We start from the raw sequence: 56,984 nt of genomic DNA, 5'->3' as shown, positions 1-56,984 counted from the left end.
TCTCGCCGCATCTGCGGCCGCATGATACGGGCGAACAGGATGTGTCGGACCTGCCGCTGATCGAGTTGCGCGCCGCACATCCGACCGACATGCTCGCGATCGTCATTTCCGGCGACGGCGGCTGGCGCGATCTCGACAAGACGATTGCCGAAGCGCTGCAGAAGAAAGACGTATCGGTGGTCGGCATCGACGCATTGCGCTACTTCTGGAGCACGAAGTCGCCGGAACAGACGGGCTACGATCTCGCACGCGTGATGCAGGCGTACGGCGCGCGCTGGCATACACAGCACGTTGCACTGATCGGCTATTCGTTCGGCGCGGACGTGATGCCGTTCGCGTACAACCGCCTGCCGGAAGCACTGCGCGCGAAGGTTTCGCAGATGGCGCTGCTCGGCTTCGCCCATGACGCGGACTTCCAGATCCGCGTGAGCGGCTGGCTCGGCATGCCCGCCAGCAGCGAAGCGCTGCCCGCGATGCCGGAAGTGGCAAAAGTGCCGCCGGCCATCGTGCAGTGCATCTACGGAGAAGACGAAAAGGACACGCTGTGTCCGGCGCTCGCGAAAACGGGCGCCAGTGTCATGCGCACGCCGGGTGGACATCACTTCGGCCACGACTACAACAGCCTCGCGGATACGATTCTGGAAGGCTGGCGCAAGCAGATTGCAGCGCGTGAATGCGCGGCGGGGAAGGCCTCGGCGAATGGCGTGCCGAATCCGGCGTGCGCTGCTACAAAACAAGGCTCGCTTTAACGACGCATTCGCGCGGCACGCTACAAAGACATCGGGGCCACATTCATCAAGAATGCGGCCCCGGTGCTTATCTGGCTGCTTATCTGGTTGATCATCGGCCGCTAACCCACGCGGCCGGACGAACTCATCCCGCTCACCCGATTTTTGCCACGCTCTGCTCCTCCGGCGCGGCCACTTCGCTGCGCTCGCGCGCGAGCACGGGCGCCAACGCGCGCCCCGTATGGCTCGCGGCGACCTGTACCAGCCCTTCCGGATGTGTCGCCGCGACGATCGCGCCACCGCCGACGCCGCCTTCCGGTCCGAGGTCGATGATCCAGTCCGCTTCGGCGACGACGTCGAGGTCATGCTCGATCACCACCACGCTATGCCCCGCATCGACCAGCCGGTGCAGCACGCGGATCAGCTTCGCGACGTCGGCCATATGCAGACCGACCGTCGGTTCATCGAGCACGTACAGCGTGTGCGGCGCCTTCTGTCCGCGACGCGTGATGTCGTCGCGCACCTTGCTGAGTTCGGTGACGAGCTTGATGCGTTGCGCCTCGCCGCCTGACAGCGTCGGCGAGGGTTGACCCAGCGTCAGATAACCGAGCCCCACGTCCTTCATCAACTGCAGCGGATGCGCGATGTTCGACAGCGGCGCGAAGAACTCGACGGCTTCGTCGATTTCCATCGTGAGCACGTCGCCGATGTTCTTGCCGCGCCATGTGACGGCGAGCGTCTCGGGATTGAAGCGCTGACCGTGACAGACATCACAGGGCACCTTCACGTCCGGCAAAAAGCTCATGCCGATCGTGCGCACGCCCTGGCCTTCGCAGGCAGGGCAACGACCGTCGCCCGTGTTGAACGAGAAACGCGAAGCCGTGTAGCCGCGTGCCCGTGCTTCAAGCGTATCGGCAAACAGACGACGGATCGTATCCCACACGCCAATGTACGTCGCCGGACACGAACGCGGCGTTTTGCCGATCGGTGTCTGATCGACTTCGAGCACACGGTCGATGGTTTCCCAGCCGGTCATCGAATCGCAACCTTGCCACGCGTGCGTCACGTTCAGCGACGGCCGCGGCGCGCTGCGTGCAAGCACGCTCGAACGCCGGTTCGTTGCGGGTTCATCGGTTTGCGCTGCCTTGCGCGCACGCTTCGTCGCCGGTGACGACAGCACCGAGCGACCCACGGCATCCAGCATGTTCGCCATCAGCACGTCACGTGCGAGCGTCGATTTACCGGAGCCGCTGACGCCCGTCACAGCAACGAGCCGCGCGAGCGGGATGCCCACCGTCACGTTACGCAGGTTATGCAGCTTGCCGCCGTGCACGGTCAGCCAGTTCTCAGGCACCGCCGCCGTGTTCCGGCGCGCCGGCACAACCGGACGACGCGGCTGCAACGGATGCGTAATCGGGTGCGCGAGGAACTGCCCGGTCAACGACTCAGACTGCGCCGCCAGGTCCTTCACGCCGCCCTGCGCAACGAGACTACCGCCACGCTTGCCCGCACCGGGACCGATATCGATGATGTGATCGGCACGCCGGATCGTATCTTCGTCATGCTCCACGACGACCAGCGTGTTGCCCTTCTCCCCCAGCTTGCGCAATGCGTTCAGCAGGATCTGGTTGTCACGCGGATGCAGCCCGATCGTCGGTTCATCGAGCACGTAACACACGCCCTGCAGGTTGCTGCCGAGTTGCGCCGCGAGCCGGATACGCTGCGCCTCACCGCCTGACAGGCTCGGCGCCGCGCGATCGAGACTCAGATAGCCGAGCCCAACCTCTTCGAGGAACTGCAGCCGGCTGCCGATTTCGCTGACAACATCACGCGCGATGCCCGCATCGCGTCCTGTGAGTGCAAGCGAATCGATCCATTGACGCGTATCCGACACCGTCCATTGCGCGACATCGACAATCGCCTGGCCATCGAACGTCACCGCGCGCGCGACCGGATTCAGCCGCGTGCCGCTGCAATCCGGACACGGCTCGTCACCCACGCCTTCCGGTTCCTGCTCTTCCGACGGCAAGCTCTGCTCGCGGCCGCGATTGTCATCGACGATCACGGTGTCGTCGTACGCTGCACGCTGTTCGCGCGTCAAGGCGAGACCCGTGCCGACGCAGGTCGTGCACCAGCCGTGCTTGCTGTTGTACGAGAACATCCGCGGGTCAAGTTCCGGATAGCTCGTGCCGCACACCGGGCACGCGCGCTTCACCGACAACACCTTCACTTCGCCGACGTGCCCGTTGGCGCCACGGCCGTTCATCGCGTCATGCAGACCGTCGAGCGGCGCGAGCAGGTGGATCACGCCCTTGCCGACTTCGAGCGTCTCGTCGAGCGCGCGACGCAGCTGCGCCTCGTGATCCGCCGAGACCACGATGTCCGCGACCGGCAGTTCGATTGTGTGTTCACGGAAGCGGTCAAGCTTCGGCCACGGGTCCACCGGCACGAACTCGCCATCGACACGCAGATGCGTATTGCCACGCGCCTTCGCCCATTTCGCGAGATCGGTATAGACGCCCTTCCGGTTCACTACCAGCGGCGCAAGCAGCCCGACGTGCTGGCCCTTGTGATCGCGCAGCAGTTGCGCGGCGATTGATTCGACGCTTTGCGCGGTAACCGGGGTGCCGTCGTGAATGCAATGCTGCAAGCCGAGCTTCACATAGAGCAACCGCAGGAAATGCCACACCTCGGACGTAGTCGCCACCGTACTCTTGCGCCCACCACGCGACAGCCGCTGTTCGATCGCAACGGTCGGCGGAATGCCGTACACGGCGTCGACTTCAGGACGCCCCGCCGGCTGCACGATCGAACGTGCATACGCGTTCAGCGATTCCAGATAACGGCGCTGGCCTTCGTGGAAAAGAATATCGAACGCGAGCGTCGACTTGCCCGAACCGGACACGCCCGTAATCACGTTGAACTTGCCGTGCGGAATATCGACGTCGAGCGACTTCAGGTTGTGCTCGCGCGCATTCACGATCCGCACGACGTCCTCGCCTTCAACCGCGCGACGCGCACGCGCCGCCGTCAACGCCGTTTGCAGCGGCACGCCTTGCGAAGCCGGCGTGACTTCCACGCCCATCGATTCGTCGTATTGCAGCAGTGCCTGGCCAGTGTGCGATTCCTCGCACTGTTTGACTTCGTCGGGCGTACCGGCGCACAGCACACGGCCGCCGCCGTCGCCACCTTCGGGTCCGAGATCGATCAGCCAGTCGGCCGCGCGGATCACGTCGAGGTTGTGCTCGATCACGATCAGCGAATGGCCGCCTGCGAGCAGCTTGCCGAACGCCTGCATCAGCTTCGCGATATCGTCGAAATGGAGGCCCGTGGTCGGCTCATCGAACATAAAGAGCTTGCCCGCCGTAGCGGACGCCTGCTTCGCGCCGCGCGGCGTGCGCGCCTGCGCCGTCTCCGCGAGAAAGCCTGCGAGCTTGAGACGCTGTGCCTCGCCGCCAGACAGTGTCGGCACCGGCTGCCCGAGCTTCACGTATTCAAGACCCACGTCGACGATCGGCTGCAACACGCGCAGCACTTCGGCATCGGTGGCGAAATACGCGGTCGCCTCGTGCACCGTCAGTTCCAGCACATCCGCGATGCTCAACGCGCGCGCCGGATTGCCGCGCTCGATCTTCACTTCGAGAATCTCGGCGCGATAACGGCGCCCGTCGCAATCCGGGCAACGCAGGTAGACGTCGCTCAGGAACTGCATTTCGATGTGCTCGAAGCCGGAGCCGCCGCAGGTCGGGCAACGGCCGTCACCCGAGTTGAAGCTGAACATGCCCGCCGTATAGCCGCGTTGCGACGCGAGCGTCGCCTTCGCGAACAGCTTGCGGATTTCGTCGAATGCGCCGACGTAGCTCGCCGGGTTCGAACGCGCCGTCTTGCCGATCGGCGACTGGTCGACGAACACGACATCGCTGACCTGGTCAGCGCCCTCGAGCCGCCGGAACGCGCCCGGCGTTTCTGTCGCACGACCGAGATGCCGCGCCATCGCCGGATACAGCACGTCCTGCAGCAGCGTCGACTTGCCCGAACCGGACACGCCCGTCACGCAGACAAGACGTTGCAGTGGAATCTCCACCGTCACGTCGCGCAGGTTATGTTCGCGCGCGCCTTCGAGCACGATGCGCGGCGCGTTCGCCTCGACCGGACGGCGCGACCAGCGCGACGCGTCAGCCACATGCCGGCGACCACCAAGGTATTCGCCGGTGAGCGTGCCCGCCGAACGGATATCGTCGGGCGAGCCGTCGTAAATGATCGTGCCGCCGCGCTCGCCAGGGCCTGGGCCCATGTCGATCAGACGATCCGCCGCCAGCATCACCGACGGATCGTGCTCCACCACCACGAGCGTATTGCCCGCATCGCGCAGACGATGCATCGCTTCGACAATGCGGTTCAGGTCGCGCGGATGCAGCCCGATGCTCGGCTCGTCGAGCACGAAGAGCGTCTTGGTGAGCGAGGTGCCGAGCGCGGTCGTCAGGTTGATCCGCTGCACTTCGCCGCCGGACAATGTGCGGCTCTGGCGATCCAGCGTCAGATAACCGAGGCCGACATCGCACAGGTATTTGAGGCGCGTGCGCACTTCGGCAAGCAGCAGCTTCAATGCATCGTCGAGCAGCACGCTCGGCAGCGTGATTTCGTCGAAGAAGCGCCGGATGCGCTCGATCGGCAGCAGCATCAGGTCGTGCACTGTGAGACCCGGCAGCGCTTCAAGCTGCGCGCGCGACCAGTCCACACCACGCGGCAGGAAACGGCGGCCTGCTTCGAGCACGGCGTCGGCGTTCGGCTTCGTGCCGAGCCGCCATAACAGCGATTCCGTCTTCAGCCGCGCGCCGCCGCATGTTTCGCACGGCGTGTAGCTGCGGTACTTCGACAGCAGCACGCGGATGTGCATCTTGTACGCTTTCGATTCGAGGTACGCGAAGAAGCGCTTCACGCCGTACCACTGCTTCTGCCATTTGCCGTCCCAGTCGGGCGAGCCGTTGATGACCCAGTCGCGCTGCGCCTCCGACAGTTCCGACCACGCTGTATCGCGCGGAATGCCGGCCGTTGCCGCATAGCGCATCAGATCGTCCTGACACTCCTTCCACGCCGGCGTCTGCATTGTCTTGATTGCGCCGCCGCGCAGCGTTTTGCGCTCATCGGGAATGACGAGGCCCAGGTCGACTCCGATCACGCGCCCGAAGCCGCGGCACGTTTCGCACGCGCCATACGCCGAGTTGAACGAGAACAGCGCCGGCTGCGGATCGGCGTAACGCAGATCGCTATCCGGGTTGTGAAGCCCCGTCGAAAAGCGCCAGATCTGCGGCTCGGCGCTCTCTTCCGGTACCTGCGGCAGCACGTACACATTCACGCGCCCGGCACCGCGCTTGAGCGACGCCTCGATTGCTTCGAGTGCGCGCACCTTCTCGGTCTGCTGCAGACGGAAGCGGTCGGCGACCACATCCAGCACCTTGCGCGGACCGGTGGGCGACACCACTTCGCGTTGCGCCTGCACGCGCGTGTAGCCGCTCGCCGACAGCCACTGCTCGACTTCGGCTTCCGTTGCCGTTTCGGGCAGTTCTACGGGAAACGTGACAGCCAGCCGCGGATCCGTGCCCGCCGTGCGCGCCATCAGATCGGCGTAGACCGTCTCCGGCGTGTCGTGCCGCACCGGCTGCGCGGTCTTGCGGTCGTACAGTCCGGCCGCGCGCGCATAGAGCAGCTTCAGATGGTCGTTGAGTTCGGTCATCGTGCCGACCGTCGAGCGCGAACTGCGGACCGGATTGGTCTGGTCGATGGCAATCGCCGGCGGCACGCCGTCGACGCGGTCCACCTGCGGCCGGTCCATGCGGTCGAGAAACTGCCGCGCGTACGCGCTGAAGGTTTCGACGTAGCGCCGCTGCCCTTCGGCATACAACGTATCGAACACGAGGCTCGACTTGCCTGAACCGGACGGCCCGGTCACGACGGTCATTTCGCCGGTATGCAGGTCGAGGTCGAGGTTCTTGAGATTGTGCTGACGGGCGCCGCGGATGCGGATCGTTCCGCGGTTCGTACCATTAGATGACAATTTATCTGTCCGTCTGAATGAGTTTAGCCAGTGTCGCGGCCAGCGTGCGCCGCCGCGCGAATGGAAGTGCGTGCCGCCTCGGCGGAGGTCCGGCAAGGCGGGCTTCGATCGCACACTATACTGTATATTTATACAGTTTTCCAACCTGCTGACGGTGGCAGCGTGCTCGCCTTAGGGGCCGCTCATGGGCCGCTCATGGGCCGCTCATGGGCCGCTTATGGGCCGGGAATCGCCAGCCGCAGCAGCCTGGGAACCCCTTCAGAAAGAACCGGCCACACGTCGACTTCGCAGGATAGCGCGTGACGGTGGCCTTCGCTGGAAGCGCGTTGACGCGTCCAGTTCAGACTTCCTTCGTGTCGATCACCAGCAGTTCCGCACCGGCCTGCGCGAAGTTGGCGAGATCGCCCGCGGCGGCCTTGCCTTCGGGCGAGCCGAGCCCCTGCATCAGGGCATCGGTCGAAGCGAACTCCAGCAGGGCAACGAGGTGGTACGGCGACTCTCCCCCGAGTAATTTGACCGGCCCCGTGCTGACTTCGTATTTCTTCAGCCCAGGCACTTTCTTCGCGATCGGCACGTGGGTGGATTCGTAATACGCGTCGAACGCCGCTTTGTCGGTCGGGTTTTTGTACAGCACGACGAGTTTTGCCATGATCCTGTCTCCGTGGTTAGTCAGTTAAAACCGCTTGCCGCAGCCGCGACGTTACGCCTTTTCTGTGTCGACGTTTCGCCACGTCACGGCTTTTCAAGTTGAAGATACAGCCGCTGGACGTTCGCCGGCTGCGCAATCGCGTAGAGCCGGTATCGCGTGAACGACGGTGCCTGGACGGTCCGCATCGCCTCCGTCAGCCCGACGCCCGACGCATAGGCACGGCGCACGCCCGCATCCAGCTCGCGCAGATAGGCGCCCGTCTGCATGATGTCCTGTCGCTGCACGGGCGGCCCAAAACCCGGTACGACAAGACGCGTATCGAGCACCGCGAGTTGATCGAGCGCAGCGAGCCAGCCGGGAATGCTTTCGTTGCGCAATTCGGGAATTCGCCCGATGCTGACGAGCCCGCCCGCGAATAGCACGCCCGTCGACGTATCGAGCACCGCGAGATCGCCTGGCGTGCTGGCCGGGCCGAAATGCAGCAACTGGAGTGCACGACCGCCGGAATCAATCGTCGTCGTGCCATCGACCCTGCGATCCGGCACTGTCACACGCGAGCCTGCCATCTCTTCCTCGCCGAGCGTGTGACGCAGGTTCTTCAGACAGATCGCACATCGATCGCGGATCAGTTCGGCCGCGCGCTGATGCGCGAGGATCGGGATATCGCGGTCACGAAACGCCGCTGCGCCGAACACGAATTCCGGCGCCTGATGCGTGATGATCACGAGCTGGATCGGCAACGGTGTGATCGTGTGGATCGCCTCGATCATCGCGCGGCCGTAGCGATACGACGAACCCGTGTCGATCACCGTCACGCCGCCCGATCCCACGATAAAACCATTATTCGCGACGACGCCGCGATTCGCGGGCGCAACCGCGTCGCCGTTGCCTTGCATGACGTAGACGCCCTGGGCGACCTGTACCGGCGCTGGAACCACCAGCGGGAGCGCCGGTTGCGCGGGCAACGCGTCAGCCGCCGCGGCGTGCGCAATGCGCGCGGCCACGAGCACGGCGCAACCCAGCACCCAGGCGCGACCCCGAAACGACCCTTTAACCATCAGGGCGTCGTCGCAGACGTCTGCTGCACGGCCGGATGCGGGCCGATCGCGACCTGGCTGTCGAACTGTTTATTCTTCGTGTCCTCGATGTGCGCCTTCAACAGGCCGCCATCGCGCGGCACGAAGTAAAAGCGGAAGTTCGGATTCTCGCTGATCGAAAAATTCACGTTCGCGGTCATCACGGGTTTGTCCACGTACGTCACCGCCACCTTGCGCACGAAGTACGCGGAGGAATACAGCCGCGTTACCTGATTCATCGCCATGCCGGTGCGATTCGGGTGCCGGACCATCAGCTGCACGAGTTGCGGCTTACCGGGCGTCGACTGCCCTTCCGGTTGCAGCCGGACGGCACCGGCGCTCGCTTCGGCGACAGCGTCGTCCTTGCCAGCCGGTGCCGAGCAGCCACCCGATGCCTTGATAAACCGCACCGCGCTATAGAGATGTCCATCGTTCGTTTCGGCGATCACACGCATATACGTGTAATCCTCGACGCGCACACGCGTTTCCAGGCTCGCGAGCCCGGACTCCGGCGTGAACTCGAACCACCCCAGATACGGCTCCGGGTTTTCGTCGATGAACATGTAGATCTTCTTGATGTAGTGCGTCGGCGTCTGTGGAAACTGCGCGGTGATCGCGATCGGCACGACGGCTGCATCGGCAGCGCGGGCGGGTGCATCAAACTTGATCACGGGGTCGCCATGCGTATCGATCGGGCGATCCTTGAACGTGCCTTCCTTGAAATCGAGCCAGCGGGCCACCTTGTTGGGATCGTCGCCCGGTTGCACAGCGTAGACCGCATGCATGGCAAGCGCCGCCAGCACCGCTAGCAAACCGTTCATCGCGGTTCGCGTTGTCGTTTTCATGATGTCCCTCCGTGCTTCCTTGCCCTACTGTTCCCACTCCAGTTCGACGTACGCGGCGCTCACGTTGCGCTGGTGGTAGATATCGAACAACCGCCATTTGTTTCGCTGATCGAGCCCTATCGTCTCGATCGCCTGCTGCATCGTCGTGCCCTGCCTGATCGCTGCACGCACATCGCGGACCAGACCGGCGAGATACGCTTCTTCGGCGTCGAGCGCGGGGCGCCACGGCGTATCGATCGGCCCGTGCCCCGGCACCACGCGACGCGGATTCATCTGACGGATCGTCGCGATATCGGCGAGCCAGCCCACCACGCTGCCATCGATCACCGGAATGCACTGCACAAACAGCAGATCGGCGAGCCAAAGCGTGCCACTACTCTCATCGTAGACCGTCAGGTCGTTGTTCGTATGGGCTGTTTTCCACGTCTGTAACTTCAGCACACGATTTCCGATATCGAGCGTCATGCTGCCGCTAAACGGCAGCGTGGGCGGCACGATGGTGCTGCCGTCAGCGAGTGCGCCGAGTTCGCGATGCAGCACGCGCAGATAACTCTCCGCATGAGACATTTCCGCTTCACCGAGCGTCGCGCTGCCGACGAACTGCGGATGATCGCGCTCGAACGCAACGTTGCCGAAAATGTGATCCGGATGCATATGCGTGTTGATCACGTAGCAGATGGGCAACGGAGTCACCGCGCGGATCGCGGCGCGCAGCGCGCGGCCTTCCTGCGCGGTTCCGCCGGTATCGATCACCGCCACGCAGCGTGTGCCGACGACAAAGCCAATATTCGCGATGTCGCCCTTGTTCGCACGTGTAGCGACGTCATCGTGGCCCCGATGTACATAGAGGCCCGGCGCGATTTCCCGCACTTTCAGCGCGCTCACCGCCTGAGCCGCCTGAGCCGCCTCGGCCTCGTGCGCCGCTGTCGTCAGCAGCGCGAAAGCGAAGCCCAGCCAGGCGGCGGCCGCGATCACACGCCGGAGCGCGCCGTTCATTTTGTACGGCCTGGATCGACCGGCACCGTTCCTTCGAGTATCCGCTCAGCGGCGCGCTTCGGCGGCCTGAACGCAAACTGCGCGTATTCCTTCTCGAGAAACGGCTCCGCGTGCTCGAGCAAAAACCGTCGAAACGCGAGACAGGTCGGCGATAACTGCTTCGAGCGCGAATGCACGAGTTGCCACGTCCTTTCGATCGGCGTGCCATTCACATCCAGCAAGGCGATTTCGCCGGTGCGCAGTTCGAGCGCAAGCGTGTGCAGCGAAATAAGGCTCACGCCCATACCGGCCATCACCGCCTGCTTGATCGTTTCATTGCTGCCGAGTGTGACCGTGCGCGCCGGCACGAAGAGATGCTGGCGAAACGTGTGCTCGACGACGGCACGCGTGCCGGAGCCCGGCTCGCGCAGCAGAAACGTATCGCCCGCCAGCTCCTGCAGATCGAAGCGACGCGCATCGCGCAACGGATGCGACAGCGGCGCGATGATCACGTGCGGGTGATACGCCATCGGCTCGGCGGTCGTGCCGAGTTCAGGCGGCGGCCGGCCCATGATCGCGAGATCGGTTGCGTTGTCCTGCAACAGGCGCAGCAGCGTTTCGCGATTGCCCACTGAGAAGTGCACGTCCACTTTCGGATACTGCTGCGAATAGAGCGCCAGCAGCTTCGGCGCGAAATAGGTCGCCGAACTCACGATGCTCACCGCAATCGAGCCGCTATCGGCCTGCGTCAGCGACGTCATCGCATCTTCGGCATCCTTGATCTCGCCGATGATGCGGCTCGCGTGATGCGAGAAACGCTCACCGGCCTCGGTCAGCGCAAGCTTGCGTGCGACGCGCTCGAACAGCGGCAGGCCGACCACATCCTCGAGCTGCCGGATCTGCATCGATACGGCGGGTTGCGTCAGATGCAGTTCCTCGGCCGCGCGTGCAAAACTCGGATAGCGGCTAGCGACCACGAAAATCTGCAACTGGCGCAATGTCAGTGAGCGGATGAAGTTCATGTCTAGCGACTCGCACGCGGCGCCTGTGGCGATTTAACCGGCGCGGGTTGACCGGGCTTCGACGGCGCGGCGAGGCTGTGCAGCGCGCCGGTGAAACTCAGGGTCTCTGTCTGCAACGGATGCGCAAAATCGTTGTTTGCGCCCGGCACCTCGGTGCGAATCGACATGACGCGACCCAGCACCGTTTCGTCGGCGATGATGAACGTGTAGCGCTTGCCCGTGTATTGCGCAAAACGCGCTGCGTTAGGGTCGTCGAGGTAGGGCTGGATCACGATCTTCTGCGCCTTGACCGGTTTTCCGCCAACCTCGGTCACAACCGGCGTGATCGGCGGACCGGCTGCGAGCGCGAGACGCACGCGGCGCTGGAAATAACGGCGCTGGCCGCCGGTGAGCTGCTCCATCTCGGCGATATCACGCTCGAGAAAATAGAGGATCACGGGATTGCACGGCAGGCCTTCACCGGAGACGTTCACGTTACCGCTGCGATCGGTGATATGCGCGTCGCTCTTCGCGTTGCCTGGACTGACAACGAGCACGCGAACCGTATCGTTGATCTTCGCTGGCGGGCCGGACAGACTGAACGCGTAATCGAGTTCCGTCTGCGCCTCGATGCCGGTCATATGCGTCGTCATGAAAATGAGCTTCTCCGCCGGCGCGATGTCGTCTGGGGTGGTGGCGTTCGCGGCGGTGCTCGCCGCGAACGCCGCGCCGCCCAGGCACACATATGCGACAAGGAAGCCGCACGCGACGCGCATCGCGTGCCGCATGCGGCGGCTCATTGGGCAGCAGCGGTCGGCGCGCTCGCGACCGGCAAGAGCGGCACCTCGTAACTCGTGAGGATTTTGTCGATCTTTGCCTGATTGTGACCAATCCACTGATCGACCTTCGTCGTCCACGTTTTCTCGCCGTAACGGGTGCCCATCGAGATTTCGAAATCGAAGCGGATGCCGGGCGTCGGCGGGAATGGCACGAGCTTGACCTTGTCGCCGGCGCGTTTTGCGAAATACCCCGCAATCGGTCCCCACAGAAAGACGACATCGACAGTCCCCGACGCCAGGTCGTGTTCGATCATTTCGCCGGGAAACGCAGCCGGGTCGCCGCTCTGCGCCTGATACGACACCGCCTGCTCAATCAGGTTATTGCTGAGCAGCCAGTCGACGGCCGGCGTCTGCGAGAAGATGCCGAGGCGCAGCTTGTGGAGTGTTTCGGGCGGCAGCTTTAACAGGTCAGTGGGCGTGTTGATACTCGCCAGATCGGGGCGCTTCGTAAACACCATCGCGTACGTGGAGTGCAGATACGGACGCGTCGTCGCCGTCAGGTCATAACCCTTCGGTACGCCGATGATCAGATCGCACTTGAAGTTCTCCGTGTCGGGCACCTTGTCGCGCAGCGTGCGCCGCACGAAGCCCATGCGCTGCGGAAAATACGTGTATTCGAGCTTGTAGCCGAAATCGCTCGCCATCTGGCTGGCGATCTGGTTTTCGTAGCCCTCGCCCTTGTTGTTCGACAGCGGCATGTTGTTAGGATCCGCGCAGACGCGCAGTACACCGTCGTTGCCGTCGTTATTCGGCAGCGGAGGATCGGCGTACGCGGCGTGCATCCCCGAACCGGCACAGCACAACACGGCGACGCGGACGAGCGTCGCGAGAGTCAGCTTGCGATCAGACATCGATACCTCCGGAAGAACGGGACGCGCGGCACACGATGCAGGACACGAAACAGCACACACTACACGCGCGCGTTGCGTCGCGTGTCGCCTCATTTTGCATCAAGGGCCTGCAGATCGCCGGGATTGATCTTGCCGTCGGAGCGCCCTTTCAGATACGCATACAGGTTTTCCCAGTTCTTCTGCATCATCGTGCTGGAGCTGAAATCGGGCATGCCCTTATCCACGCGTCCGCCGAATACCGTGCGGTGAAATTCGTTCTTGTCGAGCGTCTTGAACGCATCGACGAGTGAGGGACCGACCAGCCCCTCCTGCTTCGCGCCATGACAGCGCTCGCACGCAAGCGCGCGCCACGTCTTCCATCCCTGCAGGGTCTCGGTATCGACCTTGTTGCCATCGACGACCTTGTAGGTCACCGGCTTCATCTGTCCACCGCTGGTCTGGGCAAATGATGAGGGCAGCACAACGAGTGCTATCGCGAGCGGCAAGAGTGATCGGCCTTTCATGCGTTCGTCTCCATCAGTTTATGGGTTCCGCTCACATGACGCTTTGCGCCACGCATCGCGAAACGAAAATACCTTTCCAGCAGCAACAGTCATGCCGCCGACGGGGACGCCGCCGCGCGATCCATGCGCGACGTGCGTCTCCTTGACTTCATACGGCCGGAAAATCAGCCTTTGCCGCCGGGAATGGCGAACACGAAGAGTGTTCCGCCCAGCGCCGTGTACTTCGCCAGTTCGCGATAGCCACCGACTGCGCCCAGGCCTTCCGTCGGCTTCTCGAGACCCGCTGCCATGCCGATGCCCGCCCAGCCGCCGATGCCCGAATAGACGCCGATGAACTGCTTGCCCTGATACTCATACGTGAAGACGTTGCCGATGATTCCGGATGGCGTCTTGAACCTCCACAGTTCCTTGCCGTCCTTGATCCGCACGGCCTTGATATAGCCTTCGAGCGTGCCGTAGAACGCGATGCCGCCTGCGGTCGCGAGCGCGCCAGACCATACCGAGAATTTCTCCTTCTTCGACCATGCGATCTTGCCCTTCGCCGCATCCCACGCGATGAAGTTGCCCATCGCGCCGTTTTCGTTCGGGCCTGGATACATCGACAGCGTGGCGCCTACGAACGGTTGACCGGATACGTATTCCACCTGGAACGGCTCATAGTCCATGCAGACGTGATTCGTCGGTACGAGGAAGAGTTTCGAGGCGGGATCGAAGGCCGCCGGCTGCTGGTCTTTCGAACCGAGCGCTGCCGGGCAGATGCCCTTGACATTGTGATCCGGACCGGCTTTCTGCGTCGAGTAGGTGGCATTGCGCACCGGCAGACCCGACTTCACATCGACGCTATCGGCCCAGTTCACCGCCGGGTCGTATTTGTCGGCGACAAGCAGTTGTCCGGTTACACGATTCAATGTGTACCCGAAGCCGTTACGGTCAAAGTGAACAATCGCCGGTGTCGTCTTGCCGCCGATCGGCAGGTCGACAAGAATCATTTCGTTGACGCCGTCATAGTCCCATTCGTCGTGCGGGGTCATCTGGTACACCCACTTCGCCTTACCGGTGTTCAGATCGCGCGCGAAAATCGACATCGACCATTTGTTGTCACCGGGACGTTGCGTCGGGTTCCATGTACCCGGATTACCGGTGCCATAGTAGACAAGGTTGAGCTTGGGATCCCACGCGTACCAGCCCCACGTCGTACCACCGCCGGATTTCCACTGGTCGCCACTCCAGCTTTTCAGCGACGAATCCGCGCCGATCGGCACCATCTTGCCGTCCGTCCACGTCATCGTCTTGTCGGGGTCCATCAACATTTCTGCGTCGGGACCGGTGCTGTAGGCCTTCCAGACTTCCTTGCCCGTCTTGATGTCATAAGCGATCAGACGTCCGCGTACGCCGAACTCGCCACCCGAGATGCCGGTGAGCACCTTGTCGCCGAATACGTGCGGCGCATTGGTGTTGGTTTCACCTGCTTTCGGATTGCCGTTCTGCGCGGTCCAGACTACTTCGCCTGTCTTTGCATTCAGCGCGACGAGTTTTGTATCGGCCTGCTGGAGAAAGATCTTGCCGTCGCCGTAAGCCAGGCCGCGGTTGACCGTGTCACAGCACATCACCGAAATCACCTGCGCGTCCTGCTTCGGTTCGTATTGCCAGATGAACGTCTGGTCCTTCAGGTTGATCGCAATGACCTTGTTAGGAAACGGTGAGTGGATGTACATCGTGTCGCCGATGACGAGCGGTGAGCCTTCATGACCGCGCAATACGCCAGTCGACATCGTCCAGGCAACCTGCAGTTTGCCCACATTGCTTTCGTTGATCTGCTTGAGTGGACTGTAGCGGTGATTCGAGTAATCGCCCGCCTGTGCCGCCCAGTTCGAGGGGTTCTTGATCAGCGTGTCGAGCTGCGAATCGGCCTGTGCAACAAATGAATTCAGTGCCGTCGCCGCCACCACCGCCAGTCCGAGAACCAGGGTGCGTACGTTCATGTCTCCTCCAGATTGATGAAGCCGTCCGATTCGTCAATGACCGCGCTACCGTGTTGCACCGAGTGCGCCTGTCTCGAATGCGGGTAACGACCGTGCTTCGCCTGATTCATTGCCAGGTTCTTGCTCCCCAAGAGCGTTTGCATATTCCATGCCGGAAAGGGACATGGCACGCGGCGCTGGCTTCCCGACGGGAAATGACACAACGGCTCCGCGCGTGCGACACATGATCCTTCGGATTGCGACACATACTGTGTCAAATACGCGATACGTGATGCGCCACGACCCGGCCGCGTGCGCATGCTGTCATGACGCGGCGCAGCATGACCCGCGCGTCGCAGCCGTGCGGGCCTGATGCGGCGGCCCGGTTTCCGCATCCATGGCGCGTCATGGAAAACGCCATCGAAGCGGCCTAAGCTTTCGGAATACTGGCGCATTGCTTGCAGCTTTACTGGATTCAACGTGAAGACCAGACGGAGACCGCCACCATGACTCAAGCTGAACACGTGTATTCCGACGAGGAAATCCAGCAGCGTCTGCAGGGTCCGCTGCAGCACTGGTATCTGGAAGAAGGCTGGCTGCGCCGCAAGTTCAAGACCGAGAGCTGGAAAGGCACGCTGATGGTGGTGAATACCGTGGGCCACCTTGCCGAAGCCGCCTGGCATCACCCGGATCTGACCGTCTCGTATGCGTTTGTCATCGTGAAGCTGAAGACGCATTCGGCGAAAGGCATCACCGATAAAGACTTCGCGCTGGCGACGAAAATTGAGGAAGTGATCCAGTGGCAGCCCGGTCGGGAAGGCGGCCCGCTCGAAGGCACGCCTGCCGACGACCAGCGCTTTCGCTACATCAAGTACGACGCGCCGAAGGGTTGAACGCCGGCCGGTTGAGCCTGCGCAGGAAAGCGTCTGGTACGGCTCTTGCTTTGCACTCTCCGGCGCGCCACCCGCGTGACAGGTGGCATGCGCCGTGACCCACGCCTGGCGCGGGTTTTCGACGACCTTGATGCCTTTTGACGCCGATCCATGCCGGGCCAGCGTCCGCGAACGAGGAACCCTCGCGATGCAGATCCATTCCGGTAGCCTTGCCCCGCCATCGGCCGTGACGGTCGACGCGCCCGCGCGCCTGCACCTGGGCTTCCTCGACCCGAACGGCTCGCTCGGCCGCGCGTTCGGCAGCGTGGGCCTCACCATCGACGAGCGCGGCACCCGAATCACGATGCGGCTGGCGGACGCACTGCGCGTCGACGGCACGCGCAGCGATGCGGAACGCGCGCGCGTCGAAGGCTACGTGGAAGCGCTCTGCGCCGCGTGGAGCGGGCCGCCGGTCTCAATCGACGTGCAGCGCGCGCCGCGTGCGCATACAGGTCTCGGCTCGGGCACGCAGCTCGCGCTCGCAATCGGCACGGCTTACGCGCGTCTCGCCGGCAGATCGTCGGGCAGCGCGGAAATTGCACGCATTCTCGGGCGCGGCGCACGCTCGGGCATCGGCATGCTCGGCTTCGACCATGGCGGCTTTCTTGTCGATGGCGGACCGGCGCATCCGGGGGAAGGCAGCGGCCACTTTCATACCGACGTGCCACCGCTGCTCTTCCGTCAACCGTTTCCTGACGCGTGGCGCATCCTGCTCGTCGACGATACAACCCGCGAAGGCCTGCACGGCGACGCTGAAAAACGCGGCCTCGCATCGCTCGCGCCTTTTCCGCAGGCACTTGCCGCGCATCTGTGTCATCTGGTGCTGTTGCGCATTCTGCCCGGCATCGCGGAAAGCGATTTTGACGCGTTCGCCGACGGCATCACCGAAATGCAGCAGACGATCGGCGAATACTTCGCGCCCGTGCAGGGCGGTGTGTTTTCGAGCCCGACCGTCGCCGCGACGCTCGAAGCCGTCGCCGCCCGGCAGACGGCCGGCATCGGCCAGACATCGTGGGGCCCGACCGGGTTTGCATTCGTGCGCAACGCCGAAGAAGCGGTGCGCGCACTCGCCGCTGCGCAGGACGCGAGCCGCGGCAAGCCCGGCATCGTCTGTTCGATTGTCACGGGCCGCAATCGCGGCGCCTCGCTGCGCGCCGTCGATCTGCAGCAATGCGGGATCGATGCGCAATGACACAGGCCCTGCCCACGTGCGCCTCACGCGCGCTGCTAGCGCCGCGCCCAACCTGTTCCGTCGTCCCGCCACCCGCGTGACGCCAACCTGAAATGAGCCTACGCCCATGCCCGAAGCCACTGAAAGGCCCTACATCCTGCACATGTTCACGGCAACGCCGCAGATGAGCCCGTTCGACGTGAACATGGCCGTCGACGCCGGTTATCAGATCGTCGTGCCCTACTGCAACGTCGGCGAGGAAAGCGTCGTCCAGCTGACCCAGGACGCGATCTTTTCGCGCGGCCCGAAGGGCGTCTCGCGCACGGGCGTCTTCATCGGCGGCCGCGACGTGATGCTCGCCGCCGATATGCTCGATCTCGCGCGCCAGGCCATGGTGCCGCCGTTCGAGGTCTCCGTCTTCGCCGACCCGAGCGGTGCCTACACGACAGCGGCGGCGCTCGTCGCGCTGGTCGAATCTCATCTGAAGAAGGAACATAAGGCCGAATTCGGCGGCAAACGCGTGCTGATACTCGGCGGCACGGGCGCGGTGGGCCGCGTTGCGGCAGCGATGGCAGCGTCGCTCGGCGCGGACGTGCAGATCGCGAGCCACACAAGCCGCGCGCGCGCCACGCAGGTGAGCGACGAAATCAATCGCCGTTTCGATATCGCGACCTCGGGCGTGGCCGCCGGCTCGCCCGACGAACTGCACGCTGCGCTTGCGCGCGCGGAGATCGTATTTGCAACGGCCGCGGCGGGCGTGCAGTTGATGACATCCGCGGATCTTGCGCACGCAAAACATCTGCTGATCGCCGCCGACGTCAACGCCGTGCCGCCGGAAGGCATCGCGGGCGTCAACGTGATGGACGACGGTAAACCGCTCGCCGGCGCTGCGCGCCACGATGCAATCGGGATCGGCGCGCTCGCGATCGGCAACGTCAAATATCAGGTCGAGCATCGCCTCTTCCTGCGGATGCGTACCGGCGGCAAACCCGTCTATCTCGGCTTCCCCGAGGCGTTCGACGAAGCCCGCGCAATCACCTCCGGCAGCGCGTGACGGTGGGACGTCGTCCATGTCATCGCTGAGGTCATCGGTGAAGTCCGCACAGCCCGCGTCGTCGCGCGCGCCGTACGTTGCGGTGGTGGGCCAGTCGGCGAGGATGCTGGCGCAATCGGCCGCGCGTGCGGGGCTGAACGTCGTCGCACTCGATCTGTTCGGGGATCGCGATACGCTGCACTACGCCAGATTCTGGTTCGACGTGGGCGAGGGCAGCGGCGCGCTGAAGATCGATCGCGAACGGATCCTGGATGCACTGGAGCGCGTGGGGCACATTCCCCACATGCTGGGGTGGATCGCCGGCAGCGGACTGGAGCCGCTTGTGGAAGACCTCTATCGCACACCGCATCTGCCTCGCTGGATCGGCAACAGCGAAGACGCGACGACCGCGGTGCGCGATCCGCAACGCTTCTTCGCGCTGCTCGATGAGCTCGATATCGCGCATCCGGCCGTGTCGTTCGCGCGGCCTGCTTTCGATCCGGCTGGCTGGCTCGTCAAGCACGCAGCGGGTTGCGGCGGCACGCATATCGAGTCTCTTGATACGTGGGCGCAGAACGAGGCCGCTCCGCAAGTCTATTTTCAGCGCGTTGACCCCGGGCAGTCGATGTCGGCGCTTTTTATCGCCGCGCATCAGGATGCCGTCGTGATCGGGTTCGCAAGACAACTCACGGTGAAAGCAGGCAATCTGCCCTTCGTGCATGCGGGATCGATCGGTCCTGTCGATCTGCCTGATGGCGTCGTGGATAAACTCCACGCGGCGATCGACGCAATCGTTTCGCGCACGGGGCTGACGGGCCTGAACAGTATCGACTTCCTGCTCGATGGCGAGTCGTTTCAGGTGCTCGAAATCAACGCGCGTCCGTCATCGACGATGGCGCTTTACGAAACCGTATGGCCTGAGCAATGGCCGCGCGGCCTGATCGCCTGCCACATCGACGCGTGCCTGAACGGCAAGCTCCCCGACGCCATGCGCCGCCCGACGGCGCCGCGTCGCCGCGCCGGGCAGCGTGTGCTGTTCGCGCCGTACGACTTCACGGTCACGCAGGCATTCAGCGATGCATGCCTCGACGACTCCGTCTGTCACGACGTCCCGCAGCCCGGCACGCGCATCGAAACGGGTCAGCCGGTCTGCACGCTCGTCGTGACCGCACCTTCCGTGGAGGACGTGCCGGACGCGCTGGAACGCGAACGTGAGCGTCTTCTGCACCGCATCGAAACCAGCGACGAGTCCCACCATGACGCCATCCCCGGCTAGTTCCCCCGGCGCCGCACCGTTGCCCGCGCTGAGCGTGAACGCACTCAGCGCGCCGCTCGTCGCCCAGCTCATCGACGAAGCGGCGCAGCTGCGTATCGCGCATTCGCGCACCGACGAAGGCACCGTCGTCGTCGATGCGGGCGTGGCGGCGCCGGGCAGCATCGACGCGGGCGTGCTGGTCGCCCGCATCTGCATGGGAGGCCTTGGGCACGTCACGACCCGCATGAGCGCGGAGGCGGACCCGTTGTGGCCCGTCACGATCGACGTGCGGACCTCGTCGCCGGTGCTGGCCTGCCTCGGCAGTCAATACGCGGGCTGGAGCCTCTCGGCGACGAAGGAACAAACCGGCGGCAAGAAGTTCTTTTCGCTCGGCTCAGGCCCTGCCCGTGCGCTCGCGGGCAAGGAAGACCTGTTCACGGAACTCGACTATCGCGACCATCACGACTGCGGCGCACTGGTGCTCGAAGTGGACCGCATGCCGCCGCACATCGTCATCGACAAGGTCGTGCGTGACTGCGGCCTCGCACCCGACCGGCTGACGCTGGTCATCACGCCGACACACTCTGTCGCAGGGACGGTGCAGGTCGTCGCACGCGTGGTCGAAGTTGCGCTGCACAAGACGCATGTGCTCGGCGTCGATCTGGGCGAAATCGTCGAGGGGAGCGGCTCTGCGCCCTTGCCGCCGCCCGCGCCCGAAGGCATTCAGGCGATGGGCCGCACCAACGATGCGATCCTGTACGGCGGCCGCGTTCATCTCACGGTGAAGCAGGACGCTGTCGCGCGCCGGCTGGCGGCGGAACTGCCTTCGTCGAATGCACGCGATTACGGGCGTCCGTTCGCCGACATCTTCGCGTCGTTCAACTATGACTTCTACCAGATCGATGCAGCGCTCTTTGCGCCCGCCGAGGTGTGGGTCAGCAGCCTCGAAAGCGGCGCGACGTATCACGGCGGACGCGTCGATGCTGCGTTGCTGCAGGCCCAATGGGGCGCGGGGAGCGCGCCGTGAGTGGCGACGAAAGGCTCGATACGCGCGCTATGACGTCATCGGATGGCCTGCGCGTCGCGATCATGACTGACGAAACCGGCTGGCACACCGCGCGGCTGAAGCGCGCGTTTCGCGCGCGCGGTGTCGAAGCCCGTTGCGTCGATCTTGCCGACTGCCGCATCGATACGACGTGGGCGCCATACGGCCTTGCCCTGCCCGGCTTCGGCCATGCGCTACCCGATGCGGTATTCGTGCGCGGCATCGCGGGCGGCACGTTCGAACAGGTGACACTGCGCCTCGGCATCCTGCATGCGTTGCGCGAATGCGGTGTACCCGTCTACAACGACGCGCGCGCGATCGAGCGCAGCGTCGACAAATCGATGACGAGCTTCCTGCTCAACCGCTACGGCGTGCCAACGCCGCCGACGTGGGCGGGCGAATCGACCGCATACGCGCAGCGCGTGCTGATGCGCGAAGCCGCTCTCGGCCGTCAGGTCGTGCTCAAACCGCTATTCGGCTCGCAGGGCAAAGGCCTGCGCCGGCTCGGCGCCAGCGCTCGGACAGCAGCCTCGGCCGCCAGCATGCTCAAGCCGCTACCGTCGCTGCGTACGTATCAGCATGTCGCGTATCTGCAGCGCTATGTCGACGGCGGAAGGCGTGGCTTCGACTGGCGCGTGCTTGTCGTCGGTGGATGCGCGGTGGCGGCGATGCGGCGCGTCGGCGGCAAGGGCTGGATTCACAACTTCGCGCAGGGCGCCGCATGCGAACCCGCCGCGCTCGACGACACCCTCGCCGACAGCGCCGTGCGCGCCACCGAAGCGCTCGGCCTCGACTACGCAGGCGTCGACCTGATTCCCGATCCTGACGATGCAGACCGGCCGCTCGTGCTCGAAGTCAACGGCGTCGCCGCGTGGCGCGGCCTGCAATCGGTCACGTCACTCGATATCGCCGACGCGCTGGTCGCCGATCTGCTCGACCGCAAGCTCGCCGCTTCACGCGCTGCGTCGATTGCGCCTGCGCCGCTAGTCGGTGGCGGCCATGCAGGCGGCTGACAGCACCACGCTCGCACGCGCACGCGCGGCCTTCCTGCGCGCCTGCCGGCTCGATGTCGAAACGGCGAAACCGGGCAACGTCAGCGTGGAAAGTGCGGGACACGGCATGACGTCCGCGCAGTTCATCGCGAGCGCGGACGCGGCTGCGAACGCACTGTTCAGGCGCAGTGCAGCAATCGGCCAACGCATTCTCGACGCGGTCACACTGACGCGTGAAAGCGTGGGCTGCAATACGAATCTGGGAATCGTGCTGCTGGTCGCGCCGCTCGCAGCCGCGCTCGACACGCTACGTGATCCTCCAGACGCAGCAACATGGCGCGCCGCGACGGAAAGCGCGCTTTCCAGGCTCGATATCGAAGACGCCCGCACCGCATACCGCGCCATCGCACTCGCCAACCCGGGCGGCCTCGGCGACGCGCCGGAGCAGACCGTCCACGCCGAACCCACGGTCGACCTGCGCGCTGCAATGAAACTTGCCGCCGCGCGCGACAGCATCGCGCGTCAATATGCCGAAGGCTTTTACGATGTATTCGACACATACATCACCACGCTAGGCGAATGGTCACGCGAAACGCCGCCGGCCATCATCACGCTCGACGTCTTCCTCACGTACCTGAGCCGCTGGCCCGATTCGCACATAGTGCGCAAGCACGGTGAGACGGTGGCGCAAAGTGTCACGCGCGAAGCACAGCGGCAGCACGCGCTGTGGCGTGCCTCACTGGCGGATCCGGAAAGCGGGATCGACGGAACGCCCGGGAGCGGAATCGCCCGATGGGACGCCGAACTCAAGGCGCGCGGCATCAATCCGGGCACGAGCGCCGATCTGACGGTCGCGACACTCTTCGTCGGCGGTGTGCTAAACGGCGTCTGAAACGAACCCGTGACGCGCGGCGTCAGGCCTCGAACCTGCATTGGCACGGAACATGTTAGGAACACCACGCTTAGCTATCCGCTCATCCACGTCTTGCGCGGCCGTAGTCGCGGCGTCGCGAGTGAACGCAGTCCGACACACCCGTACACAATCACCGGAGGAACAGCATGGCCAAGATCAACCGCGTCATGGTAGGAGAGTCGCTGGTCGGCGAAGGCAACGAGGTCGCTCACATCGATCTTCTGATCGGACCGCGAGGTTCTGCTGCCGAGACTGCGTTCTGCCACGCGCTCACCAACAACAAGGACGGCTTCACGTCGTTGCTGGCTGTCGTCGCGCCGAACCTGCTTACCAAGCCGAACACCATCCTCTTCAACAAGGTGACGATCAAGGGCGCGAAACAGGCCGTTCAGATGTTCGGCCCGGCGCAGCACGCCGTCGCACTGGCGGTGGCGGATAGCGTCGAAGACGGCACGATCCCGAAGGACGAAGCCGACGACCTGTTTCTCTGCGTCGGCGTCTTCATCCACTGGCAGGCCGACGACGACAAGAAGATTCAGGAGTTCAACTACAAGGCAACACGCGAAGCCATCCAGCGCGCGATAGCCGGAGAGCCGAGCGCGGCGGAGGTTGTCGCGAAGAAGGCCACCGTGGCGCATCCGTTCGCGCCTAACTGACTCATTGACTGACTCGCGACGCGAGGTAGCGACGGCGAGGTGCGCATCGAGCCTTGCCGTCGCGAACGCAGATCGATGCATTGACAACGAGGTTCCGGCATGACTTCACGATGTCGCGCGCTGCTGGTTCTCGCGTGCTGCGCGCTGGCCCCGACTGTGTCGCTCGCGCAGGATGCGCCTGCCACTGCCGGCAATCCCGCACAAGGCCACGACTATCCCACGCAGGGACGTGTCGAATACGTGCTCACTTGCATGGACGACAACGGGCACGACTTCGCCAACGTCTACAAATGCTCATGTGCCATCGACCATATCGCCGCCGTGCTGCCCTACGACGATTTCGTCGAGCAATCGACGTTTGCGAAATACGCGACGCTCGGCGGTGAAGGTGGCGGGGAATTCCGCGTCGATCGTGCGAAAGCACAGTCGAAGAAATTCCTCACGTTGCAGGCCGAGGCGTATCGCGCCTGTGGCGTCAGCAAGACTGCAGCTGCAGCCGCAGGCGCCGCCGCGCCTGCGAAATAGATCGCCTTGGGCTGGGCGGTCAGCAAACCGGCGCGGCGCTTTCCGCACCGCGTCCTTGTTGCGCGTCGCAATGCATTCAGTCAGGAATCAGCCCTTCGCCAAGCGAAGCCCACGTCGCGTGAGCGGTATACGCTTCTTCGCGCCGGCGCTCGATCAGCACGCCCACTGATTCGACGTCGTCGAATTTAGCCGGTTTCGCGAGCGAAACCCGCACCCAGTGCGCGCCGAAATCCGCGATCACCAGCTGCGCGACCTTTTCCGCGAGCGCTTCGAGCAGCTGCACGCCATGCGATTTGAGCAGGCCGTGCAACGCTACGCGTACCGCCGCATAGTCGATGGTGTCGTCGATACGATCGGTCACACACGCGCGAATCGACGGAACGCCAATCGTGAGACTCATGTGCACAGGCTGAGGCGCATGCAATTCCGATTTGTCGATGCCGATCACGGTCTGGCCCGTGAATCCCTCGATATAGACCATATCGAGCGGCGCCGGGCGCGCGTCAGTCGCGGAAAAACTGAATGCGGCATGCTGCACCGCCGCATCGGAAACCGGGGGAACTGCGGAAAAACCGCTATGGCGAATCGCGTCGAAACGGTCCATGGTGTGTCCTTTAGCGTGTGACAGTCTGCGCGTTCCGGCAGACCGGGCGGCCTTCGGGCGTGACGCGAACATAGTGCGCCGGATAGGGCGCGTAACGCTGGATCGTCCGTCTTCCGAAAGGGTGTTGCACAGCAAAGCAAATTCCGGGCGCAGATGCGTATCTGACGTGACTATTTATTGAATACGGGCGCTATCGGTTGTAGAGTTTTGAAAGGGTGGAGTGTGATGTTTGCAGACAGCGGCTGCAAACATCGCACTCCACCGGTTGTCGCATGACAGGATGGGCCTGATTGAGGCGTATGCGCGCTTCCAGAAAGCGCAACGCAAGGGGAAACATACACAGATACGCGCCGGGGAGGCGCCACGAACCTTGTGGTGCATGCGCCGGACGCCACGGAGACAACGCCCCATGTCGTCGCTTGCAGACATCAATGCGCATGTCAGGGAAGTACTCAGTACCGTCAACAACCAGTTGGCGACGCGGCCCACCAGCGCCTCGGTGGCCCAGTCATGGACGCGCTGCCTGAACGAATTCAGGCTCGATCCCGCGCATTTCGTGATGCCGCCCATTCTCACGCAGCAGGAACTGGTCGCGCGACGCGAAGCCGCGAGCGACCTGATCGCCTGCTCGAAGCTCGAAATGACCACGCTGTATCAGCAGCTCGCCGATCCCGAACTGGCCGTCGTGCTCGTGGATGCGGAAGGTGTGATCGTGCATCAGGTGTCGTCGGTGCCGTTCGGCGAAGCCGTTGCCGCGGATGGTCTGCGCGTCGGTGCGTTGTGGAGCGAGCGCGAAGCGGGCACGAACGGCATGGGTACGTGTCTTGCCGAACGCGAATGCATCGCGGTTTACCAGCATGAACACTTCTATCCGCGTTACACGTCGCTGACGTGCTCCGCTGCGCCGATCTTCGACGATCGCGGCGTGGTGGCGGGTGTGCTCGATGTCACGAGCCACTCGAAGCTGTTGCAGCAGCATTCGCTGGTGCTCGTCGGCATGTCGCGGCAGATGATCGAAAACCGCCTGATCGACGCGCGTTACCGTCGCGCGCACATGATCCACTTTCATAGCCGCCCCGAGTTCGTCGGCACGCTGCACGCGGGCAAGCTCGCGGTCAGCGATGAAGGCGTGGTACTCGCCGCGAGCCGCAGCGCCCTCTTCCAGCTCGATTTCCGCTCGCACGCGGAACTGGTCGGCAAACGCATCGAGGAAGCGTTCAACTCGTCGCTCGAAGACATGATCGCGCGCAGCATCCGCGGTTCGTTCCATCCGGTGACCGTGTACAGCGCGAACGCCAATAACCGCTTCTTCCTGATCGCGCAGACGCCGCGCGACGCCACGGACACGGCGACGCGCATCCTGATGACCGATCCGACCGCGCGCGATTTTTCGTCCGCGGCACGCAGCAGGGGCATCAAGCGCGATATCAGGGATAACCGCAATGCCCGCGATACGCGCAATATAAGCGACGCCCGCGACCAGACCAGCCGTCTCGACAAACTCTCGCATCTGGAGTTCGGCGATCCCGGCATCGCTTCGCAGATCCAGCTCGCCGCGCGCGTGATCCAGCGAAAGATTCCGATCATCCTGCGCGGGCAGACAGGAACCGGCAAGGAAGTGTTCGCGACTGCATTGCACAGCATCAGCCCGAATAGCGCGGGCGCGTTTGTCGCAGTGAATTGCGCGTCGCTGCCGGAGAACCTGATCGAAAGCGAACTGTTCGGCTATCGCGCGGGCGCGTTCACCGGCGCGCAGCGTGAGGGACGACGCGGCAAGATCGTGCAGGCGAACAGCGGCACGCTGTTTCTCGACGAAATCGGCGATATGCCGATGGCGCTTCAGGCGCGGCTGCTCCGCGTGATCGAGGAGCAGGAAGTCACACCGCTTGGCGCGGAAGTCACCGTCAAGGTCGATTTCCAGCTGATTAGCGCCAGCCACCGCAATCTGATGGAACTCGTGCAAAACGGCCAGTTCCGCGAAGACCTGTATTACCGGTTGAACGGCATCGAGATTAACCTTCCGGCGCTGCGCGATCGCGCGGATGCGCTTGCGCTCATCCATCATATTCTGGAAAGCGAAGCGGACGATCCGCCAGCGCTCAGCGCAGAAGCTGAACGTGCACTGCTGAGCTATGCGTGGCCGGGCAATATCCGGCAACTGCGCCATGTTCTGCAGATGGCCATGGCGTTGTGCGACGGCGCGGAAATTCGTTGTGCGCACCTGCCGGTGGATATCGGCCGCGGTGCATCCGGCGCGACGGGCACCGCAGGTATAACAGGCGCCGCCAGCGTGGCGCGCGGGTCGGGGGTATCGAACGCCGCCGCGCCCTTCCACCTTGCCGACGAGGCGGACATCTCCACGCTCAACGCAATCCAGCTGAAAGAGCGCGAAACGGTGCTGGCACTCCTTGACGAGCATCGCTGGAATGTCAGCAACGTCGCGAAAGGTCTTGGCATCAGCCGTAACACGCTGTACCGGAAGATGCACAGACTGCACATCCGCCTGTCTCACGACGGCTCGCCGCCTCCCGCCGACACATGAATGCACCCGTGCCCGCTCGCCGGCTCGACGAGTTCAAGCCCGACGCGCGGTTCGCGTGGTGCGTGACCGGCTCGGGTCACATGCTCGAAGAATCGATCGACCTCGCCCGGAAACTGCCGGGCGTGGACCTGTTTTTGTCAGCGGCCGGCGAGGAAGTGCTGCCGCTCTATGGCTGGACGATTCCGAAGCTGCGTGAGCATTTTCGTGTGGTACGTGATAACAGCGCGAGCAGCGTGCCCGTCGGCATGATCTATAACGGCGAATACCACACGGTCATCATTGCGCCCGCAACGAGCAACACGGTCGCCAAATGTGCGTTCGGCATTTCGGATACGTTGCCGACGAACCTCTTCGCGCAGGCCGGCAAGCAATGTGTACCTGGCATTGTTTTCGCGTGCGATACGGCACCGAGTGTCATTACGCAGACGCCGCACGAATGGGTCGAGGTGCGCCCACGCGCGATCGAACTCGAGAATGTGGAGCGGCTCGCGCGGATCGAATTCACGACGGTGGCGCGCTCGCTCGATGAACTCAAGGCGGCGCTCGAACAACGGCTGATCAACCTTAAGCTTGCATGGACCACATCGTCTTCCTGACCGGCAGACTGGCCGAGAAAAGCCTGAAGCAGGTGCTGGAAGGCATGGCGCCCACGCCGTTCACGTGGGAAATCCGCGAAATCGGGCTACAGGTCGCGGGTTTGATGACAACCGACCTGATTCTGCGTCGTGTGCAGACCCCGCTCTCCGCGAGCCGGATGATCGTGCCGGGGCGATGTCGCGGCGACCTCGATGCGTTGCGCGCACATTACGGTGTACCGGTCGAACGCGGCCCTGACGAGGTGAAGGATCTGCCGCAGTTCTTTGGGCGCGAAGCACAGCACTTCGATCTGTCGCGCTATGAGACCGAGATCTTCGCGGAAATCGTCGATGCGCCGCGGCTCGATCTCGACGGCATCGCGGCCCGCGCGCGGCTCTATGCGGATCAGGGCGCGGACGTGATCGATATCGGCTGCCTGCCTGAGACGCCCTTCCCCCATCTCGACGACGCTGTGCGGATGCTGAAGGAACAGGGCTATCGCGTGAGCGTCGACTCGATGCAGACCGACGAACTCGTGCGTGGCGGCCGTGCGGGCGCCGACTATCTGATGAGTCTGAACCTCGATACGCTGTGGATCGCCGATGAAGTGCCTTCAACGCCCATTCTGGTCGCACGCGAGCCGCGCGATCCCGCATCGCTCGATGCGGCAATCGATGCGATGAGCCAGCGCGGCCGCGCGTTTCTCGCCGATCCGATTCTCGATCCAATTCCGTTTGGGCTCGCGGCATCGATCGCGCGCTATGTCGGGTTGCGCGAGCGTTATCCGCAGATCGGCATCATGATGGGCATCGGCAACGTCACAGAACTCACCGAAGCGGATACGAGCGGGATCAATGCGGTGCTGCTGGGCATGGCCGCGGAGTTGCGCGTGAGCGCGGTATTGACGACTTCGGTCAGCCTGCACGCGCGGCGGGCGATACGCGAAGCGGACGTCGCGCGACGCGTGATGCACGCGGCGCGTGAAGCGCAGGTGTTGCCCAAAGGCATCTCAGGCGATCTTTCCGCGCTACACGCAAAGCGACCGTTTCCGTATGACGCGCACGAAATCGACGAGGTGGCGAGCGCGGTGCGCGATCCGAATTTTCGTGTACAGGTCGCGGCGGATGGCATTCACGTCTATAACCGGGACGGGCATCAAACGGCTCAAGATCCGCATGCGCTTTACCCAGGGCTTAAGCTCGAAGCCGACGGCGGTCACGCGTTTTATATGGGCGTGCAGCTGGCGCGCGCGGAAATTGCGTGGCAACTGGGAAAGCGCTTTGATCAGGACACGGCGCTGGACTGGGGCTGCGAGGTTGACCGCCCTGAAGAAGATCTGAGCGCTTGGCACGCGCCGGGCGTGACGCTTAAGAAACGGTGAAGGTCATGGCTCCATTTTCCATTTGATCGAACAGCCCATCGCCGGATACTGTTGATCCGATACGACGCCCACTTTTGCGATTTGCCGCATCGCCTCGAACAGATCGCGTCGGGCATCAGGGACGGGCGCGCTCCGCGACGCGTCGACTCGCCCGCGATAGCGCAGCGTCAGGTCCGCATCGAAGCCGTAGCATTCGGGCGTACACACCGCGTCGTATGCGTGCGCAACCTGCTGGGTTTCGTCGTACAGGTAAGGAAACGGAAGCTTCCATTCCGCTGCGAATTCGACCATGTGCTCAAACGAATCTTCCGGATAGGTCAACCCGTCGTTCGAACTGATTCCGACCACGTTGACGCCGATCTCAGCCAGCTCGCGTGCGTCCCGTACAAGATGCGGCAGCGCACCCCGCACATACGGACAGTGGTTGCACATGAATACCACCACGAGGCCGCGCTCGCCGCGAACGTCGTCGAGTGAAAGCGTGCGTCCGTCGGTAGCGGGCAGGGAAAACGCGGGCGCCTGCATGCCCAGTTCACCAGCGGGAGATTCGGTAGCCATCGTGCGCTCCTGAAACCGGCGACTTCAATAGCCGCCGTCTTGATCCACCAGCATACGCCCAGCCGCGAATTCGTTCACGCCGGCAAGTTCATCACGCATCTGGCGCACCCTCCTCGTGAAAAACGTGAAAGCGTCTGCTGGCTGGCGCGCTCAGTGATACCGCCGCGCCATTGCATCGAGTGTCAGCGGCTTGATGCGATCCGCCTGCCCCGCACAACCGAACGCCTGAAAGCGTTCAATGCAGAGCTCACGTGCCGCCGCGGTCGCCGCTTTCAACGCGTGCCGTGGATCGAATTCCGTGCGTGCCAATGCCATCGCCCGGCGCATTGCACCCGTCATCGCGAGACGGATATCTGTGTCGATATTCACCTTTCGGACGCCGTTTGCGATGCCACGCTGGATCTCTTCGACGGGCACGCCCCATGTCGCGGGAATGTCGCCGCCGTATTCGCGGATCGTCGCGAGCCATTCCTGCGGCACCGACGACGACCCATGCATCACCAGATGCGTGTCCGGCAGCCGCTTGTGAATCTCGACGATGCGGTCGATCGCGAGAATATCGCCGGTCGGCTGACGACTGAACTTGTACGCGCCGTGCGACGTGCCAATCGCAATGGCGAGAGCGTCAACACCGGTTGCTTCCACAAACGCGTGCGCCTGTTCCGGATCGGTCAGCAGGTCCTCGCGCGTGAGTTTGCCTTGCGCGCCTACGCCATCTTCTTCGCCAGCCTCACCGGTTTCAAGCGAACCGAGACAGCCGAGCTCGCCTTCGACCGACACGCCGACCGCATGCGCCGCCTCCACCACGCGGCGGCTCACCTCGACGTTGTACTCATACGCGGCCGGCGTTTTCTGGTCCGGCAACAACGAGCCGTCCATCATCACCGAGGTAAATCCAGAACGGATCGCCTGCTGGCATACCGACGGACTCGCCCCATGATCCTGATGCAGCACGACGGGCAGATCCGGATGCGCTTCGATCGCAGCCAGCACGAGATGGCGCAGGTACGGCTCTCCCGCGTATTTGCGCGCGCCTGCCGACGCCTGCAGGATCACCGGGCTGCGGGTCGCATCGGCGGCCTGCATGATCGCCTGGATCTGCTCCATGTTGTTGACGTTGAATGCGGGCACGCCGTAGCTGTGCTCCGCCGCGTGATCCAGCAGTTGACGCAAGGCGATGAAAGCCATCACAGACTCCTTGAGGTCGATCGGAAACGGGTTCGTCAGGCGCGCGCGCGGCGATCGATCAGTTGCAGGATCATCGGCGTGAAAATAAGCTGCATCGCAAGCCCCATCTTGCCGCCGGGCACGACGATCACATTCGGGCGTGACATAAACGAGTCGTGCAGCATCGTTAGCAGATACGGAAAGTCGATGCCTTTAGGCCGCGCGAAACGGATCACGACAAAGCTTTCGTCGGCGTTCGGAATCTCACGTGCAGTAAAGGGATTCGACGTATCGACGGTCGGCACGCGCTGAAAATTCACGTGTGTGCGCGAAAACTGCGGACAGATGTAGTTCACGTAATCCGGCATGCGCCGCAGGATCGTGTCGACGACCGCTTCGTGCGAATAGCCGCGCATCGTCTGGTCGCGATGCAGCTTCTGGATCCATTCGAGGTTGATGATCGGCACAACGCCGACCAGCAGGTCCGCATGCCGCGCGACGTCGACTTTCTCCGTAACCGCCGCGCCGTGCAGGCCTTCGTAGAACATCAGGTCCGTTTTCTCGGGAACATCCATCCACGGCGTGAAGGTACCCGCGTCCTGATTGCATGCCGCCGCTTCCGCGTCGTCGTGAACGTAGCGGCGGAACTTGCCGTTACCCGCCTCGCCGTAACTCGCGAACAGCTGTTCCAGTTCTTCGAGCAGGTTAGCCGCTGGACCGAAGTGACTGAAATTGAGCTCACCGTCGCGCTCGCTTTGCTTGAGCGCTTCGCGCATGCCTTTGCGGTCATAGCGATGAAACGCATCGCCCTCAACGATCTGTGCATTGATGCGCTCCCTCCGGAAAATATGTGTGAAGCTCTTCATGACCGTGGTCGTGCCTGCGCCGCTCGAACCGGTCACGGCAATGATCGGATGTCTGACTGACATGCGCGTCTCCCTGAGTCTGCTATCTGCCCGTATGATGCTCAAGCCCGTTGAAGAACGCGTTATGCAGGCGTTTCCGGCAGAAACAGCGAGCGTTCGTTGAAGAGCGGCGACGTGAACGGCTTGTCTTCGCCGCGATCGTATTCGCTGTGATAGCGGCCAATGCGCGCCACTTCGTTCTTCGAGCCGAGAATCACCGGCACGCGCTGATGCAGTTTCTGCGGAACGACATCGAGAATCCGCTCGCGTCCGGTGATGGCCTGCCCGCCCGCCTGCTCGACGAGAAAACTCATCGGGCTGGCTTCATACAGCAAACGGAGCCGCCCTTCCATCGCGGGCGTTTTGAAATCGCGCGGATACATGAAAACACCGCCACGCATCAGAATGCGATGCACCTCCGCGACCATCGATGCAATCCAGCGCATGTTGAAATCGCGCGTGCGGCAACCGCTGCGGCCGTCCTTGCATTCCTGTACATAACGACGCACGGGTGGCTCCCAGAAACGTTCGTTCGATGCGTTGATCGCGAACTCGCAGGTATCTTCGGGAATGCGGATATCGGAATGCGTCAGGACGAAGTTGCCGACGTCACGTTCCAGCGTGAAGCCATGCGTGCCGTTGCCAACGGAAAGCACCAGCATCGTCGAGGGTCCGTAGATCGCATAACCCGCTGCAATCTGTTCATAGCCGGGGCGCAGGAATTCGCTCCCGGTTATCGAGGGGTCGCGTTGACCGTCTTTAACGCGCAGCACGGAAAAAATCGACCCCACCACACCGTTGATGTCGATATTCGATGAACCATCGAGTGGATCGAACGCGAGCAGATACTCGCCGCGCGGATACGCTTCTGGAATCGCGTAGACCTCTTCCATTTCCTCCGACACCATGCCCGCGAGCAAACCGTCCCACTCGCAGTGCTGCAGGAAGATGTCGTTAGTGGCGAGGTCGAGCTTCTTCTGTTCCTCGCCATGCGTGTTGACGGTTTCCGCCGAGCCGTAGTTTCCGCCTAGCGCGCCTTTGGTAAGTGCTGCGGAGATCGTCTTGATCGATGCCGCAACATCGATCAGCAACGCCGACAGGCCCGCCGCCGATACGAGAGATGGCTTGCGGTCGAGCGTGTCGATGAGGAACTTCGAAAGCGTGGTGCGTCCGTCCTGCATGGCAATCTCCTCGGGAAACGAATCAGGTCGGCTCGGGCGGTGTGTCCACTGCTCCGTTAAATACGCGGCTCGCGCGGATATCCGCGGCGGTTAGCAGCGTTAGCACAACGGCATCCGCGGGCGCGCCCCCTTTGAGCGCATCCGCAAAGAGACGGTTCGCCTGACGCAGTCGCGATCGGTCCAGCGCATTGCGCACCGAGCGCGCGTTCGCGAAGTTCGGCTGATGAATGCGGCGATCCAGGTATTCGCTGAAGGCAAGGCGTGACGCGCCGTCGAGGCGGTAATGCATCGTCGCCAGCATGCGTTCGGCGATGTCGAGCAGTTCCGCGGCGTCGTAGTCGGGAAACGTAATGTGATGCGCAATCCGCGACCGGAAGCCGGGATTGCTCTGGAAGAAGGTCTCCATTCGCGATTCATAGCCGGCGAGAATCACCACCAGATCGCCACGCTGGTTTTCCATCGTCTGCAGCAGGATCTCGATAGCTTCCTGACCGTAGTCGCGCTCGTTCTCGGGGCGATACAGGTAGTACGCTTCGTCGATGAACAGCACGCCGCCCATAGCGCGCTTGAGCACGTCACGCGTTTTAGGCGCGGTATGGCCAATGTACTGGCCGACGAGATCGTCGCGCGTCACCGAAACCAGATGATTGCGGCGGATATAGCCGAGACGATGCAACACTTCGGCCATGCGCAGCGCAACAGTTGTCTTGCCGGTGCCCGGATTGCCCGAGAAACACATATGCAGTGTCGGTGCACCGCTTGCGATGCCAAGCGTTTCGCGCGCGCGTTCGACCAGCAGATGCGCGGCAATCTCGCGAATGCGGGTTTTCACCGGCACAAGCCCGACCAGATCCCGATCGAGTTCGGCGAGCACGTCGCCGATGCCCGAATCGCGAAAGAGACCAACAAGGTCGACCGTGGCATGCGTTGCTGGCGGGCTGGTGCGAGGCAGCTCATTGGGCGCCTCATTGGCCACCGCCTCCGGCAGATCGAGTTCAGCTTCGACGGTCATCGGTGATCTCCCTGTTGCATGCACGCGTCGAAATTCACTGCGAATCCACGTAGCGCTCGCCCGAAGGACGATCCGACGCGTAGCTCCTCATGCTGTAGCGCTGCACCCGCCCCTGCGCTTCCTGTCGATCGAGACGGAAGCCCGGTTCAACCGTGGGCCGGTTGACGATGAACGACATGCGCATCGTCTCGAAGCCGCGCACCGAATCGAACGCGTTGATCTTGATGTAGTGCTGCGGATACGATTTGCGGCACGCGTTCACCTCCTGCAACACGCCTGCGGCGTCGTGAAGATCGAACATCGGCAAGCCCCACATTTCCCAGTACGTGTTGCGCGGATGCGGGTCGTCGGTGTATTCGACGGAGCATGCCCAGCCCTCGCGTAATGCGTAGTCGATCTGCAGGCCGATTTCCTCGTCGGTCAATTCCGGCAGAAATGAGAATGTGCCTTGAGTGATGCGCATGGTGGACCTCTTCGTTCGAACCAGCGATGAGTGATGCTTAAGCCGCAGTCGGCGTAGCAGCGAAATCGGGTGTATCGGTCGACGCATAGTTGAACGTCACGTCGCGCCACGTATCGAGCGCCTGCTTGAGCGGCGTGCACCAGCGCGCGGCGGCTTCGAGCAGTTCCGGCCCTTCGTTGACGATGTCGCGCCCTTCATTGCGCGCTTTCACGATCGCTTCGAGCGCCACGCGATTCGCCACCGCGCCCGCCTGAATGCCCGCTGGATGCCCGATCGTGCCGCCGCCGAACTGAAGAATCGCATCGTCGCCGAACAGATCGATCAGCTGGTGCATCTGTCCCGCGTGAATGCCGCCCGACGCCACCGGCATCACCTTGCGCAAACCGGCCCAGGGCTGGTCGAAGAAAATTCCGCGCGACAGATCGACCTCGTTATGCGACGCACGGCACACGTTGTAATAGCCCTGCACGGAAAGCGGATCGCCTTCGAGCTTGCCGACCGCCGTACCCGCGTGAGCATGATCCACGCCCGCCATGCGCAGCCACTTCGCGATCACGCGAAACGAGATGCCATGATTGCGTTGGCGCGTGTACGTGCCGTGCCCCGCGCGATGCAGATGCAGGATCATGTCGTTCCTGCGCGCCCATTTCGACATCGACTGGATCGCCGTCCAGCCGATCACCAGATCGATCATCACGATGCACGAGCCCAGCTGCTTCGCGAATTCAGCGCGTTCGTACATGTCTTCCATCGTGCCGGCCGTCACGTTCAGGTAATGGCCCTTCACTTCGCCGGTTTCGGCCTGCGCGCGATTCACCGCTTCCATCGAGAACAGAAACCGGTCGCGCCAGTGCATGAAGGCCTGCGAGTTGATGTTCTCGTCATCTTTCAGAAAATCGAGCCCGCCTTTAAGGCCTTCGTAAACGACGCGTCCGTAGTTCTTGCCCGACAGCCCGAGCTTCGGCTTGACGGTCGCGCCAAGCAGCGGACGTCCGTACTTGTCGAGCCGCTCGCGCTCGACGACGATGCCCGTCGGCGGTCCCTGAAACGTCTTCAGATAGGCCACCGGAATGCGCATGTCTTCGAGCCTCAACGCTTTCAGCGGCTTGAAGCCGAACACATTGCCGATAATCGATGCAGTGAGATTCGCGACCGAGCCTTCCTCGAACAGATCGAGTTCGTAAGCGATATAAGCGAAGAACTGCGGCTCCGCTGCGCTCGACGCAGGCACCGGTTCGACCCGATACGCTTTCGCGCGATACATGTCGCACGCCGTAAGCCGGTCGGTCCAGACGACCGTCCATGTCGCCGTCGACGATTCGCCTGCCACGGCCGCCGCGGCTTCTTCCGGTTCGACACCCGGTTGCGGCGTAATGCGAAAGAGCGCGATAACGTCGGTATCTTTCGGTGTGTAATCCGGTTGCCAGTAGCCCATCTCGCGATACTTCATGACACCGGCCGCATAGCGGGAACGCGGATCCGCTCTATTGCGTTCGTGCGATGCGGGCTCGATGGCGGCCTTGCTGAAGTCGTTCATGAAATGTCCTCGGTGGTTGGATACGCGCCAGGCGAAGCAGAAGGGGCGGCGGCTGTCAGCCTGCGTCCATGTCCGCAATGTAGGCGCGCCCCTCATCGAAGGGAATTCACGAATTTCTTTGCCATCCCTAAGCGATTCTTTGGCTCACGTTGAGATCAGTGCGTGCACAACTGCCAGAAACTCGTATGATGGTGAAACACTTTGCTGCGTTTCTGCGACAGTAATCCGCGCAACCCGTGACGTTCGCAGCGAGGTTCCAGTGTCCGCTTCACTGTGCTGTTTCTGGCACGGCGCTTGCGTGATTTCCGGTGCTGATCCGTTCCGGCGCGGCTCGATGTGTCGGCGGCGAAAGCCCCAACCAACCTTGGAGGATGACTATGCAGTGGACGACACCGAGTTACACCGATATGCGTTTTGGTTTCGAAATCACGATGTATATCGCAACCCGTTAATCCCGCACGCGCCGCCTTCGCGCGGCTGCCGTGCGGCAATGCTCCAGCCAGCACAGCGCTGGCAACCCCGCCGGCTCGTAGTACGCCGCAACGTTCAGCGTTCCTCGCCATGATTTACGAAACGATCGTTACGACTGTGGCGCGCGACGGCCGGCCTCACATTGCGCCGATGGGTGTGCGTTTTGAAGACGGACGCGCAATCCTCGCGCCGTTCAGACCTTCCACCACGCTCGACAACATCCTCGCCACCCGCGCCGCTGTCATCAATTTCACGAACGACGTGCGCGTCTTCGCCGGCTGCGTCACAGGCTATGCGTTTGACTGGCCCACATCGCCCGCTACGCGCGTGGCAAGCGTGCGACTCGACGGCGCGCTCGCGCACACGGAACTCGAACTCGACGAAGTGCGCGACGATGGCGAGCGCCCTGCCTTGCACATGCGTTGCGTGCACCAGGAAATGCACGCGCCGTTTCCCGGCTTCAATCGCGCCCAGGCAGCAGTCGTTGAAGGCGCGATTCTCGTCAGCCGGCTTTTCATGCTGCCTGCCGCGAAAGTGGACAACGAAGTCGCCTATCTGAAGATCGCCATCGACAAAACCGCGGGCGACGCTGAACGCGTCGCGTGGGGCTGGCTGATGGACGCAATCGCGCGTTATCGCGCGCAGGCGGGCACGTCGCCGGCTGCATCATCGAAAGCCTCGTCGGACCCGTCGCCGAACCCGTCATCGAATACGTCACGCGCCGCCTGACGCGTTGCAGCAAAGCCCCCCTTTTCTGGAGACTTCCATGACCGCACTGCTCGCGAGCGTCCGCTCCTATGACGAAGCATTCGACGCCGCGCAGGCCGGCGCCGAACTCATCGATCTGAAAGAACCGCGCGATGGCGCGCTGGGTGGCGTACCGGTCGACGAAATTGCGCGCATCGTGCGGGCACTGCGCGCGCACTATCCGGTGAAGCCGATCAGCGCGGCAATCGGCGACGTGCTGAACGACGCGCTCGACGACATCGCCGCACGCGTGATTGGCGTGAGCGACACCGGCGTCGATTATGTGAAGGTAGGCGTCACGGCGGGATCGTCGGCGCGCGCGTGCCTCGCGCATCTTGCGAGCCTGCCCGCGACGGTGGTGCCAGTGCTGCTCTGCGATGAAGGCGTCGATGCGGCGCTCTCGGACTATGCGGCCGGGCTGGGCTTCGCCGGCATCGTGTTCGATACGGCGAGCAAGGACGGCCGCACGCTATTCGACCGCGTCGACATGGCGACGCTGGCGCGCTGCCTTTCCGTGATCGCCGCGCGCGGCGCAATGACGGGCGTCGCAGGTTCGCTCGGCTGGGCGCAGCTCGCGCAGATTCACGCGCTCAAGCCGGATATCGCGGGTTTTCGCACGGCCTTGTGTGCCGAAGGACGCTCGGCCCGGCTCGATCCCGGCTACGTCGCACGGTGGGCCGAGGCGCTGCATCATGCGCCGCGCGAAACGCATGTGATGTGACGACGCGCGTCAAGCCCCGCAGACCGCCGCACGTTGCTCTGCCTACGCGGCCGGTACGTGCAGCAACCGGTCGCGCATCAGTGCCACATCGCGCCGGTTCAACAGCTCGACGACATAGTTCGCGTCGCTGACGTAGTTCACGAAGCGCGCGTCGAGCACGCCATCCAGGCTCAGCGAGGCCAAAGGTGTGCCCGCCTCCACCTCACACGATTTCACGACGATCAGGCGCTCGGCGTTGAGCGTCGTCGACAGCCACGCGGCGAGGCTGTCCGATGTGGTGTCCCAGTTGGTGGTCGCGTCGGGCGTGTCGCGCATCAGGCCGGTCGGCACCCACACGGCGACCTGCCCGTCACGCAGCGCGCGGCGGATGCGCTCCTCATTGGCGGCCAGGACCAGTTCGGGCAATACGCCCTGCATCAGGATCGCGTATTGCGTCATCGCCAGAAGGCACATGTTGTGAGCCGCTAGGTCGTCGAAGTGCCACTCGCTCTGATACTGGCGGACCTGGTCGGCGAAATCGCCGCCGCCCGGCACGATCACCACGCGCCCGCCGCCGAGTTCCCAAAGCTGCGTCAACCATTCGCGCAGCAGCGGGTCGTGACTGAGGCTTCCGCCGATTTTCACCACCCACATGACCGATACCCTCGCTCCAGGTTGACGCCATCGACGGCTCCTTTTCTGCTTCGGGCCGACGCGCTCCGTGTTGTGTCCCGCAATCCCGTTTCACGCAGTCTGGGCGGCCTCCACGCGCGCCCCCGAGTGCGCCAGCAGTGCTACCGCGACGCTCGGCGCGCACGTCGCGACCCATTCGGCCAGTTCAGCGTTCGCAGGCGGCACGCCGGCCAGCACGGCGAAATCGATATATCCGCGCCCGTCCTGCTGCGCGAGCGCCGTCGCGAGAAAACGTCCGCATCCCGCGCCGACGAGTGGCGCTGCCGCCAGTGCCGGGTGGGCAACCCGCACGCGTGCGAGGTTCGTCGCGATGGTCGAGAGCTGCTCGTGACGCCAGCGCTGCGCGAAGCGCCGCCATTCGGTTTCGGTGGCGTCGGCGGCGTCTCGGCCGATCATCCTCGCGATCCGCACGCGGCTGGCCGCTTCGGTCTTCGGGCCGTTATCCGCGCTCGGGTGCTGGTCGTGCGCGGGCCACAGTTCGCCCGTCAACCGGTAGACGTCGGCGGTTGTAGCAAACCATTCGTTCATGACGTTCGTCGTCTGGTCGCGAAACAGGATCTGGTGCGTGACGCCGCATAGCGGCGTGCGCACCACGCCCTGATAGACCAGTTCACCGCTGACGAGCCGCGCGGCATCGTTCGCGCCTTGCGCCACCACCCGGCCGCCGACGACAGGAATGATGTCCGTGGTCGTGCTGCCGATATCGATGAGTACTGCGTCGGGCACGCGCGTCGCGAGCCATTGCGCCGTCGCCAGCCAGTTCGCCGAGGCCACCGCGCGCCACTGGTCCGCGCAGGCGGCGGCGTCCAGCCAGCCCTCGGCGCCTGCGAAAAAGCGCGTCTGCGGGCCGAGACGTGCCGCGAGCGCGCGGGTCAACGCACGTACGCCGGTTGCGCGATCGGCGAACAGATCGACCATTTCGCCCGTCATCGTCAATGCGTGCTGCGCAGCAGCAGCGCCCGCGTCGGGCCAGCGTGTGAAAACGTGATCGATCGCGCGCTCCAGGTGATCGAGCCCCTGCCACAGCGGACACGCCCATTGCGCGACATCGCACAACGCACCCGATGTGTCGATCATCGACACCTTCACGTGCGCGCCGCCTACATCCCAGCCAAAGGTCGGCGCGTGAACGGGCGAAGAGATGTGCACGCCGTTCATGACGCGACCCTGCGCTCGCCCATCCCGGCATGGCGCGCCGAAACGGACGCTGCGTCAACGCCGGAAGACCTCACCGTCACGCCATGCGATTCCAGCAGCCAGCCCGCGAGATTGCGCCCGAGCCGCGCCGACAGCCCCGCATAGGCCGCCGTCAGACGCGGATTAACCTCAATCACGACAGGACCGCGCTGCGGATGCCACACGAGGTCGATCCCCACGAAGCCACGCAAGCCCGGCAACGCGGCGACAACACGTTGCGCCAGCGCATCGAGTGCACGACCCCGCTCGCCTCGACGATCGATCTGGTCGACCTGTACGCCGCTGAACTCGATCACGCGTTCAGCGTGACCGGGTGAAGCCATATCGGGTATGCCGATCTGCTGCCGGTTGATGCTGATGAGTTCAGCACGGTCCCCGCCGCAGATCAGCGAGAGGCTGAGCGGTTCGCCCTCGACCCACGCCTGAAGCACCGGGTTGCGCCCAGATGCGACGCGTGCGTGATATTCGGCGCAGGCGTCGGCGAAGCGGTCGAAGAGAAACGTATCGAGGCCACCCGCGCCGTCATCCGGCTTGACGACCCAGCCGCTTCCTTCCGATGGCGCAGCGTGTTCGTGTTCAGGGGCGAACGCGGGCGTCACAGCAATGCCATCTGCTGCGAGACAGGCCGCCGTCGCGCGCTTGCTCGACGCGATGTCGATCGCCTGCTCCGTGCAGCCAAGCCAGCGCGCCGCGCCCACGGCATCGTGCAACTGACGCAGCAAGCCATCGCATTCCGGCGCGATCACCCACGCGTAATCGTGCTCGCGGGCCACACGCGCAACAAAGTGGCTCATGGTTTCGCCAGGCGCCGCGCGGCAATGCGCGACTGACGCATCGATGTGCTCGAAGCGCGAACTCGCGAACGTCACGTGCACGCCTTCGAGTTCGCGCAGATCGGCGACAAGCGCATCGCGCATTGCGCGGCCTTCGACGATCAGCGCGCTCAGGTCAGCGAGACTCCCCTCGCCGGCCAGGTCCGGATCGATGCCGCCGCCGGTCAGGTACTCGTACACAAATAGCTTGGTCACGGGAGGTCATCCATGCAGGTGAGATCCGGGGCGTGTATGGCGCGTAGATCCGCGCGTCACGCCGCTCTGGGCCCAGCGCCTCTGCACGACACAATATCCGTGCCACGCGGGCACGGAACAATCCAGGTGTAATGCGTTGGCAAGGCGGGGTGTTGCAGCGCGCAGCAATCGGGTGACACAGTGTTTCAGAACGAAGCACATACTGTGCTGTGCGGACGTGCTGCTTCTGCGTGCCCTTGCACAGGGCACATCACGGCAGACGATCGCCGATGCCGAGATGTGAACGGCCCGTGATCCGCATCTCGCGCGGATCCGTTCGACACGCGATACTGCGAACCGCATGCGGCGCCGCAGCGCTCGCAAACCGGCACGGTCCTTGCTGAAAACGCCACCATGCACCGTTCGTCCACCCATCCGTCGAGTGCCGGCCCGACGGGCGCGTCCGCGTCCATCACGTCCGACTGGACCTGCCCTTTCTGCCCGCTGCTCTGCGATGACATCACGGCAGGCGTGAACAGCGACGGCAGCCTGAGCGCGCCCGCCACCCATTGTCCCCGGCTTGCCGGGGCGCTCACGCTGTACGGCGCAGCCGACGCGAGCTGCAAGCCGTCGATCGATGGACAGGAAGCCGACCTCGACACTGCGCTCGCGCGTGCCGTCGATATTCTGTCGGGTGCGCGCAGCCCGCTGTTCGGCGGCATGGCCACCGATATCGCGGGCGCACGGGCGCTGTATACGCTCGCTGCCGGGTGCGGCGCGATCGTCGATCATCTGCATGGCGACGCACTCGTGGCGTCGACGCTTGCGCTGCAGGATCGCGGCGCGTTCTTTACGACACTCTCCGAAGTACGCGCACGCGCTGATCTGGTTGTGGTGTTCGCGTGCCAGCCGTCCGCCCGATATCCGCGCTTTTACGAGCGCGCGTTCGGCGCGACGGATAGCGACGTCCCGGCACGCACGCTGAAATTCGTCGCCTGTGAAATCGATCCGGCGGTAAATACAAGCGGTCATGTCAGCGCATCCGTCCTCGGCAATGCGGATCTGTTCGACCTGCTCGCGCTATGGTCGGCATTACTGGAGGGCCGCAGCGTCGAAGCGCTACACGACGGCAGCGGCACCGCGCGCGAACTGGCGACGCTCAACGAAGCCATTCACGCCGCGCGTTACACCGTGTTCGTGTATGAACCCGGCGCGTTGCCCGGGCCGCACGCTGCGTTGCTCATCGAAGCGCTGAACCGCATCATCAAGGCCGTTAACCGGACCTCGCGCGCCGGCGGCCTGCCGCTCGGCGGCGACGATGGCGCGTTGAGCGTCAATCAGACGATCACGTGGCTATCGGGATTCCCCTTACGCACACGCGTCGCGATGCCGGGACGTCTCGCGGAACAGCCGTCGCTCGAATACGACCCCACGCGCTTTCGCACCGGGTCGCTGCTCGCAGATCGGGAGATCGACGCGTTGCTGTGGATATCGAGCTTTTCACCGCAGCCGCTGCCGGACACGCTCGATCCCGATGTACCCGCCATCGTGCTGGGCCATCCAGCAACGGCCGCAACAGTCGGCAGCGCCCGTCGCGGACCGACGGTCTTTGTTCCTGTGGCGACGCCAGGCATCGACAGCGGCGGCCACCTGTTCCGCACCGACAGCACCGTCGTCGTGCCGCTCTTCGCCGCCCGCGACGCCGGTCTGCCGACAGTCGCCACGATCGCCGCGCGTCTTGCGGAAGGCCTGAACGACGTCAAGCGGAGCGCGCCATGAGCCTCACGCGGCTAACCGGCGGCATCGTCTACGATCCGGCAAACGGCGTCGACGGCGAACGACGCGACCTCTATATCCGCGACGGCCGCATCGTCGCGCAACCCACTTCCGGCGCGACGGTCGATCACGATTACGACGCTACCGGCATGATCGTGATGGCGGGCGGCATCGATCTGCACTCACACATCGGCGGCGGCAAAACGAACCTGTCGCGACTGCTGCTGCCGGAAGATCATCGCAACGACCCGATCCGCGATGCCGGTTACGAATCGGCAACGGACACCGAGGGCCGCTATCTGCGCATGCCGTCGTGCGGCGTTTGCGCACCGGGCACGCTCGCGACGGGCTATCGATACGCTGAAATGGGCTACACCGCAGCGTTCGAGCCGGCGATGATGCCTTCGAATACACGGCACACGCATCTGGAAATGGGCGACACGCCGATCATCGATCACGGCGCCTACGTGATGCTCGGCAACGATGAACTGCTGCTGCAAATGCTCGCCGCGCGCGATGATTTCGAGCGTCTGCGCGATTACGTCGGCTGGACCTTGCACGCGAGCAAGGCGCTCGGCGTGAAAGTGGTGAATCCAGGCGGCATCTCGGCGTTCAAGTTCAACCAGCGCTCGCTCGATGTCGACGAAGCGCACGTGCACTATGGCATCACGCCGCGCGACGTGCTGCGCACCCTGTCGCGCGCGTTGACCGAACTGCGCGTGCCGCATCCGCTGCATGTGCATGCGAGCAATCTCGGCGTGCCGGGCAATATCGCTTCCACGATCGCCACGATGGACGCCGCCGACGGCCTGCCCATCCACCTGACGCATATCCAGTTCCACAGCTATGGCATCGAAGGCCCGCGCAGGTTTTCCTCCGGCGCACGTGCCATCGCAGAAGCCGTGAACGCGCGCCCCAACGTATCGATCGACGTGGGTCAGATCATTTTCGGGCAGACCGTCACCGCTTCCGGCGACACGATGATGCAGTTCAAAAACGCGCCGCTCGCTTCACCGCGCAAGTGGATCGTCGGCGATATCGAATGCGATGCAGGCTGCGGCATCGTGCCGTTCCGCTATCGCGAGCAGAGTTATGTGAATGCACTGCAATGGATCATTGGGCTGGAGATCTTTCTCCTGATCGACGACCCGTGGCGCGTTTCGATGACCACCGACCATCCGAACGGCGGCCCGTTCACGAGCTACCCTCATCTGATCCGGCTTCTGATGGATAAAAGCTTTCGCGACGAACAGATCGCAAAGCTGCATCCCGAGGCGCAGGTGGCGAGTTCACTGCCCGAGCTCACACGCGAACTGTCGCTCTACGAAATCGCGATCATCACGCGGGCCGGTCCGGCGCGTCTCCTGGGTCTGAAGGATCGCGGCCATCTCGGCGAAGGCGCGGCGGCGGATATCGCTGTCTATCGCGACGCGGCGGATCGCGAGCGGATGTTTTCGTCGCCCGCGTATGTGTTCAAGGACGGCCAGATTGTCGCGCGCGACGGCACGTTAGTGGCTACACCGACAGGCGGCATTCACTACGTGTCGCCCGAATTCGATCGCGGCATCGAAAAAACGCTGCGCGCGTATAGCGACGCGAACCTCGTCGGCAACTTCGCGCACGCCGCGATCAGCGACGACGAAATCTGCGCGTGCTGTCGCGGTGGCCGGCTGCTGCCTGTCGAATGCCTGACGGCGGTGAACCCATGACGACCGCCTCGACCTCAACGCCCATGGAGATCAACGGCACCCTGATCGACGACACCTTCGCGGAAGCGTTCCCGATGAAGGCGACGCGGCTGGTCATCACCGCGCACACCGCGGTCTGGGCGAAGTACGCCGCACAATCGCTGACTGGATTCGCGACTTCCGTGATCGGATGCGGCTGCGAGGCCGGCATCGAGCGTGAACTGACCGGCGGCGAAACGCCGGACGGACGGCCCGGTATCGCGGTGCTGCTGTTCGCAGTGTCGTCGAAGGAACTGGCAAAACAGATCGAACGGCGCGTCGGCCAGTGTGTGCTGACGTGCCCGACTACCGCGATCTATAGCGGCATCGACCCCGCTACGAGCCGCGCGCCGCTCTCGGACGCCGCTGCGCTCGGCAAAAATCTGCGTTTCTTCGGCGACGGCTGGCAGATTTCGAAGATGATCGGCAACACGCGCTACTGGCGCGTGCCGGTGATGGACGGCGAATTCGTCTGCGAGGAAACGACGGTGACGGTGAAAGCGGTCGGCGGCGGCAATCTGCTGCTGCTCGGCACTGACATCGACACCGCGCTCGCCGCCGCCGAAGCCGCCGCCGCCGCGATGCGGGCGCTGCCGAACGTGATCATGCCGTTTCCAGGTGGCGTGGTGCGCTCCGGCTCGAAGATCGGCTCGAAATACGCGGGCGCAACGGCATCGACCAACGACGCGTTCTGCCCCACCCTCACCGGCCTCGCGAAAAAAAGCGAGCTGACGGCGGAAGTGGGTTGCGTGATGGAAATCGTGATCGACGGCCTGACCGACAGCGACGTCGGCGCGGCGATGGCGGCCGGCATCACGGCCGCCACCGCGCGCGGCCGCGCTGCCGGCGTGCTGCGGATTTCGGCGGGCAACTACGGCGGCAAGCTCGGCCCCTATCACTTTCATCTGCGCGAACTGGCGACGGCCGCCGGGCGGAGCCCCGCATGAGCGCGACCACGACCACGCTGCGCGTAAAGCACGCGCCGGGTTTTCGGGTCGATGCCGCGCGCCTGCTGCCCGTGGCGCTCGCCGCGTTGCCGGTCGCGGAAGTTGCCCGCATCCGGTTGCCCGCCGGCAACGAAACCTGCGTGGTCGGCGATCTGTTCGACCTCGCGCGCGCGGACAGCGAACACGTCGCGCTGGAAATCGAAGGCGATGCGTGCTGGCTCGACCATGTCGGCGCGCATCTCGCGGAAGGCGCCCTGACCTTGCACGGTTCGTGCGGCGATTACACCGGGTTCCGGATGAACGGCGGCCTAGTGCGTATCGAAGGCGATGCGGGCCGCTTTACCGGCTGCGAGATGAGCGGCGGGCGCCTGACGGTAACGGGCCACAGCGGCGACTTCGCTGCGGGCGCGCTGCCGGGCGACATGGAAGGCATGACGGGCGGCACGCTGACGATCCATGGTAATGCGGGCGCGCGCCTTGCCGACCGCATGCGGCGCGGCCTCGTGCTGGTCGGCGGCGATGCGGGCGAATGCGCGGCGTCGCGGATGGTGGCGGGTACCGTCGGCATTGCAGGGCACACGGGCGCGCACTACGGTTATGGGATGCGGCGCGGGACCCTGCTGCTGATGCAAACGCCCGCGCAGCTGCCGCCGACGTTCACCGAGGGCGGACGCGGCTTCGAAGTTTTCTGGTCACTGCTGGTGCGTTCGTTCGCGCAGGAGATCGCGCCGTTTTCGACGGCGTTGCGCAGCGCAGCATTACCGCGGCGCTATGCGGGCGATCTGGCGGTGGATGGCAGGGGCGAACTGTTGATCGTCCGGTAGCGTCGACGACGATCAGGTGGAACGGCCGGGCCCTGGGTAAAACCCGATAGCACCCGACGCGCGACAGGAACAAACAGAAAGTGGGCGACGCGTTCGTCAAGGCGACGTCCAAGAAGAACAAATGGAGGCAGGCATGAACACTGCGCATTCGCCAGGTGCAACACGGAATCTCCGTGCGCACGGGCCGCGCTTTGCGCCATCGCTGATCGCGCTGCACTGGCTGATCGGCCTCATCATCATCGCGATGCTGGGCGTCGGTCTGTATATGGTCGGCCTGCCGAAAGGTCTGCCTTTCAAGGCGACGCTGATCAACTTCCACAAGTCGCTGGGGATGACAGTTTTCCTGCTGGTGCTGATCCGCATTGGGGTGCGCAGGGCCGTCGGACGACCGGCCCTGCCGCCGATGCGAGCGTGGCAACGCGCCGCCGCGCGCATTACGCAGGTTCTTTTATACGTGGGAATGATCGTGATGCCGCTAAGCGGTTATCTCGGCTCGTCGTTCAATTCATACGGCACGCGTTTCTGGGGCATCCTGCTACCGGAGTGGGGCTGGGACGATAAAGGCCTGCGCAGCTTCTTCTTCGGCATTCATGGAATCTGCGCATGGACCATGATCGCGCTGATCGCACTGCATATCGCAGGTGCGCTCAAGCATCAGCTGATCGACCGCGATGGATTGATTGCGAGGATGCTGCCATGAGGGCTCGTTATATGCGTTCAGATGCAGTGTCGCAGCATGGAGGCGCCCGATGAAAATCCGCGTACTGGGTTCATCGGCGGGCGGCGGCTTTCCGCAATGGAACTGCAACTGCCGCAATTGCGACGGCGCGCGTCGTGGCACGTTGAAGGCGACGCCACGCACGCAGTCGTCGATCATCGTCAGCGCGAATGGCGAGGACTGGCTGCTCGTCAACGCGTCGCCGGATATCCTCGCGCAGATTGCCGCGCATCGTGAACTGCAACCGGCGCGCCGCGCACGCGACAGCGGTATCGCCGCGGTACTGACAATGGACGCGCAGATCGATCACGTCACCGGCCTCCTGATGCTGCGCGAGCGCGATACGCCGTTGCCGCTCTATACGACCGATGTCGTCTGGCAGGACCTGAGCACGGGTTTCCCGGTGACGTCGATCCTGTCGCACTACTGCGGCGTCGAGCGACACAGCGTGCCTTTCGAAGGCGACGGGTTCTCGATTCCGGCGCTGCCCGGTGTACGCATCGAAGCGCTCGCGCTGTCGAGCAAGGCACCGCCGTATTCGCCGCATCGCGAGGCGCCCCAGCCTGGCGACAACATCGGTCTCTCCTTCGTCGATATGCAAACGGGCAAGCGCGCGTTCTATGCGCCGGGCCTCGGCGCGATCGAGCCGCATGTGCTGGCGGCGATGCGTAGCGCCGATCTGCTGCTGATCGATGGCACCTGCTGGACCAATGACGAAATGATCCAGCTCGGACTTTCGAAGAAAACCGCCGCGGACATGGGGCATCTCGCGCAGACCGGCGCGGGCGGCATGATCGACGTGCTCGATTCGATCGTTACCCCCAACGTGCGCAAGGTGCTGATCCACATCAACAATACAAATCCGATTCTTGTCGAGGATGGACCCGAGCGTCGCGTGCTGGCCGAACACGGCATCGAAGTCGCCTTCGATGGCATGGCATTCGAACTCTGACGCATGACACGTGAACCGATTGATGGAGACCTGCCCGTGAATACAGTGCCCTTCCCTTCCAGCAGAAACGTTGACGCCACGCACGACGCCAACGCGAAGCCCGCCTGGTCGCGCGAGGAATTCGAAGCGCAGCTGCGCGCGAAAGGCGCGGGTTATCACATCCATCATCCGTTCAACGTGAAGATGAACGGCGGCGGCTGTTCGCATGAGCAGATCCGCGGCTGGGTCGCGAACCGCTTCTACTACCAGATCAACATTCCGCTAAAAGACGCCGCGATCATGTCGAACTGCCCGGATCGCGAAACGCGTCGGCGGTGGGTGCTGCGCATTCTCGATCACGACGGCTATGGCGAAGACGAAGGCGGTATCGAAACGTGGGCACGTCTCGGCGACGCAGTCGGCCTCACGCGCGACGAACTCTGGTCGCTCGAACACGTCACACCTGGCGTGCGTTTTGCGGTGGACGCGTACGTAAATTTCGCGCGACGCGCGCCGTGGCAGGAAGCGGTGTGTTCGTCGCTGACCGAGATCTTTGCGCCGCAGATTCATCGCGACCGGCTCGCGACGTGGCCTGAACACTATCCGTGGATCGAGCCCGCTGGCCTCACGTATTTCCGCTCGCGCATCTCGCTCGCGCAGCGCGACGTGGAGCACGGTCTTGCGGTCACGCTCGATTACTTCAAGACGCGCGAGCAGCAGGAACGCGCGCTGGAGATTCTGCAATTCAAGCTCGACATCCTGTGGAGCATGCTGGATGCCATCGAAAAGGCCTTCCCGACATGAACGACAACGCCTCCTCAGCGAACGACATGCAGGCCACGGGTAACGCATGGCATCCGCGGCTGAAAAAACTGTTCCGCCTGCAATGGGAGCCAGCACAGGATGCGCACGTGCTGCTTTACCCCGAGGGCATGGTGAAACTGAACCCGAGCGCCGCACAGATCCTGCTGCGGTGCGACGGCACGCGTGATCTGCCGACGCTCGTCGCCGACCTTGAGCAGGCGTTCAACGCAACCGGCCTCGCACCCGAAGTGCAGACCTTCGTCGACCACGCGCTGACGCGTGGCTGGCTGGAATAGACAGCATGACCGACCTTTCCCGTCCCGACACGATCGCGCAGACCGCAGCACTATCCGAAGCGGGCGCACCTGCGGTCGCGCCGCCGCTGTGGCTGCTGGCGGAGCTGACCTATCGCTGTCCGCTGCACTGCGTGTTCTGCTACAACCCGACGAACTACACGGATCACCACAACGAACTCGACACCGCGCAGTGGATCGATGTGCTGCGTCAGGCCCGTGCGCTCGGCGCAGCGCAGCTCGGGTTTTCAGGTGGTGAGCCGTTATTGCGCGACGACCTCGAAGTGCTGGTCGGCGAGGCGCGGCAACTCGGCTTCTATACGAATCTGATCACGTCGGGCGTCGGTCTGACCGACGCCCGCCTCGATGCATTGAAAGCGGCGGGACTCGATCACATCCAGCTGTCGTTTCAGGACTCGACGCAGGAACTCAATGACTTCCTCAGCAGCACGCGCACGTTCGATCTGAAGAAGCGTGTAGCCGCATCGATCAAGTCGCACGGCTTTCCAATGGTGCTCAACTGCGTGCTGCATCGATTCAATCTGCCCCACGTCGATAAAATCATCGACATGGCGCTCGCGATGGGCGCCGAATACCTGGAACTCGCGAACACGCAGTACTACGGCTGGGCGCATACGAACCGCGCGCAATTGATGCCCACCGCGGAGCAGTTGCAGGAAGCCGAAGCGGTCGTGAACCGCTATCGAAAAGAAATCGGCGACCGCTGCACGATTTACTTTGTTGTGCCCGACTACTTCGAAACGCGCCCGAAGCGCTGCATGAATGGCTGGGGCTCGGTATTTCTCGGCATCGCGCCGGATGGCGTGGCACTGCCCTGTCATGCCGCGCGCTCGCTGCCGGGTCTCACGTTCCCAGCTGTCACCGAAATGCCGTTGCGCGAGATCTGGTACGACAGCGACGCCTTCAACCGCTTTCGCGGTTTTGGCTGGATGAAGGAGCCTTGCCGCAGTTGCGATGAAAAAGAGCGCGACCTGGGCGGTTGCCGATGTCAGGCGTATCTGCTGACGGGCGACCCGGCGAACGCCGATCCCGTCTGCGACAAGTCGCCGGAGCACGAGCGTGTGGTGCGGATCGTGCGTGCTGCGGCAAGGCGCGCGCCGGACGATCGCACGAACGAACAGCCCGTGCTGTTCCGCAACGACGCCAATTCACGGCAGCTCGCGGGACAACCCGCAGGACAACCCGCTTTGGCAGGCGATGGCCACCCACCGGACCGCCCGATCCGTCGAGGAGAGCGCACATGACGACCGCCCCCATCTCCGTCCTGCTGGTGGACGATCACGCTGTGGTTCGCGAAGGTTATCGCCGGCTGCTCGAACTCAGTCCCGATGTGCAGGTTGCGGGCGAGGCCGGCGACGCCGCGCAGGCCTATCAGCGCTTCTGCGCGTTGCAGCCGGATGTCGTCGTGATGGACCTTGCGCTGCCGGGCGCAAGCGGCATCGAGGCGATGCGGCGCATGCTCGCGCGCGAACCCGATGCGCACGTGCTGATCTTCAGCGTGCATGAGGAGACGCTTTTCGTGCGTCGCGCGCTCGATGCCGGCGCGCGCGGTTATGTGACGAAGGCGAGCGCGCCGGATGTGCTCGTGGAAGCGGTAAGGTCGGTGGCTAAACGCGTGTGTTATCTGAGCGCCGATGTTTCGCAGGCGCTTGCGTTGCGTACGACGTTCCAGGAAGGGCCACCCGGACGGCAGCTATCCGCGCGCGAATTCGAGGTGCTGCGGCTGCTCGTACAGGGCTACACGCTGCCGAGCATCGCCGAACGGCTGGGCTTGAGCCAGAAGACGGTTGCCAATCACCAGTCGGTGATCCGGCAAAAATTCGGCGCGGACAATGGCGTGCAGCTCGCGCAGATGGCGAACCGCCTCGGCCTTCACTTTTCCGAATTCGCCGCTGCGCCCGCAGGAACGCCTGGCCCATTCGGCCCAACGCGGCTCGCCTGAGCGGGCACACGCGCGCAAAACAGAAAGCCGCCTGCTGGCTGGCTCGCGATGTGAAACTCGCCGCCGAGCGCCTCGACGCGCTCGCGCATGCCGATCAGGCCCAGGCCCTTGCGCGGAATCGACAGATCGACGCCCGGACCGTCGTCGGCCATCGTCACGACAATCTCGCCGGCCTCGCCCACCGTGCGCACCAGATAGATCTCCACCCGTGCATTGCGCGCGAACTTCGAGACGTTGGTCAGCCCCTCCTGCACCAGACGGTAGAGCGTGATGTTCTGCGCGTCGGTGAGTGCAGAGAAATCGCCTTCTACCGTCAACGTGAACGACGCGCCCGGCAGCCGTTCGCGCCAGCCCTCGACGCAATGTTCCAGTGCACCCGGCAGGCCGAATTCATCGAGTCCAATGGGACGCAGCTTGCGGATCATGCCGCCGATCTCGCGATACACGTGATGCGCGCTTTGCATCAGCGTCAGCGACACCCGGTGGATTTCCGGTTCGCGCTCCGCCGACAGATCGCGGATACGGGCCGCGTCGAGTGAAATCGCGTTCAGGTACTGCCCGAGTTCGTCGTGCAGTTCGCGTGCAAGATGACGCCGCTCGTTTTCCTGCGTATCGATGCCCTGACTCGCAAGCCGGCGGTTATCGGCGAGGAGCCGTTCCGCTTCTTCTTCCAGCGCCCGGCCTCGAATCAACTCGCGCTGCGATTCGCGGTAGCGCCGCCACGCGAACCAAGCGAGGCCGCTCGCCAGCACGAATAATGTGGGCGGCAGTTCGTCCAGCTGGAAGCGTTCAGCACTGCGCGTCCATCGATAGAACAGTTCGCCGAAATCGAAGATCGCGCAAAGCGCCGCCGCGACAGCAGTGATCAGCGCGACGCACGCCAGATCGCGCCGCACCGTCGAGTGAGGCGAAGCGCCGTTGCGTGCAGCGGAGGGAGGGAGGGGATCGGGTGGCATCACAACCTATTCTACTCATCGAACCCGCATGCAACTGCATGCGCGCGCAACGGAAATGGCATTTGGGAACGCTTCCCAGCACGATCGGGAGAACTTCCCGGGGCATTCGCGATCGCCCTGTGCGACGCTATCTGTACGGTTCCGAGCCTGTGTCTCGCGCAAACGCCCGAGCCGCACGAAACACGAAACACGAAACACGAAACACGAAACCGGCAACGATAGCGAATGCACCGGCAGGAGACAACGATGACGAGCATGCCGCACAAGCCATACCGGGCGCATCGGTTCAAACCCCGTGCTGCGCTGCGTCTGTGCTTTGGCGGCGCCCTCGCAAGCGTCACGGTCGCAGCCTGGGCGCAGGAGGCCACGCCCTCCGCTCCTGCTTCATCCGCCACCGAAGCGGCCGTGAAAGAACTGCCGCCGATTATCGTGATCGGCACCACACCGCTCGTGGGTGTCGGCACGCCGCTCGAACGCGTACCGGCAAATGTGCAGACCGTGCGCGGACGCGACATCGAAAAGCAGCATCCCGTCACGCTCGCCGGTTACTTCGCGGCGAACCTGCCGGGCGTCAACATCACCGATGCGCAGGGCAACCCGTCGCAGGCCGATATCAGCTATCGCGGGTTCACCGCCTCGCCGCTGCTCGGCACGCCACAGGGGTTATCGGTGTTTCTCGACGGCGTGCGCATCAACGAACCCTTCGGCGACGTGGTCAACTGGGATCTGATTCCGCAGGCCGCCATCAACACGATCCAGCTGATTCCCGGCTCGAACCCGAGCTTCGGGCTGAACACGCTGGGCGGCGCCATCGCGATTACGACGAAGAACGGCAACATGAACCCTGGCGGCAACGCAGAAGTCAGCTTCGGCTCATTTGGCCGCAAGATCGCGCAGATCGAACAGGGTGGCGCGATTGGCTCCAACCTCGACTACTACTTCACGGCTAACGTCACGAACGATAACGGCTGGGCCGATCACAATTCGAGCCAGTTGCGCCAGGCGTTCGGCAAACTGCGTTATCACGACTCTGACAATACGATTTCGCTCTCAATGGGCGGCGCCGACAATACGCTGAACGGCTCGCAGACCATTCCGAAATCGTTCCTCTTTAACCGCAGCCAGGCGTACACGTATCCGGATACGAACAAAAACAGCGTCGGGTACCTGACGCTCTCCGGCGAGCACTATTTCACACCGAACGTCGAACTCACGGGCAACCTGTACTACCGGCACTATCGCAACACGAACACCAGCAGCAACGTCAACAACAACTTCGGCAGTGTCGACGATCAGGGCAACATCGATACGATTCAGGCGACCAACGACCAGTCGGTGATCATCACCGACAGCTACGGCGGCAGCCTGCAACTTACACTGCTGAACCGGCTGGCCGGTATGGACAACCAGTTCGTGCTCGGTGCCGCCGCAGACTTTGCGAACTCGCATTTCACACAGCAATCGCAGAATGCGTTTTTCACTGACTCACGCGCGACGATCGGCATCGGCGGTTTCCAGCCGCGGACGGATGCGAAGACGCGCAACCAGACTTTCGGCGTCTACTTCGAGAACACGCTGACGTTTACCGAACAGTGGTCGATGACGCTGGCCGGGCGCTATAACTGGTCGAAAGCCGTGATCGGCGACGAGAGTGGCATCCAGCCGCTGCTCGACGGCAGCCACACGTTTTCGCGCTTCAACCCGGCTGTCGGCATCAACTGGAATCCGACCTCGTACTTCACCGCGTACGCGACGTATAACGAAGGCATGCGTTCACCGACGGCGATCGAACTCGCCTGCGCCGATCCCGCCGCGCCCTGCTCGCTGCCGAACAACTTCGTCGCGGACCCCGACCTCAAGCCGGTGGTCTCGAAGACATTCGAAATCGGCGCACGGGGCCACATTGGCAGCGCGACGACATGGAGCGCCGCGATCTATAGCACGACGCTTAACGACGACATCCAGTTCGTCAGCAGCAACGGCGCGGCAAGCACGCTCGGTTTTTTCCAGAACGTCGGCAAGACGCGCAGGCAAGGGCTTGAACTGGCGGGACGCACGCAATACGGCCCGGTCGGATTCACGGCGAGCTACAGCTATGTCGATGCGACCTATCGTTCGACGTGGACGGAAAACAGCGCGAGCAATTCCAGCGCGGATGCCAACGGCAACATCACGGTTAAATCGGGCGACAAAATTCCAGGCATTCCGGCGAACACCGTCAAGCTGCGGATCGACTATTCGCCGTTCGCGAAGTGGAACATCGGCACCAACCTGTCGTATCGCGGCAGCATCTTCGCCCGCGGCGACGAAAACAATCAGGACGTGAACGGCAAGATTCCCGGCTATTTCCTGATCGACCTCGATACGACGTACAACGTCACGAAGCAGTTGCAGATATTCGGCAGCATCAAGAACCTGCTTGACAAGAAGTACTCGACGTTCGGCATCGTCGGCGAGAATTTCTTCAACGGACCGAATCACACGTTCGACGGGGCGAATCCGGTCAACGAGCAGTTTCTCGGACTCGGCGCGCCGCGCGGCTTCTGGGTCGGGATGCGGTACGCGTGGAAGTAGTTGAACGAATGCTAAAGGCCGCGACGGTTGTCGCGGCCTTTAGCTTTATGCGCGAGTGGCGAACGTGGCGTGAGCCTGCTGCCCTGCCCGCGCTCAATGCGATTCGATCGAACCCGGACTGGCCGGATAGGTCACGATGCCCCATGCAAGCGGCAGCTCGCCAATCTGTTTGATCGTCTGATAGTTCGAAGCATCGAGCACGTACACCGCATTCGAACGGCCGCACGCGAGCAGCACCTTCGAGCCGTCAGGCGTGAAGCTGAAGTGCCAGCAACGCTGACCCACTGCTGCATCGCTGACATGCTCGTAAGTCTTTGCATCGAACACCTGGAGCGTCTTGTCGCGTGCAGCGGCCACCAGCAGATGCTTGCCCGACGGATCGAACGCGACGCCATACGGACCGAGCTTCGTGTCGACGGTCTTCACCGTCTTCAGGTCACCCGCATCGAGCACGACAAACTTGTTGGTGTTCTCCAGCGTGACGACATACTGCTTCCCATCCGGCGACGCGCGAATGCCGCGTGGCCGCGAGCCCTTGTCCAACTTTACGGTACGCACCGCCGCGCCGCTGCCGACGCGATACACGGACACCGTATCGTCACCTTCATTCGTCACGAGCAGCAGCTTGCCGTCCGGCGAGAACTCGACGCCTTCGGTTTCGTGACCGCTCTTCACCGAGCGGATCACCTTCAGGGTCTTCAGATCGACGATCGCGATTTCGGCGGGCGGCGAGTTGCCTTCGTCGTCATCCTTGCCGCCCTGCCCGTGCTGCTCCGGCGGTCCCGATGCACCCGGCGTACCTGACGCTGCCGGCGGCCCCGGCGGCCCGCTGCTTTCGCCTGGCTCGTATGTCACATACGCGTAGCCGCGATGCACGCGCACGAACTCGGGATTCTTGCCGATCTTCGCTCGCCGCACGACCTTGCCCGTCGACGTATCGATTTCCGCGAGATCGCCTGTTTTCTTGTTCGCGACGAGCAGATGCCTGCCGTCAGCGGTCAGACTGAGTCCTCGGGGACCATCGTCGCCGAGTGAGATGGTGTTCAGGAGCGTCATCTGGTCCAGATCGATGACGCCGACGCCAGCCGTCTCGCTCGTCACATAAGCCATCGGCGTGGCGGCCAGCGCGGTGCCCGCGGCCATTGCGGTCGCCCCAATGGCGGATAAAAGCGCGAGATGTGCCGCCGTTTGTCTAAAACGCATGATTGTCTCCGGCATTCTATTGACGTGCGGGCTTTCGGGTTTTGCTCCGGTTTTACTTCGGGTTTTACTTAACGGAAGCCCGATACTCAACTTAGCTCATTGGCCCTTTGTCTGGCAATCAATGCGGGCAGGAGAATTTCCCGAATTCGGCGCCGGCTTCGATCTGGGCAAATGGACGGGGCAACAGCGACAGCGCTTATCCGCTACTGACCTTCCGCAGCAAGCAGATCGACCAGCGATTTCACGCCACGCTGCCACGACAGATCCGTATTGCCACGAATATCGACGGAGCGCTGGAACACGGTCGTGCCGTTCGTCACATCCTCGACACGCAGATTGATGTTCAGGATCAGGTTGCTGATCTTCTGCACCCAGCACACACCGACGCGATCGACGTTCAGCTTGCGGCCCACTTCACGTTCGCATCCGTTGCACGCGTTGAGGTCCTGCGTCGATTGATGCGACGCGATCATATCGGCGGCAGGCGCGTTGTCCGCGACGCGGTATAGCCCGCGTTCGCGCAGTTCGTCGCGGAGTTGATCGCTGATCATGCCAATGCGAGTCTGCTGGACGCGGGTCGTGTCGGCATCGTTATAGGCGGCATTGTCGTCGATCAGCGAGCAGTTGAGGAGCGCGATCGATCTGGGCTCACCCGTTGCCTGCGCAACCGATCCGGTGGCACACACAACAAGGCTCGTGCAAAGCAGCATGGACGCGATACGGATTCTGCTGCTAACGCGCGTTGTTTCGGGCGGGCGGGACACGATGTCGCATTTCCTCGCGGTCGACACATGCCGCGACACACGGCGCGACGCCAAAAGCATGCAGTCGAAGGAAGACATGAACAAGTAGATGAAGTCCTTAGCGGCGACAACACGCCGGGATACCCGCGCATTTTGCATTGCAGCATCTTTGCCACGCCCCGGTGCGGCGTTACCGCTTTGCCGGCCGCGTGCGGACGGCAAAGCCGGTTAAACGCTTTGGGCTTTCGGCTCCCTGCGTTCGACACTCAGCGAGCGGCGGGCGTCAGTTCCAGACGATGCACCGTTGCACCCGGCAGGAACGGTGTCGCGTCCCCCCGCACCCACGCTCTGTGCCCCGTGAGGAAATACGGCGACAACGGATGACCTGACTGTCCGCCCGGCATCTCGAAGATGCCGTCCTGCTCGCGCCCCGGCGACACGATCATCCGCTCCGATGCACCGAAGTTCGGCGACTGCACGCGCGGCATGTTGATGTCGCCCGGCAACGGATCACGCGGCGCGCTGAGCCAGCCACGCACCCACGGCACCCATGAAGGCACGCTCCTCGCCAACGGATGCCCGATCGCCGCGCGATTGCGCTCGCCCCAGTTCGCGGTGTCGAGCGTCGTGCCCGGCGGCAGCTGTGCAATGGCGTGGTCGACGCGGTCGAGCATGAACGCGCGCCAGTCGGCGAAACCCGCCGGCACCCATGCACGATGCGTGGCGAGCGATTCCATCACCGCGTCGTAGCGTGAGCTCGCGACGCGATAGCCCAGTTG

Annotated in this window: 54 protein-coding genes (2 of these 54 running past the window's edge); 28 read left to right on the top strand and 26 right to left on the bottom strand. The window is 63.5% G+C overall.

All coding sequences use genetic code 11. From position 1 onward, the window contains the following. On the top strand, nt 1-749 hold the 3' portion of the coding sequence (locus P3T21_RS25670) for a virulence factor family protein (RefSeq protein ID WP_429258768.1). The gene continues 724 nt to the left of window position 1, outside the view; the window shows 749 of its 1,473 coding nt (coding positions 725-1,473); its start codon lies off the left edge, out of view; its stop codon occupies nt 747-749. Nucleotides 750-882: 133 nt separating this feature from the next. On the opposite strand, the gene uvrA is transcribed toward P3T21_RS25670, so the two are convergent. From uvrA to P3T21_RS25615, 11 genes are all read right to left on the bottom strand, one after another. Next, on the bottom strand, nt 883-6,783 hold the full coding sequence (uvrA, locus tag P3T21_RS25665; protein WP_429258767.1) for an excinuclease ABC subunit UvrA: 5,901 nt from the start codon (nt 6,781-6,783) through the stop codon (nt 883-885). A gap of 340 nt (nt 6,784-7,123) precedes the next feature. Further along, on the bottom strand, nt 7,124-7,432 hold the full coding sequence (locus P3T21_RS25660; protein ID WP_429258766.1) for an EthD family reductase: 309 nt from the start codon (nt 7,430-7,432) through the stop codon (nt 7,124-7,126). An 83-nt stretch (nt 7,433-7,515) separates the two neighbouring features. Next, the gene (locus P3T21_RS25655) at nt 7,516-8,490 is read right to left on the bottom strand and encodes an MBL fold metallo-hydrolase (protein WP_429258765.1); all 975 of its coding nucleotides are present in this window, start codon (nt 8,488-8,490) and stop codon (nt 7,516-7,518) included. Then, complete coding sequence (locus P3T21_RS25650) at nt 8,490-9,353, bottom strand: quinoprotein dehydrogenase-associated SoxYZ-like carrier (RefSeq protein ID WP_429258764.1); 864 nt, start codon at nt 9,351-9,353, stop codon at nt 8,490-8,492. The genes P3T21_RS25655 and P3T21_RS25650 overlap by 1 nt, the downstream gene beginning before the upstream one ends. Before the next feature lie 24 nt (nt 9,354-9,377). Then, nucleotides 9,378-10,349 (bottom strand): quinoprotein relay system zinc metallohydrolase 2, encoded by a 972-nt coding sequence (locus tag P3T21_RS25645; protein WP_429258763.1) that lies wholly within the window; start codon nt 10,347-10,349, stop codon nt 9,378-9,380. Continuing rightward, the gene (locus P3T21_RS25640) at nt 10,346-11,350 is read right to left on the bottom strand and encodes a LysR family transcriptional regulator (protein WP_429258762.1); all 1,005 of its coding nucleotides are present in this window, start codon (nt 11,348-11,350) and stop codon (nt 10,346-10,348) included. Before P3T21_RS25640 ends, P3T21_RS25645 begins: the two co-directional genes overlap by 4 nt. A gap of 2 nt (nt 11,351-11,352) precedes the next feature. Beyond that, the gene (locus tag P3T21_RS25635) at nt 11,353-12,117 is read right to left on the bottom strand and encodes a hypothetical protein (RefSeq protein ID WP_429258761.1); all 765 of its coding nucleotides are present in this window, start codon (nt 12,115-12,117) and stop codon (nt 11,353-11,355) included. A gap of 8 nt (nt 12,118-12,125) precedes the next feature. After that, nucleotides 12,126-13,019 carry a substrate-binding domain-containing protein gene (locus tag P3T21_RS25630; RefSeq protein WP_429258760.1) on the bottom strand — a complete coding sequence of 298 codons (894 nt, stop codon included), beginning with the start codon at nt 13,017-13,019 and terminating at the stop codon, nt 12,126-12,128. Nucleotides 13,020-13,108: 89 nt separating this feature from the next. After that, nucleotides 13,109-13,522: a c-type cytochrome gene (locus P3T21_RS25625; RefSeq protein ID WP_429258759.1), complete on the bottom strand. Its 414-nt coding sequence runs from the start codon at nt 13,520-13,522 to the stop codon at nt 13,109-13,111. Between the two features lie 164 nt (nt 13,523-13,686). Further along, complete coding sequence (locus tag P3T21_RS25620) at nt 13,687-15,504, bottom strand: methanol/ethanol family PQQ-dependent dehydrogenase (protein WP_429258758.1); 1,818 nt, start codon at nt 15,502-15,504, stop codon at nt 13,687-13,689. After that, nucleotides 15,501-15,647, bottom strand: coding sequence for a hypothetical protein (locus P3T21_RS25615; RefSeq protein ID WP_429258757.1), 147 nt, complete (start codon nt 15,645-15,647; stop codon nt 15,501-15,503). The genes P3T21_RS25620 and P3T21_RS25615 overlap by 4 nt, the downstream gene beginning before the upstream one ends. A gap of 342 nt (nt 15,648-15,989) precedes the next feature. On the opposite strand from P3T21_RS25615, the gene P3T21_RS25610 reads away from it, so the two are divergent. The 9 genes from P3T21_RS25610 (at nt 15,990) to P3T21_RS25570 (ending at nt 24,005) form a co-directional block, all read left to right on the top strand. After that, nucleotides 15,990-16,376, top strand: a complete 387-nt coding sequence (locus P3T21_RS25610) for a 4a-hydroxytetrahydrobiopterin dehydratase (protein WP_429258756.1) — start codon at nt 15,990-15,992, stop codon at nt 16,374-16,376. Between the two features lie 187 nt (nt 16,377-16,563). Continuing rightward, on the top strand, nt 16,564-17,607 hold the full coding sequence (locus P3T21_RS25605) for a beta-ribofuranosylaminobenzene 5'-phosphate synthase family protein (RefSeq protein WP_429258755.1): 1,044 nt from the start codon (nt 16,564-16,566) through the stop codon (nt 17,605-17,607). 106 nt (nt 17,608-17,713) lie between these two features. After that, complete coding sequence (locus P3T21_RS25600) at nt 17,714-18,640, top strand: NAD(P)-dependent methylenetetrahydromethanopterin dehydrogenase (protein ID WP_429258754.1); 927 nt, start codon at nt 17,714-17,716, stop codon at nt 18,638-18,640. Nucleotides 18,641-18,656: 16 nt separating this feature from the next. Next, complete coding sequence (locus P3T21_RS25595) at nt 18,657-19,895, top strand: ATP-grasp domain-containing protein (RefSeq protein WP_429258753.1); 1,239 nt, start codon at nt 18,657-18,659, stop codon at nt 19,893-19,895. Continuing rightward, the gene (gene mch / locus P3T21_RS25590) at nt 19,876-20,901 is read left to right on the top strand and encodes a methenyltetrahydromethanopterin cyclohydrolase (RefSeq protein WP_429258752.1); all 1,026 of its coding nucleotides are present in this window, start codon (nt 19,876-19,878) and stop codon (nt 20,899-20,901) included. Before P3T21_RS25595 ends, mch begins: the two co-directional genes overlap by 20 nt. 29 nt (nt 20,902-20,930) lie before the next feature. After that, nucleotides 20,931-21,932: an ATP-grasp domain-containing protein gene (locus P3T21_RS25585; protein WP_429258807.1), complete on the top strand. Its 1,002-nt coding sequence runs from the start codon at nt 20,931-20,933 to the stop codon at nt 21,930-21,932. Beyond that, on the top strand, nt 21,919-22,803 hold the full coding sequence (locus P3T21_RS25580; RefSeq protein ID WP_429258751.1) for a triphosphoribosyl-dephospho-CoA synthase: 885 nt from the start codon (nt 21,919-21,921) through the stop codon (nt 22,801-22,803). The genes P3T21_RS25585 and P3T21_RS25580 overlap by 14 nt, the downstream gene beginning before the upstream one ends. A 167-nt stretch (nt 22,804-22,970) precedes the next feature. Beyond that, complete coding sequence (gene fae / locus P3T21_RS25575; RefSeq protein ID WP_429258750.1) at nt 22,971-23,480, top strand: formaldehyde-activating enzyme; 510 nt, start codon at nt 22,971-22,973, stop codon at nt 23,478-23,480. A 99-nt stretch (nt 23,481-23,579) separates the two neighbouring features. Next, complete coding sequence (locus P3T21_RS25570; RefSeq protein WP_429258749.1) at nt 23,580-24,005, top strand: hypothetical protein; 426 nt, start codon at nt 23,580-23,582, stop codon at nt 24,003-24,005. A 76-nt stretch (nt 24,006-24,081) separates the two neighbouring features. On the opposite strand, the gene P3T21_RS25565 is transcribed toward P3T21_RS25570, so the two are convergent. Further along, complete coding sequence (locus P3T21_RS25565; RefSeq protein ID WP_429258748.1) at nt 24,082-24,609, bottom strand: dihydroneopterin aldolase; 528 nt, start codon at nt 24,607-24,609, stop codon at nt 24,082-24,084. A gap of 409 nt (nt 24,610-25,018) precedes the next feature. On the opposite strand from P3T21_RS25565, the gene P3T21_RS25560 reads away from it, so the two are divergent. From P3T21_RS25560 to P3T21_RS25550, 3 genes are read left to right on the top strand one after another with little or no spacing between them, the layout of a single operon-like run. Continuing rightward, nucleotides 25,019-27,151, top strand: coding sequence for a sigma-54-dependent Fis family transcriptional regulator (locus P3T21_RS25560; RefSeq protein WP_429258747.1), 2,133 nt, complete (start codon nt 25,019-25,021; stop codon nt 27,149-27,151). Further along, entirely contained in the window at nt 27,148-27,747 is a 600-nt protein-coding gene (locus P3T21_RS25555; protein WP_429258746.1) for a flavoprotein, read from the top strand. Before P3T21_RS25560 ends, P3T21_RS25555 begins: the two co-directional genes overlap by 4 nt. After that, nucleotides 27,726-29,108: a DUF6513 domain-containing protein gene (locus P3T21_RS25550; protein WP_429258745.1), complete on the top strand. Its 1,383-nt coding sequence runs from the start codon at nt 27,726-27,728 to the stop codon at nt 29,106-29,108. Before P3T21_RS25555 ends, P3T21_RS25550 begins: the two co-directional genes overlap by 22 nt. A 3-nt stretch (nt 29,109-29,111) precedes the next feature. Here the strand turns inward: P3T21_RS25550 and P3T21_RS25545 are convergent, their stop codons facing one another. From P3T21_RS25545 to P3T21_RS25515, 7 genes are all read right to left on the bottom strand, one after another. Continuing rightward, nucleotides 29,112-29,666, bottom strand: a complete 555-nt coding sequence (locus P3T21_RS25545; RefSeq protein WP_429258744.1) for a thioredoxin family protein — start codon at nt 29,664-29,666, stop codon at nt 29,112-29,114. A 150-nt stretch (nt 29,667-29,816) separates the two neighbouring features. Beyond that, nucleotides 29,817-30,854, bottom strand: a complete 1,038-nt coding sequence (gene fba / locus P3T21_RS25540; RefSeq protein ID WP_429258743.1) for a class II fructose-bisphosphate aldolase — start codon at nt 30,852-30,854, stop codon at nt 29,817-29,819. Nucleotides 30,855-30,889: 35 nt separating this feature from the next. Beyond that, complete coding sequence (locus tag P3T21_RS25535) at nt 30,890-31,762, bottom strand: phosphoribulokinase (protein WP_429258742.1); 873 nt, start codon at nt 31,760-31,762, stop codon at nt 30,890-30,892. 59 nt (nt 31,763-31,821) lie between these two features. After that, nucleotides 31,822-32,919, bottom strand: a complete 1,098-nt coding sequence (locus tag P3T21_RS25530) for a class 1 fructose-bisphosphatase (RefSeq protein WP_429258741.1) — start codon at nt 32,917-32,919, stop codon at nt 31,822-31,824. Nucleotides 32,920-32,941: 22 nt separating this feature from the next. Then, nucleotides 32,942-33,931 (bottom strand): CbbX protein, encoded by a 990-nt coding sequence (gene cbbX, locus P3T21_RS25525; protein ID WP_429258740.1) that lies wholly within the window; start codon nt 33,929-33,931, stop codon nt 32,942-32,944. Between the two features lie 34 nt (nt 33,932-33,965). Then, nucleotides 33,966-34,394 (bottom strand): ribulose bisphosphate carboxylase small subunit, encoded by a 429-nt coding sequence (locus P3T21_RS25520; RefSeq protein WP_429258739.1) that lies wholly within the window; start codon nt 34,392-34,394, stop codon nt 33,966-33,968. 37 nt (nt 34,395-34,431) lie between these two features. After that, nucleotides 34,432-35,931, bottom strand: coding sequence for a form I ribulose bisphosphate carboxylase large subunit (locus tag P3T21_RS25515; protein ID WP_429258738.1), 1,500 nt, complete (start codon nt 35,929-35,931; stop codon nt 34,432-34,434). Between the two features lie 377 nt (nt 35,932-36,308). On the opposite strand from P3T21_RS25515, the gene pqqA reads away from it, so the two are divergent. From pqqA to P3T21_RS25500, 3 genes are all read left to right on the top strand, one after another. Continuing rightward, nucleotides 36,309-36,383, top strand: coding sequence for a pyrroloquinoline quinone precursor peptide PqqA (gene pqqA / locus P3T21_RS25510; RefSeq protein WP_013342881.1), 75 nt, complete (start codon nt 36,309-36,311; stop codon nt 36,381-36,383). Between the two features lie 109 nt (nt 36,384-36,492). Further along, nucleotides 36,493-37,131 (top strand): DUF447 domain-containing protein, encoded by a 639-nt coding sequence (locus tag P3T21_RS25505; protein ID WP_429258737.1) that lies wholly within the window; start codon nt 36,493-36,495, stop codon nt 37,129-37,131. A gap of 37 nt (nt 37,132-37,168) precedes the next feature. Beyond that, complete coding sequence (locus P3T21_RS25500) at nt 37,169-37,870, top strand: (5-formylfuran-3-yl)methyl phosphate synthase (RefSeq protein ID WP_429258736.1); 702 nt, start codon at nt 37,169-37,171, stop codon at nt 37,868-37,870. Nucleotides 37,871-37,912: 42 nt separating this feature from the next. On the opposite strand, the gene P3T21_RS25495 is transcribed toward P3T21_RS25500, so the two are convergent. The 3 genes from P3T21_RS25495 to P3T21_RS25485 all read right to left on the bottom strand — a co-directional run bounded on the left by P3T21_RS25495 (nt 37,913) and on the right by P3T21_RS25485 (nt 40,767). After that, nucleotides 37,913-38,503, bottom strand: coding sequence for an aspartate kinase (locus P3T21_RS25495; protein ID WP_429258735.1), 591 nt, complete (start codon nt 38,501-38,503; stop codon nt 37,913-37,915). A 90-nt stretch (nt 38,504-38,593) separates the two neighbouring features. Next, complete coding sequence (locus P3T21_RS25490) at nt 38,594-39,700, bottom strand: hydantoinase/oxoprolinase family protein (protein ID WP_429258734.1); 1,107 nt, start codon at nt 39,698-39,700, stop codon at nt 38,594-38,596. After that, nucleotides 39,697-40,767: an ATP-grasp domain-containing protein gene (locus P3T21_RS25485; protein ID WP_429258733.1), complete on the bottom strand. Its 1,071-nt coding sequence runs from the start codon at nt 40,765-40,767 to the stop codon at nt 39,697-39,699. Before P3T21_RS25485 ends, P3T21_RS25490 begins: the two co-directional genes overlap by 4 nt. A 393-nt stretch (nt 40,768-41,160) precedes the next feature. On the opposite strand from P3T21_RS25485, the gene P3T21_RS25480 reads away from it, so the two are divergent. The 10 genes from P3T21_RS25480 to P3T21_RS25435 all read left to right on the top strand — a co-directional run bounded on the left by P3T21_RS25480 (nt 41,161) and on the right by P3T21_RS25435 (nt 50,729). Further along, on the top strand, nt 41,161-42,525 hold the full coding sequence (locus P3T21_RS25480; protein WP_429258732.1) for a formylmethanofuran dehydrogenase: 1,365 nt from the start codon (nt 41,161-41,163) through the stop codon (nt 42,523-42,525). Next, nucleotides 42,522-44,231, top strand: a complete 1,710-nt coding sequence (locus tag P3T21_RS25475) for a formylmethanofuran dehydrogenase subunit A (RefSeq protein ID WP_429258731.1) — start codon at nt 42,522-42,524, stop codon at nt 44,229-44,231. Before P3T21_RS25480 ends, P3T21_RS25475 begins: the two co-directional genes overlap by 4 nt. Beyond that, the gene (fhcD, locus tag P3T21_RS25470; RefSeq protein ID WP_429258730.1) at nt 44,228-45,196 is read left to right on the top strand and encodes a formylmethanofuran--tetrahydromethanopterin N-formyltransferase; all 969 of its coding nucleotides are present in this window, start codon (nt 44,228-44,230) and stop codon (nt 45,194-45,196) included. Before P3T21_RS25475 ends, fhcD begins: the two co-directional genes overlap by 4 nt. Beyond that, nucleotides 45,193-46,020 (top strand): formylmethanofuran dehydrogenase subunit C, encoded by an 828-nt coding sequence (locus tag P3T21_RS25465; protein ID WP_429258729.1) that lies wholly within the window; start codon nt 45,193-45,195, stop codon nt 46,018-46,020. The genes fhcD and P3T21_RS25465 overlap by 4 nt, the downstream gene beginning before the upstream one ends. A gap of 133 nt (nt 46,021-46,153) precedes the next feature. Beyond that, a complete protein-coding gene (locus P3T21_RS25460; protein WP_429258728.1) occupies nt 46,154-46,720 on the top strand; it encodes a cytochrome b in 567 nt (188 codons plus the stop codon). Between the two features lie 49 nt (nt 46,721-46,769). Continuing rightward, complete coding sequence (pqqB, locus tag P3T21_RS25455) at nt 46,770-47,690, top strand: pyrroloquinoline quinone biosynthesis protein PqqB (RefSeq protein ID WP_429258727.1); 921 nt, start codon at nt 46,770-46,772, stop codon at nt 47,688-47,690. A 45-nt stretch (nt 47,691-47,735) separates the two neighbouring features. Then, a complete protein-coding gene (gene pqqC / locus P3T21_RS25450) occupies nt 47,736-48,473 on the top strand; it encodes a pyrroloquinoline-quinone synthase PqqC (protein ID WP_429258806.1) in 738 nt (245 codons plus the stop codon). Between the two features lie 26 nt (nt 48,474-48,499). Continuing rightward, nucleotides 48,500-48,769: a pyrroloquinoline quinone biosynthesis peptide chaperone PqqD gene (pqqD, locus tag P3T21_RS25445; RefSeq protein ID WP_429258805.1), complete on the top strand. Its 270-nt coding sequence runs from the start codon at nt 48,500-48,502 to the stop codon at nt 48,767-48,769. 5 nt (nt 48,770-48,774) lie between these two features. After that, nucleotides 48,775-50,031 carry a pyrroloquinoline quinone biosynthesis protein PqqE gene (gene pqqE, locus P3T21_RS25440; RefSeq protein ID WP_429258726.1) on the top strand — a complete coding sequence of 419 codons (1,257 nt, stop codon included), beginning with the start codon at nt 48,775-48,777 and terminating at the stop codon, nt 50,029-50,031. After that, nucleotides 50,028-50,729 carry a response regulator gene (locus tag P3T21_RS25435; RefSeq protein ID WP_429258725.1) on the top strand — a complete coding sequence of 234 codons (702 nt, stop codon included), beginning with the start codon at nt 50,028-50,030 and terminating at the stop codon, nt 50,727-50,729. Before pqqE ends, P3T21_RS25435 begins: the two co-directional genes overlap by 4 nt. On the opposite strand, the gene P3T21_RS25430 is transcribed toward P3T21_RS25435, so the two are convergent. Continuing rightward, nucleotides 50,660-51,685: a histidine kinase gene (locus P3T21_RS25430; RefSeq protein WP_429258724.1), complete on the bottom strand. Its 1,026-nt coding sequence runs from the start codon at nt 51,683-51,685 to the stop codon at nt 50,660-50,662. The two genes, P3T21_RS25435 and P3T21_RS25430, sit on opposite strands and share 70 nt — an antisense overlap. A gap of 246 nt (nt 51,686-51,931) precedes the next feature. Here P3T21_RS25430 and P3T21_RS25425 point away from each other — a divergent pair, with 246 nt between their 5' ends. After that, nucleotides 51,932-54,259, top strand: coding sequence for a TonB-dependent receptor (locus P3T21_RS25425; RefSeq protein ID WP_429258723.1), 2,328 nt, complete (start codon nt 51,932-51,934; stop codon nt 54,257-54,259). A gap of 93 nt (nt 54,260-54,352) precedes the next feature. Here P3T21_RS25425 and P3T21_RS25420 read toward each other — a convergent pair whose 3' ends face one another. Next, nucleotides 54,353-55,477: a cytochrome D1 domain-containing protein gene (locus P3T21_RS25420; protein WP_429258722.1), complete on the bottom strand. Its 1,125-nt coding sequence runs from the start codon at nt 55,475-55,477 to the stop codon at nt 54,353-54,355. Nucleotides 55,478-55,665: 188 nt separating this feature from the next. Then, complete coding sequence (locus tag P3T21_RS25415) at nt 55,666-56,148, bottom strand: DUF3280 domain-containing protein (protein WP_429258721.1); 483 nt, start codon at nt 56,146-56,148, stop codon at nt 55,666-55,668. Between the two features lie 22 nt (nt 56,149-56,170). Here P3T21_RS25415 and P3T21_RS25410 point away from each other — a divergent pair, with 22 nt between their 5' ends. Then, nucleotides 56,171-56,314, top strand: coding sequence for a hypothetical protein (locus P3T21_RS25410; protein ID WP_429258720.1), 144 nt, complete (start codon nt 56,171-56,173; stop codon nt 56,312-56,314). Between the two features lie 157 nt (nt 56,315-56,471). Here P3T21_RS25410 and P3T21_RS25405 read toward each other — a convergent pair whose 3' ends face one another. Continuing rightward, nucleotides 56,472-56,984, bottom strand: partial view of a penicillin acylase family protein gene (locus P3T21_RS25405; protein WP_429258719.1) — the 3' end only. The gene runs 1,962 nt beyond the window's last position; only the last 513 of its 2,475 coding nucleotides appear in the window; its start codon lies off the right edge, out of view; the stop codon is at nt 56,472-56,474.

It is taken from the genome of Paraburkholderia sp. GAS334, assembly GCF_050436625.1.
Lineage (GTDB): Bacteria > Pseudomonadota > Gammaproteobacteria > Burkholderiales > Burkholderiaceae > Paraburkholderia.
Note: the sequence above shows the minus strand (reverse complement) of the source record. Positions and strands in the feature narration are given on the sequence as shown.

Excerpts from the sequence above, each read along its gene's own strand:
- P3T21_RS25660 (WP_429258766.1), bottom strand. The coding sequence starts at position 7,432 with ATGGCAAAACTCGTCGTGCTGTACAAAAACCCGACCGACAAAGCGGCG.
- P3T21_RS25655 (WP_429258765.1), bottom strand. The coding sequence starts at position 8,490 with ATGGTTAAAGGGTCGTTTCGGGGTCGCGCCTGGGTGCTGGGTTGCGCC.
- P3T21_RS25650 (WP_429258764.1), bottom strand. The coding sequence starts at position 9,353 with ATGAAAACGACAACGCGAACCGCGATGAACGGTTTGCTAGCGGTGCTG.
- P3T21_RS25645 (WP_429258763.1), bottom strand. The coding sequence starts at position 10,349 with ATGAACGGCGCGCTCCGGCGTGTGATCGCGGCCGCCGCCTGGCTGGGC.
- P3T21_RS25640 (WP_429258762.1), bottom strand. The coding sequence starts at position 11,350 with ATGAACTTCATCCGCTCACTGACATTGCGCCAGTTGCAGATTTTCGTG.
- P3T21_RS25635 (WP_429258761.1), bottom strand. The coding sequence starts at position 12,117 with ATGCGGCACGCGATGCGCGTCGCGTGCGGCTTCCTTGTCGCATATGTG.
- P3T21_RS25630 (WP_429258760.1), bottom strand. The coding sequence starts at position 13,019 with ATGTCTGATCGCAAGCTGACTCTCGCGACGCTCGTCCGCGTCGCCGTG.
- P3T21_RS25625 (WP_429258759.1), bottom strand. The coding sequence starts at position 13,522 with ATGAAAGGCCGATCACTCTTGCCGCTCGCGATAGCACTCGTTGTGCTG.
- P3T21_RS25620 (WP_429258758.1), bottom strand. The coding sequence starts at position 15,504 with ATGAACGTACGCACCCTGGTTCTCGGACTGGCGGTGGTGGCGGCGACG.
- P3T21_RS25615 (WP_429258757.1), bottom strand. The coding sequence starts at position 15,647 with ATGCAAACGCTCTTGGGGAGCAAGAACCTGGCAATGAATCAGGCGAAG.
- P3T21_RS25610 (WP_429258756.1), top strand. The coding sequence starts at position 15,990 with ATGACTCAAGCTGAACACGTGTATTCCGACGAGGAAATCCAGCAGCGT.
- P3T21_RS25605 (WP_429258755.1), top strand. The coding sequence starts at position 16,564 with ATGCAGATCCATTCCGGTAGCCTTGCCCCGCCATCGGCCGTGACGGTC.
- P3T21_RS25600 (WP_429258754.1), top strand. The coding sequence starts at position 17,714 with ATGCCCGAAGCCACTGAAAGGCCCTACATCCTGCACATGTTCACGGCA.
- P3T21_RS25595 (WP_429258753.1), top strand. The coding sequence starts at position 18,657 with ATGTCATCGCTGAGGTCATCGGTGAAGTCCGCACAGCCCGCGTCGTCG.
- mch (WP_429258752.1), top strand. The coding sequence starts at position 19,876 with ATGACGCCATCCCCGGCTAGTTCCCCCGGCGCCGCACCGTTGCCCGCG.
- P3T21_RS25585 (WP_429258807.1), top strand. The coding sequence starts at position 20,931 with ATGACGTCATCGGATGGCCTGCGCGTCGCGATCATGACTGACGAAACC.
- P3T21_RS25580 (WP_429258751.1), top strand. The coding sequence starts at position 21,919 with ATGCAGGCGGCTGACAGCACCACGCTCGCACGCGCACGCGCGGCCTTC.
- fae (WP_429258750.1), top strand. The coding sequence starts at position 22,971 with ATGGCCAAGATCAACCGCGTCATGGTAGGAGAGTCGCTGGTCGGCGAA.
- P3T21_RS25570 (WP_429258749.1), top strand. The coding sequence starts at position 23,580 with ATGACTTCACGATGTCGCGCGCTGCTGGTTCTCGCGTGCTGCGCGCTG.
- P3T21_RS25565 (WP_429258748.1), bottom strand. The coding sequence starts at position 24,609 with ATGGACCGTTTCGACGCGATTCGCCATAGCGGTTTTTCCGCAGTTCCC.
- P3T21_RS25560 (WP_429258747.1), top strand. The coding sequence starts at position 25,019 with ATGTCGTCGCTTGCAGACATCAATGCGCATGTCAGGGAAGTACTCAGT.
- P3T21_RS25555 (WP_429258746.1), top strand. The coding sequence starts at position 27,148 with ATGAATGCACCCGTGCCCGCTCGCCGGCTCGACGAGTTCAAGCCCGAC.
- P3T21_RS25550 (WP_429258745.1), top strand. The coding sequence starts at position 27,726 with ATGGACCACATCGTCTTCCTGACCGGCAGACTGGCCGAGAAAAGCCTG.
- P3T21_RS25545 (WP_429258744.1), bottom strand. The coding sequence starts at position 29,666 with ATGGCTACCGAATCTCCCGCTGGTGAACTGGGCATGCAGGCGCCCGCG.
- fba (WP_429258743.1), bottom strand. The coding sequence starts at position 30,854 with ATGGCTTTCATCGCCTTGCGTCAACTGCTGGATCACGCGGCGGAGCAC.
- P3T21_RS25535 (WP_429258742.1), bottom strand. The coding sequence starts at position 31,762 with ATGTCAGTCAGACATCCGATCATTGCCGTGACCGGTTCGAGCGGCGCA.
- P3T21_RS25530 (WP_429258741.1), bottom strand. The coding sequence starts at position 32,919 with ATGCAGGACGGACGCACCACGCTTTCGAAGTTCCTCATCGACACGCTC.
- cbbX (WP_429258740.1), bottom strand. The coding sequence starts at position 33,931 with ATGACCGTCGAAGCTGAACTCGATCTGCCGGAGGCGGTGGCCAATGAG.
- P3T21_RS25520 (WP_429258739.1), bottom strand. The coding sequence starts at position 34,394 with ATGCGCATCACTCAAGGCACATTCTCATTTCTGCCGGAATTGACCGAC.
- P3T21_RS25515 (WP_429258738.1), bottom strand. The coding sequence starts at position 35,931 with ATGAACGACTTCAGCAAGGCCGCCATCGAGCCCGCATCGCACGAACGC.
- P3T21_RS25505 (WP_429258737.1), top strand. The coding sequence starts at position 36,493 with ATGATTTACGAAACGATCGTTACGACTGTGGCGCGCGACGGCCGGCCT.
- P3T21_RS25500 (WP_429258736.1), top strand. The coding sequence starts at position 37,169 with ATGACCGCACTGCTCGCGAGCGTCCGCTCCTATGACGAAGCATTCGAC.
- P3T21_RS25495 (WP_429258735.1), bottom strand. The coding sequence starts at position 38,503 with ATGTGGGTGGTGAAAATCGGCGGAAGCCTCAGTCACGACCCGCTGCTG.
- P3T21_RS25490 (WP_429258734.1), bottom strand. The coding sequence starts at position 39,700 with ATGAACGGCGTGCACATCTCTTCGCCCGTTCACGCGCCGACCTTTGGC.
- P3T21_RS25480 (WP_429258732.1), top strand. The coding sequence starts at position 41,161 with ATGCACCGTTCGTCCACCCATCCGTCGAGTGCCGGCCCGACGGGCGCG.
- P3T21_RS25475 (WP_429258731.1), top strand. The coding sequence starts at position 42,522 with ATGAGCCTCACGCGGCTAACCGGCGGCATCGTCTACGATCCGGCAAAC.
- fhcD (WP_429258730.1), top strand. The coding sequence starts at position 44,228 with ATGACGACCGCCTCGACCTCAACGCCCATGGAGATCAACGGCACCCTG.
- P3T21_RS25465 (WP_429258729.1), top strand. The coding sequence starts at position 45,193 with ATGAGCGCGACCACGACCACGCTGCGCGTAAAGCACGCGCCGGGTTTT.
- P3T21_RS25460 (WP_429258728.1), top strand. The coding sequence starts at position 46,154 with ATGAACACTGCGCATTCGCCAGGTGCAACACGGAATCTCCGTGCGCAC.
- pqqB (WP_429258727.1), top strand. The coding sequence starts at position 46,770 with ATGAAAATCCGCGTACTGGGTTCATCGGCGGGCGGCGGCTTTCCGCAA.
- pqqD (WP_429258805.1), top strand. The coding sequence starts at position 48,500 with ATGCAGGCCACGGGTAACGCATGGCATCCGCGGCTGAAAAAACTGTTC.
- pqqE (WP_429258726.1), top strand. The coding sequence starts at position 48,775 with ATGACCGACCTTTCCCGTCCCGACACGATCGCGCAGACCGCAGCACTA.
- P3T21_RS25435 (WP_429258725.1), top strand. The coding sequence starts at position 50,028 with ATGACGACCGCCCCCATCTCCGTCCTGCTGGTGGACGATCACGCTGTG.
- P3T21_RS25430 (WP_429258724.1), bottom strand. The coding sequence starts at position 51,685 with ATGCCACCCGATCCCCTCCCTCCCTCCGCTGCACGCAACGGCGCTTCG.
- P3T21_RS25425 (WP_429258723.1), top strand. The coding sequence starts at position 51,932 with ATGACGAGCATGCCGCACAAGCCATACCGGGCGCATCGGTTCAAACCC.
- P3T21_RS25420 (WP_429258722.1), bottom strand. The coding sequence starts at position 55,477 with ATGCCGGAGACAATCATGCGTTTTAGACAAACGGCGGCACATCTCGCG.
- P3T21_RS25410 (WP_429258720.1), top strand. The coding sequence starts at position 56,171 with ATGGACGCGATACGGATTCTGCTGCTAACGCGCGTTGTTTCGGGCGGG.